This window comes from Pseudomonas sp. ASL4 (genome assembly GCF_056680395.1).
This window is the reverse complement of sequence record NZ_CM155280.1, coordinates 1,321,326-1,378,996: the sequence shown is the minus strand read 5'-3', so window position 1 is coordinate 1,378,996 and position 57,671 is coordinate 1,321,326. Positions and strand designations below refer to the sequence as shown.

Sequence of the window (57,671 nt, the reverse complement as noted above, 5' to 3'; positions counted from 1 at the left end):
CGGAGCCACCAACATGTTGCGCCTGGCCGGCAAGAAACTCGCCGTTCTAACGTTACTCGGTGACCTGTGCAAAGGCTTGCTGCCTGTGCTGATCGCCGGCGTTGTCGGCCTTTCGCTGCAAGATCAAGCCTGGATCGGTGTTTGTGCCGTCATCGGCCACCTGTTCCCGCTGTACTTCCGCTTTCGCGGCGGCAAGGGTGTCGCCACCGCGGCCGGCATGTTGCTGGGCCTCTACCCGCCCGCAGCCCTGCTGGCAGTCTGTGCCTGGCTGCTGACGTTCTACCTGACCCGCACCAGCTCACTGGCGGCACTGATCGCCACACCGCTGACCCTGCCATTGCTCGCCTGGCAAGAGCCGGCGGCACTGCTGCCCATGAGCGCACTCACCGGCCTGATCGTCTGGCGCCATCGCGGCAATCTACGCGACCTGTTTGCCGGGCGCGAACGGCATTTTTAAATACCGGACGTGAACCCCGCTCATCACAACGCCGACAATTGCTCCATCGGCCAGCGCGCCTGCACGCTGATCGCCAGGCTTTCGTGCTGACCAGCCTGCAAACGCTGGCAGCCGGCAAACGCAATCATCGCGCCGTTATCGGTGCAAAACTCGGGACGGGCGTAAAACACGTCGCCCTTCATGTCGCCGAGCATTTTTTCCAGTGAAGTACGCAGTGCCTTGTTGGCACTGACGCCCCCAGCGATCACCAGACGCTTCATGCCCGCCGCTTTCAGGGCCCGCTTGCACTTGATGGTCAAAGTCTCCACCACGGCTTGCTGGAACGCCAGCGAGATGTCGCAACGGGCTTGCTCGCCGTCGTCCCCGGCGCTGACGCATTGCTGCCAGGTGTTAAGGGCTGAGGTTTTCAAGCCGCTGAAGCTGAATGCCAGGCCCGGGCGATCACACATCGGACGCGGGAAAGTGAAACGTCCTGCAACCCCCTGTTCCGCCAGACGGGCGATTTCCGGGCCACCCGGATAATTGAGACCCATCATCTTCGCGGTCTTGTCGAACGCTTCACCGGCGGCATCGTCGAGGGTCTCGCCCAACAACGTGTATTGGCCGATTCCGTCGACCTGAACCAGCTGCGTATGACCACCCGACACCAACAAAGCGACGAACGGGAATTCGGGCGGTTGCGGCTCCAGCATCGGCGCCAGCAAATGGCCTTCCATGTGGTGCACGCCCAAGGCCGGAATCCCCCAGGCAAAGGCCAGCGCCTGGGCGCAGGAAGCCCCCACCAACAGCGCACCGACCAGGCCAGGACCCGCGGTATAAGCGATCGCATCGATCTCGGTCGGCACGCAGTCGGCTTCGGCCAAGACCTGACGGATCAAGGGCAGCATGCGTTTGACGTGATCACGCGAGGCCAGCTCCGGCACCACACCGCCATAGGCGCGATGCAGGTCGATCTGGCTAAACAGCGCGTCGGCCAGCAGGCCGCGTTCACTGTCATATAATGCGACACCAGTTTCGTCGCAGGAGGTTTCTAATCCCAGTACTAGCATGGGTTTGCGCCTTGTTTAGGCTGAATTCGAAGGCGCGCATAATAGTCGCCATGGGATGCCCCGACTAGCGGTTTTCGATCAGAGGCTTTGCATTCCGGTCGATGAGGAGTTAACATCCGCAACCCTTAAAAACCGACGTCTTCAAGTGCTCTTTTGCCGCGAGGATGTTGACCCCGGTAATGAATGAAGGTAGCTCTGGATGCCAGCCGTCAAAGTAAAAGAGAACGAACCCTTCGACGTAGCTCTGCGTCGTTTCAAGCGCTCCTGCGAAAAAGCCGGTGTACTGGCTGAAGTTCGTAGCCGCGAATTCTACGAGAAGCCAACTTCTGAGCGTAAGCGTAAAGCAGCAGCCGCTGTTAAGCGTCACGCCAAGAAAGTACAGCGCGAACAGCGCCGCGCCGTTCGTCTGTACTAATACACAGACGTTCGTAGCAAGCTTCTGCCAAGCCCGGCCCTCAGCCGGGCTAATGGCATTTGCGGGAATCGCTTGATGCTTCACCGTCAAAGCCGCAGACGCGACCGAGACAAACCTGCTTCACAGCGTCAGACCTGGCTCTTTTGCCAGCGGTGCACGTCTTTTCTGACGAGCCTTTCAAGGCTACTGACGAGCACACCCACTGATTCCTCTTACGACGATCAGCCCAAGGCACCTGCTTGCGTGCCCGCTTATGAGCTATCCGAGGCCATCGACTGGCCGCAGCGGATTCAGCGCAACACTTTCATATAGTCGAATACTGATCGGTACTAACGTCAGTGGATTTTCGGCAGATACACTTCCCGACAGCGATTACGCAGACGACACTGGTCGAGCCGCATACCTTGCGCGCCTCAAGTAATGACCCGCGTTCGCCAGCCCTTCGTTTTGGGTCCATTTCAGCGCAGATGACGAGACCGCCATGGCCGGGCTAATTCCCCAGAGCTTCATTGACGACCTTCTGAACCGCACCGACATCGTCGATGTGGTGAGCTCGCGCCTGCAAATGAAAAAGGCCGGCAAGAACTACACCGCCTGCTGCCCGTTCCACAAAGAGAAAACCCCCTCCTTCAGCGTCAGCCCCGACAAGCAGTTCTATTACTGCTTCGGCTGCGGCGCTGGCGGTAACGCCCTCGGCTTCATGATGGACCACGACAACCTGGACTTCATCCAGGCTGTCGAAGAACTGGCCAAAGCCGCCGGCATGGAAATACCCCGCGAAGAAAGCGGCCGGCCGCACAAACCGCGGCAGCCGACTGACTCGCCGCTGTACCCGCTGCTCACCGCCGCCGCCGACTTTTACCGGCAAGCGCTGAAAAGCCATCCATCGCGCAAAGCCGCCGTGGATTATTTGAAGGGTCGCGGCCTGACCGGAGAAATAGCCCGGGACTTCGGCCTCGGCTTCGCCCCGCCCGGCTGGGACAATCTGTTCAAGCACTTGAGCAGCGACACCCTGCAACAGAAAGCCATGGTCGACGCCGGCCTGCTGATCGAGAACGCCGAAACCGGCAAACGCTATGACCGCTTCCGCGATCGCGTGATGTTCCCGATTCGTGACAGTCGCGGACGCATCATTGCGTTCGGCGGCCGAGTACTGGGTGACGACAAGCCGAAGTACCTGAACTCACCGGAAACCCCGGTATTCCATAAAGGCCAAGAGCTTTACGGCCTCTATGAAGCGCGCAAGAACAACCGCAATCTCGACGAAATCATCGTTGTCGAAGGCTACATGGACGTCATCGCTCTCGCCCAGCAAGGCTTACGCAATGCCGTCGCGACCCTGGGCACCGCCACCAGCGAAGAGCACTTGAAGCGACTGTTTCGCGTCGTGCCCAACGTGCTGTTCTGTTTCGACGGCGACCAGGCTGGCCGCAAAGCCGCCTGGCGAGCACTGGAAGCAGCGCTGCCGTGCCTGCAGGACGGGCGACGGGCACGCTTCCTGTTTCTGCCTGAAGGTGAAGACCCGGATACGCTGGTCCGCTCCGAGGGCACCGACGCTTTCCGCGCACGAATCAATCAACACGCCCAACCGCTGGCCGACTATTTCTTTCAGCAACTGACCGAGGAATCGGACCCGCGCTCGCTCGAAGGCAAGGCCCACATGGCCACCCTCGCTGCACCGCTGATCGAAAAAGTCCCGGGCGCCAACCTGCGCATCCTGATGCGTCAGCGACTGACCGAAATCACCGGCCTGACTGGCGAAGCCATGAGTCAGCTGGTGCACAGCGCCCCTCAGGAAGCGCCGCCAGCCTACGATCCAGGCATCGATTACGACGCCATGCCGGATTACAGCGACTACCATCAGCCGCAGGCACAAGAGATGTACGTTCCGCAGCAGGAATGGACACCGAAGAAACCCGGTGCCGGCGGCAAGAAGTGGGACAAGAAACCCTGGGACAAGAATGGCAAGCGTGGCGGCGATCGTGACCAACAAAGTGCCCCGCGCACCCCGATTGCCGTCGAAGCCCCAACACTGATTGCATTGCGCACGCTGATTCATCATCCGCAACTGGCCGGCAAGGTAGAAACCGCCAACCATTTCGCCAATGAAAGCAACACGTATGCACAGTTGCTGGTGGCCCTTATCGAGGCCTTGCAGAAAAATCCTAAGCTAAACTCTATCCAGCTAATGGCCCGCTGGCATGGCACCGATCAAGGGCGCCTGCTCAAAGCATTAGCGGAAAAGGAGTGGCTAATTGACGGCGATAACCTTGAACAACAGTTTTTAGACACCATTACTAGGTTATCAGCGGGTCAACACACAGATACTTTGGAAGCACTTATCAAAAAAGCAAGGCAGCCGGGATTGACCCCAGAGGAAGCAATTCAGATCGCAAATCAGATGCGCGACCTATTAAAACGCAATGTGGCTATATCAAACCCGACCTCAACTGGCGCGTGAGGTCATAGCTCAGGTATAATCCTCGGCTTGTTTTTTGCCCGCCAAGACCTTCAGTGGATAGGGTGTTATGTCCGGAAAAGCGCAACAGCAGTCTCGTATCAAAGAGTTGATCACACTTGGTCGTGAGCAGGGTTACCTGACTTACGCGGAGGTCAACGACCACCTGCCGGAGGATATTTCAGATCCGGAACAGGTGGAAGACATCATCCGCATGATCAATGACATGGGGATCAACGTATTCGAGGTTGCGCCAGATAAGGATTCCCTTATGCTGGCCGACGCCGATACCGACGAAGCCGCGGCCGAAGAGGCAGCAGCAGCGTTGGCAGCGGTCGAGACCGACATTGGTCGCACCACCGACCCAGTGCGCATGTACATGCGTGAAATGGGTACGGTAGAGCTCCTCACACGTGAAGGCGAAATTGAAATCGCCAAGCGTATTGAAGAGGGCATCCGCGAAGTGATGGGCGCAATTGCGCACTTCCCTGGCACGGTTGACCACATTCTGTCCGAATACACTCGCGTCACCACCGAAGGTGGCCGCCTGTCCGACGTCCTGAGCGGTTATATCGACCCGGACGACGGCATTGCGCCGCCTGCTGCAGAAGTGCCGCCGCCTGTCGATCCGAAAGCCGTGAAAGCGGATGACGATACCGACGACGACGAAGCTGAAGCCAGCACCGACGACGAAGAAGAAGCCGAAAGCGGTCCGGATCCGGTCATCGCAGCACAGCGTTTTGGCGCTGTCTCCGATCAGATGGAAATCACCCGCAAGGCGCTGAAGAAGCACGGTCGTGGCAACAAGGCGGCGATTGCCGAACTGGTGCTGCTGGCTGAGCTGTTCATGCCGATCAAACTGGTTCCGAAGCAATTCGAAGGCCTGGTCGAGCGTGTTCGCAGTGCCCTGGATCGTCTGCGTCAGCAAGAGCGCGCGATCATGCAGCTCTGCGTTCGTGATGCGCGCATGCCGCGTGCCGATTTCCTGCGCCAGTTCCCGGGCAACGAAGTCGACGAAAGCTGGTCGGACGCACTGGCCAAAGGCAAAGGCAAATACGCCGAAGCCATTGGTCGCCTGCAACCGGACATCCTTCGTTGCCAGCAAAAGCTGATCGCGCTGCAAACCGAGACCGGTTTGACGATTGCCGAGATCAAGGACATCAACCGTCGCATGTCGATCGGTGAGGCCAAGGCCCGCCGCGCGAAGAAAGAGATGGTTGAAGCGAACTTGCGTCTGGTGATCTCCATCGCCAAGAAGTACACCAACCGTGGCCTGCAATTCCTCGATCTGATCCAGGAAGGCAACATTGGCTTGATGAAAGCGGTAGACAAGTTTGAATACCGCCGCGGCTACAAATTCTCGACTTATGCCACCTGGTGGATCCGTCAGGCGATCACTCGCTCGATCGCCGACCAGGCCCGCACCATCCGTATTCCGGTGCACATGATCGAGACGATCAACAAGCTCAACCGCATTTCCCGGCAGATGTTGCAGGAAATGGGTCGTGAACCGACCCCGGAAGAGCTGGGCGAACGCATGGAAATGCCTGAGGACAAGATCCGCAAGGTATTGAAGATCGCTAAAGAGCCGATCTCCATGGAAACCCCGATCGGTGATGACGAAGACTCCCATTTGGGTGACTTCATCGAAGACTCGACCATGCAGTCGCCAATCGATGTTGCTACCGTTGAGAGCCTTAAAGAAGCGACTCGCGAAGTTCTCTCCGGCCTCACTGCCCGTGAAGCCAAGGTTCTGCGCATGCGCTTCGGTATCGACATGAATACCGACCACACCCTCGAGGAGGTTGGTAAGCAGTTCGACGTGACCCGTGAACGGATTCGTCAGATCGAAGCCAAGGCGCTGCGCAAGCTGCGCCACCCGACGAGAAGCGAGCATTTGCGCTCCTTCCTCGACGAGTGATCACAGAACCCCCGGCCCAGGCCGGGGGTTTTGCTTTATACAGATTAAATCCCCCGCACTGCCCCCCTGCCGAATTGCCCGTCTACACTCGAAACATTCCCCCGAGCCATAACGAGACCGTTATGCCCAGACTGCCGACCGTGCTTTTTTTGCTGTCGCTGATGACCTGGACCGCAACGGCTGGCGCGCTGACTCTGACCGACGAAGAACGTAGCTGGCTGGCGGCTCACCCGGACTTGCGTCTGGGCGTAGACGCGTCTTGGCCACCGTTTGAGTTCCGTGATGAACAGAACCGTTATCAGGGCCTGGCAGCGGACTACATCAACGTGATCCGCCAACGCCTGGACATCAAGCTCACCCCCATCGAGCCAGTCAGTTGGACGGTGGTCCTGGAACAGGTCAAACAGGGCAATCTCGACTTGCTGCCGGGAATTATGTCGACACCCGAACGCCAGACTTACCTGGCGTTCACCCGGCCTTACCTGGACTTCCCGATTGTGATCCTCGCCCATGTCGGCGGCGCCCAACCGCGCAAAATCGAGGACCTGTATGGCCTGAAAATCGCCGTGGTGGAAAACTACGCGCCTCATGAGCTGCTGCGTACCCACCATCCGGACCTGAACCTGGTGCCGATGCCCAACGTCAGTTCGGCGTTGCAAGCGCTGGCGACCGATGAAGTGGACGCCGTGGTCGGCGATCTGGCCTCCAGTGTCTGGAGCCTGCGTCAGCTCAAGCTCGAAGGGCTCTATGTCAGCGGCGAGACACCCTATCGCTATCAATTGGCAATGGCGGTGCCGCCGAAGAACAAAATGCTCGTCGGCATTATCGATAAAGTCCTGGCGGACATGAGCCCGAGCGAAATCAGCGCCATCCAGGAGCATTGGGTCGGTAACGTGCTGGATCATCGGACCTTCTGGTCGGATCTGCTGGTGTACGGCCTGCCAGGTTTGCTGTTACTGATCATCGTGCTGGCGGTGGTCATCCGGATCAATCGTCGACTGAGCTCGGAAATCGCCCGACGGATCGACCTGGAACAGGAACTGCGCAGCAGCGAATACCACTATCGCGGGCTGGTGGAGAGTCTGTCGGCCATTGCCTGGGAAGCGCGGATCAGCGACTTCACCTACAGCTACGTATCGCCCCACGCTGAAGACTTGCTCGGCTATCCCCTGTCCCATTGGCTGATCCCCGGGTTCTGGCGCAACATCATCCACCCCGCGGACCTGACCCGCGCGCAAAACTTCTGCGATCACGAAGTGCTAGCTGGTCGCGATCACAGCGTCGATTACCGGGTGATCACTGCCGATGGTCGTTGTCTGTGGGTGCGCGACATTGTCAGCCTGATCGAACACGGCCACGAACCGGTGCTGCGCGGGCTGATGATCGACATCAGCGAAGCCAAGCGCACCGAAGAGGCGCTGCGCCTCTCGGAACAGAAATTCGCCTCGGTGTTCGAGCAGTGCCCGGACATTCTAGTGATCGCTCGGCTTTCCGATGGTTGCCTGCTGGAGGTCAATGAGGCGTTCGAAGAACAGATCGGCCTTAAAGCCGTAGACGTCGTCGGCCAAACCGCCACCGAGCTGAACATCTGGGGCATTCCGGGCGTGGGGCCGGGACTGTTACAGCGGTTGCAGGCCGGCAGCATCCGCAACCTGGAGATGCCCTTTCGCCGCAACAATGGGCAGGTGTTCACCGGCCTGATTTCCGCCGAACCCTTCGATCTCGATACCACGCCTGCGCTGGTGGTGGTGGTGCGGGACATCAGTCAGCTCAAGGAAACCCAGCAACAGCTGCAAACTTCTGAAGAGAAGTTCGCCAAAGCCTTCCATGCCTCCCCTGATGGCTTGCTGCTGTCCCGGCAGAGCGACGGCCTGCTGCTGGAGGTCAACGAAGGGTTCAGCCGTATTACCGGCTTCAACAGCGCGATGTCGTTGGATCGCTCGGCGCTGGACCTGGGCATTTGGGTCAATCTGAACGAACGCAAACAGATGCTCGACCTGCTGAACCGGGATGGCTTCGTCCGGGATTTCACCTGCCACATCCGCCGCAACGACGGGCAGATCCGCCTCTGCGAGGTGTCCAGCCGCCCGCTGCCGATTGGCGATGAAGACTGCATGCTGACCATCGCCCGGGACATCACCGAACGGCACCTGATGCAGGAAAAACTGCAACAGGCCGCCACCGTGTTCGAAAGCACTGCCGAAGGCGTACTGATCACCGACACCCAACAGCACATCAGTGCGGTCAACCGCGCGTTTACCGAAATCACCGGCTACAGCGAGAGCGAAGCACTGGGCCACACCCCTCGCCTGCTCGCCTCGGGCCTGCACGACAGCGCGTTCTATGCGGCGATGTGGCATCAATTGACCGATGAAGGACACTGGCAAGGCGAGATTTCCAACCGACGCAAGAATGGCGAGCTCTACCCGAGCTGGCTGACCATCAGCGCCGTGCGCAACCGCGACAAGTTCATCACTCACTTTGTCGCGGTGTTCGCTGACATCTCCAGCCTCAAGCACGCCCAGGCCAAACTCGATTACCAGGCCCACCACGATCCGCTCACCGGCCTGCCGAACCGCACGCTGTTCGAAAGCCGATTGCTGACGGCGCTCAACAACCAGCAGGAAAACGGCGGACAGGGCGCGGTGTTGTTCCTCGACCTGGACCGCTTCAAGCACATCAATGACAGCCTCGGTCACCCGGTCGGCGACCTGCTGCTCAAAGGCATCGCCGTTCGCCTCAAGGAACAGCTACGGGACATCGACACCGTGGCGCGCCTCGGCGGTGATGAGTTCATCATCCTGCTGCCCGGCCTGCAGCAAGCCAGCGACGCCGACCACATCGCCACCAAACTGCTCAACTGCTTCGCCGCGCCGTTCCAGGCCGGCGAGCATGAGTTCTTCATCAGCGCCAGCATCGGCACAAGCCTGTACCCCAAGGACGGTTGCGACGTCGCCACGCTGGTGAAGAACGCCGACGCGGCGATGTATCGCTCCAAGGCCAAGGGCCGCAACCGGGTCGAAAGCTACACCCGCGACCTCACCGCCCAGGCCAGCGAACGGGTTGCGCTGGAGCACGAATTGCGCCGCGCCATCGAGCGCAATGAACTGCACCTCTACTACCAACCGAAGATCAGCCTCGACGACCATCGACTGGTCGGCGCCGAAGCGCTGATTCGCTGGCGTCACCCGACCTTTGGCGACGTGCCTCCGGAGCACTTCATTCCTCTGGCCGAAGAAAACGGCATGATCCTGCAGATCGGCGATTGGGTCCTCGAAACGGCATGCCGGCAGATGTTCGAATGGAATCAACTCTACGAAAGCCCTGGTCCGCTGTCGGTCAACCTCGCCGGCGCGCAACTGCGCCAGCCGAACCTGCTCGGACGCATCGAACAACTGCTCAAGGACAACCGCCTCAAACCCGGTTTTCTGCAACTGGAAATTACCGAAAACTTCATCATGAGCCAGGCCGAAGAGGCGTTGTCCGTGTTGCACCAACTCAAACGCCTGGGCGTCCAATTGGCGATCGATGACTTCGGCACCGGCTATTCATCCCTGAGCTACCTCAAGCGCTTGCCGCTGGATATCCTCAAGATCGACCAGTCCTTCGTCCGCGGCCTGCCTGACGATCCGCACGATGCGGCGATTGTGCGAGCCATCATCGCGCTCGGCCGCAGCATGCAATTCACCATCATCGCCGAGGGCGTCGAAACCCAGGCACAACAAGAATTCCTCGCCCTGGAGGGCTGCGAACAGATTCAGGGCTACATCGTCAGCCTGCCATTACCACCGGAAGAATTCGCTGCAACGTTTCTTTGTATTACCGTATCGGATTTTTCGGATAGCACAGCCGAGAAACCGTCGCTATAATCCGCGGCCTACTGAGGGCCTATAGCTCAGTTGGTTAGAGCAGGGGACTCATAATCCCTTGGTCGTAGGTTCGAGTCCTACTGGGCCCACCAAACAAAAAAGCCGCGCAATCGCGCGGCTTTTTTCATGCCTGCCATTCAGCCCTTACTTGGGCAACGCATACGCAATCAGCTCAAATAACCACCACGAGCGCCGCGTAGGATGTGTCTGTAACATGCTGCCCATCGATGTAAACCGCTGGAGACGCCCCTTGCCTGACACCCGCCCGCCCGTGCTCGACGAAATCGACCGCCAGTTGATCGCTGCTTTGCAGATCAACGCCCGTGAAAGCGTGGCGATGCTGGCCCGGCAATTGGGCATCGCCCGCACTACGGTCACTTCGCGGTTGGCGCGACTGGAAAAGTCCAAAGTGATTACCGGTTACGGCGTGCGCTTGGGGCAGCGCGTGGTGGATGGCGGGTTGCAGGCGTATGTCGGGATTACCGTGCAGCCGCGTTCTGGCAAGGAAGTGGTACGCCGGCTCAGTGCGATGGCGCAGGTGCAGCAGTTGTGTGCGGTGAGTGGCGAATTTGATTATGTGGCATGGTTGCGGACTGACTCGCCGGAGCAACTGGATCAGTTGCTGGATCAGATTGGCAGTGTGGATGGGGTGGAGAAGACGACCACTTCGATCATTTTGAGTAGCAAGATTGATCGGGGGCAGCCGGTTTGAGTTTCGGGCCGGTCTTTTTGTGGTGATGGTTAGGGCCTCTTCGCGGGCAAGCCTCGCTCCTACGTGGGCAGTGTGCAGCGTTAGATCGTCATATTGATCAGATAATTGGCAAAACGACGACACATTGCGTCTTATTAACGTGTTCTACGCTCTCTAGAATGGCTGCCATCTTTTCCTATACTCAGACGCGCATCCCGCGTCGGGTCGCCAGCAAGGTCAGCCATGAACAAGAATAATCGCCATCCTGCAGACGGTAAAAAACCAGTCACCATTTTCGGCCCGGACTTTCCGTTCGCCTTCGACGACTGGATCGAGCACCCCGCCGGCCTGGGCAGTATTCCTGAGCACAACCACGGCGCCGAAGTGGCGGTCGTCGGTGGCGGCATCGCCGGTTTGGTCGCGGCTTACGAGCTGATGAAGCTGGGCCTGAAGCCAGTCGTTTACGAAGCCTCGAAAATGGGCGGTCGTCTGCGCTCCCAGGCGTTCAACGGCGCCGAAGGCATCATCGCCGAGCTCGGTGGCATGCGTTTCCCGGTGTCGTCCACCGCGTTTTATCACTACGTCGACAAGCTCGGCCTGGAAACCAAACCGTTCCCGAACCCGCTGACGCCCGCGTCCGGCAGTACGGTGATCGATCTGGAAGGCCAGACCCATTACGCACAGAAGCTGTCGGATCTTCCCGCATTGTTCCAGGAAGTAGCTGACGCCTGGGCGGACGCACTGGAAGACGGCTCGCGCTTCGGCGAGATCCAGCAAGCGATCCGCGACCGCGACGTGCCTCGCCTCAAAGAGCTGTGGAACACCCTGGTTCCGCTGTGGGACGACCGCACCTTCTACGACTTTGTCGCCACCTCCAAAGCCTTCGCCAAATTGTCGTTCCATCACCGCGAAGTGTTTGGCCAGGTCGGTTTCGGCACCGGCGGCTGGGACTCTGACTTCCCGAACTCGATGCTGGAAATCTTCCGCGTAGTAATGACCAACTGCGACGATCACCAACACCTGGTAGTAGGCGGCGTCGAGCAAGTGCCACTGGGCATCTGGCGCCACGTGCCGGAACGTTGCGTGCACTGGCCGGAAGGTACCAGCCTCAGTTCCTTGCACAGCGGTGCCCCGCGCACTGGTGTGAAGAAAATTGCCCACGCGGCTGACGGTCGTTTTGCCGTCACCGACAACTGGGGCGACACCCGCGAATACGCCGCCGTACTGACCACCTGCCAGAGCTGGCTGCTGACCACCCAGATCGAATGCGATGAAACCCTGTTCTCGCAAAAAATGTGGATGGCTCTCGACCGCACTCGCTACATGCAATCGTCGAAAACTTTCGTGATGGTCGACCGCCCATTCTGGAAGGACAAAGATCCGGAAACCGGCCGGGACCTGATGAGCATGACCCTCACTGATCGCCTGACCCGTGGCACCTACCTGTTCGACAACGGCGACGACAAGCCAGGCGTGATTTGCCTGTCGTACTCGTGGATGAGCGACGCGCTGAAGATGCTTCCACAACCGGTGGAAAAACGCGTGAAGCTGGCGCTGGATGCGTTGAAGAAGATCTACCCGAAAGTCGACATCGCCGCGCGGATCATCGGCGACCCGATCACTGTGTCCTGGGAAGCCGACCCGCATTTCCTCGGTGCTTTCAAAGGCGCCCTGCCCGGCCACTATCGCTATAACCAGCGCATGTACGCGCACTTCATGCAGGACGACATGCCAGCGGAGCAACGCGGGATTTTCATCGCTGGCGATGACGTTTCGTGGACGCCGGCCTGGGTTGAAGGCGCGGTGCAGACCTCGCTCAACGCGGTGTGGGGCATCATGAAACACTTCGGCGGTGAAACTCACGCCGAGAACCCGGGTCCAGGAGATGTGTTTAACGAGATCGGTCCGATCGCCCTGCCCGAGTAAGAGGAATCCGAAATGCGCGTAGCCCTTTACCAATGCCCACCACTGCCCCTGGACGTCGCAGGCAATCTGCAACGCTTGTATCAACTGGCGCTGGAGGCCAAAGGCGCAGACTTGCTGGTGCTGCCGGAGATGTTCCTGACCGGCTACAACATCGGCGTCGATGCGGTGAACGTCCTCGCGGAGGTGCACAACGGTGAGTCGGCGCAGCAGGTCGCGCGCATTTCCAAAACAGCGGGGATCGCCATTTTGTATGGCTATCCCGAACGCACCGAAGACGGCCAGATCTACAACTCGGTGCAGTTGATCGACGCCCATGGCGAACGCCTGTGCAATTACCGCAAAACGCACCTGTTCGGCGACCTCGACAACTCGATGTTCAGCGCCGGCGGGGATGATTTCCCGCTGGTCGAGCTCAATGGCTGGAAGCTTGGCTTCCTGATTTGCTACGACATGGAGTTCCCGGAAAACGCCCGGCGTCTGGCCCTGGCCGGCGCCGAGCTGATTCTGGTGCCAACGGCGAACATGATTCCCTTCGATTTCGTCGCTGACGTCACCGTCCGCGCGCGAGCCTTTGAAAACCAGTGTTATGTGGCTTATGCCAACTACTGCGGCCACGAAGGCGATATCCATTATTGCGGCCAAAGCAGCATCGCCGCGCCGGATGGCAGCCGTATCGCCCAGGCGGGTCTGGATGAAGCGCTGATTGTTGGTGAATTGGATAGGCAGTTGATGGTCGATTCCCGCGCCGCCAATCGTTATCTCCTTGATCGCCGCCCCGAGCTTTACAGTGAGCTGAACAAGCGCTGAGTCCCCGTTATCCGCTAGCATTAGCGCTTCTCTGTATTGGAAGTGCTCATGCCTGCGCTGAATCACCCCCGCCCCCACACTGAAACCCTGGCTAACGGCCTGCGGGTGATGCTGCGTCATGCCCCCGAATTGAAGCGCAGCGCGGCGGCGTTGCGGGTGGCTGCCGGCAGTCATGATGTGCCTCTGGCCTGGCCCGGATTGGCGCATTTTCTTGAGCACCTGCTGTTTCTGGAAACCGAGCGTTTTCCTACCGGCCAAGGGCTGATGGCCTACGTTCAGGGTCATGGCGGGCAGGTGAATGCACGAACCAGTGAGCGCACCACCGATTTCTTTTTTGAATTGTCGCCACAGGCATTTGCCGGTGGGCTGGAGCGTCTGTCAGACATGCTCGCCCACCCGCGTATGAATCTGGACGATCAATTGCGGGAACGGGAAGTGTTGCAGGCAGAGTTTGTCGCGTGGTCCGAGGACGGGACGGCGCAGCAGCAACTGGCGCTGTTCGATGGGCTATCCAAGGCTCACCCGCTAACGGGATTCCACGCGGGTAACCGAGACAGTCTGCCGGTGCCGCAGCCTGAGTTTCAGCAGGCGCTGAAAGACTTCTATCAGCGGTTTTATCAAACCGGGCAGATGACGTTGAGCCTGGCTGGCCCGCAGAGTCTTGATGAGCTGAAGGCAATGGCAGAGGCGTTCGGTGCTGTGATTGCTCGGGGTGAAAAAGCCCTACAGCAAGCGCCGACTCCTCTGATGGACTCTTCGGACAATAGTTATCAACAGGTCGGTGAACGTCGGCTGGATCTGCTGTTCACCTTCGAAGCGCTGCCTGAGTCGTCACCCGAGGCGTTGGCATTCCTGTGTCATTGGTTGAACGCCGCAAAGCCCGGCGGCCTGCTCGCCAAGCTGCAAAGTAGCGGTTTGGCCGACAGCCTGAAAGCCGCGCCGTTATACGAGTTCGCCGGACAAGCCATGCTGCATATCGAGTTCAAATTGCTCGCCAATGCAACGCCCGCGGCGATCCGTGAACAACTGATGGATTGGCTGGGATTCTTTGCCACTCAACAAGACTGGAGCGAGTTACGCAAAGAGTACGCGGCCCTGCTGCTACGCCAGCAGCAAGTCAGCAGCGCGTTGCAACTGGCCCGGCGTGACAGCGAACAGCTTGAAATCGGTTTATCCGAACAAGGCGTTGCAGCCCTCAAGGAAGCCCTGAGGCAAATCGGCGCTGTGGATAACTTCACCGGCCAATGGCAACTGCCGTCACCCAACCCGTTTTTGCGCTCAGAGGCACCCGCCACCAATGCCGGGCTGATCCGCGGCCAGACCAGCGCCCACCGAGGTCTGCGCACCTTTGCCCAGGATCGCTCCCGCGGTCGTCGCGAACGTTCGTCGATGCAGTTCAGCCAAGCGTTGCCGGGCAATACTGATGAGGGCGACATTTACCTGCGCTGGCGCCTGGACCTGGCGCCGGACAGCCGCCTGCAATCGAGCATGGAAAACAGCCTCAAGCCATTGCGCGAGGACGCCCGCCAGGCCGGTGTCGATTTTTCCTTCAGCGCAACGGGCAATGAATGGCTACTGAAGATGACCGGCCTGCAAGAGCCGATGCCGACGGTCCTCGAACATGCGCTAACGGCGCTGACAAATCCTGGTGCCGATTTCCCACACATCGAACCTGCGTTGATGCCGATTCGGCAGCTACTCAAAGCGCTGCCGGAACATTGCCTTGAACACTCCACCGTATCAGCCGACCTGCAACAACTCTGGTCGAGCGCACGCTGGGATGGCTTGGCAGTCGGCCTGTCCGCCCAGACACAAGCAGCCATGGGCGTTGCCTTGAGCCGAATCCCCGGCACTGCGGACAATCAACTGACACCTGCGCCATCGATCAACTCACAGCATCTGTGGAACACCATCGAAACCGGGTCCAGCGAACACGCGCTGCTGCTCTTCTGTCCGACAGCCACACAGGAAATCGCTGACGAAGCCGCCTGGCGTCTACTCGCACACCTGAGCCAGACACCGTTCTACCAACGCCTGCGGGTCGAGCTGCAACTGGGTTATGCGGTGTTCAGCGGACTGCGCCAGATAAACGGCCAGACCGGTATGCTGTTTGGCGTGCAATCACCGAATGTCGCTGCTGCTGATTTGCTGGAACACATCGAACACTTCCTGCGCGGATTGGCAGAGCAAATCCAAAGCACCGATGACGCGACTTACCTCGCGCAACGCCAGGCCCTTGCCGATCAATTCGACAGCGCCACTTTGCCCACCGCCCAAGCCGCCGAACTGCTGTGGCAGGGCAAGCTTGCTGGCCACTCGTCGGAATACCTGACGCAACTGTCCGAGGCGATTCTGGGGACCGACCGAAGCGAGCTGCTCGCCGCCGCCCAACACCTGAATAACGCCGAAGGTGGCTGGCGCTGCCTGGCCAGCGAGGCTTGTCCGGGCGCACCTTGGCAAGTGGCAAAATGATCATTACCGACGCTGCAATTAGCTTTCTCAAAGTTTCACGGGCAACGGCTCTGTAATTTTGAGTAACATAGCCGCCTAACTATCTGAACATCTCCGGCAGGAGATGGACTATATGTATAGGTCTCAACTGTCCCATCCACCTGAAAGGAGCATTTCCATGTCCTGGTCCAAACCTGCTTACACCGACCTGCGTATCGGCTTTGAAGTCACCATGTACTTCGCAAGCCGCTAAGTTTGTATCGTTGTGCAACGCCTCGGTCTGCCGAGGCGTTTTTATTTTCAGTTTTCAAAATGATGGAGCGGCCATGTTTGTCCAGATTCTAGGTTCCGCCGCTGGCGGTGGTTTCCCGCAGTGGAATTGCAACTGCGTGAACTGCGCAGGTTTTCGCGACGGCAGCCTGAATGCCAAGGCGCGGACCCAATCGTCCATCGCGATTTCCGATGACGGCGTGAACTGGGTGCTGTGCAATGCCTCGCCGGACATCCGCGCCCAGCTCCAGAGCTTCGCCCCGATGCAACCGGGCCGCGCCCTGCGTGATACTGGGATCAGCGCGATCATCCTGATGGACAGCCAGATCGACCACACCACCGGCCTGCTCAGCCTGCGCGAAGGTTGCCCGCATCAAGTCTGGTGCACCGACATGGTCCACGAAGACCTGAGCAGCGGTTTTCCGCTGTTCACCATGCTGACCCACTGGAACGGCGGGCTGAACTGGAACCGCATCGAACTCGACCAGAGTTTCACCGTCCCGGCCTGCCCAAATCTGCGCTTCACCCCGCTGCCACTGCGCAGCGCAGCGCCGCCCTACTCGCCGCACCGCTTCGACCCGCACCCGGGCGACAACATCGGCCTGATCGTCGAAGACATCAGCACCGGCGGCAAACTGTTCTACGCACCGGGTCTGGGCAAAGTCGACGCGCCGTTGCTGGAGATCATGGCCGGCAGCGATTGCCTGCTGGTGGACGGCACGATGTGGGATGACGATGAAATGCAGCGCCGTGGCGTCGGCACCCGCACCGGTCGGGAAATGGGTCACCTGGCGCAGAACGGCCCCGGCGGCATGCTGGAAGTGCTGGAACAACTGCCCAAACAGCGCAAAGTGCTTATCCACATCAACAACACCAACCCGATTCTCGACGAGGATTCGCCGCAGCGCGCGGAGTTGGCGCGGCGTGAGGTTGAAGTGGCTTATGACGGCATGAGTATTGTGTTGTAGCTAATGGCCCCTTCGCGGGCAAGCCCGCTCCCACAGGGAACCGCATTCCAATGTGGGAGCGGGCTTGCTCGCGAAGGCGTCAGACCAGACACCAAAGAACCACCGGTCCTACCCGGAGAACCGAAATGACTGACACCGCAATGTCCCCCACCGAATTCGAAGCCGCCCTGCGTGCAAAGGGCGCCTACTACCACATCTACCACCCCTATCACGTGGCGATGTACGAAGGCCGGGCGACCCGCGAGCAGATCCAGGGCTGGGTCGCCAACCGCTTCTACTACCAGGTGAACATCCCGCTAAAAGACGCCGCGATCCTCGCCAACTGCCCGGACCGCGAAATTCGTCGCGAATGGATTCAGCGCCTGCTCGACCACGACGGCGCCCCCGGCGAAGACGGCGGCATCGAAGCCTGGCTGCGATTGGGCCAAGCCGTTGGCCTCGACCCGGATCAGTTACGCTCCCAAGAGTTGGTGCTACCCGGCGTACGTTTTGCCGTGGACGCCTACGTCAATTTCGCCCGTCGGGCCAGTTGGCAGGAAGCCGCCAGCAGTTCGCTGACCGAGCTGTTCGCGCCGCAGATCCACCAATCGCGCCTGGACAGTTGGCCGCAGCATTACCCGTGGATCGACCCGACCGGTTACGAGTATTTCCGCACGCGCCTGGGTCAGGCCCGTCGCGATGTCGAGCACGGTCTGGCGATCACCTTGCAGCACTACACCACCCGGGAAGGCCAGGAGCGCATGCTGGAAATTCTCCAGTTCAAACTGGACATTCTTTGGAGCATGCTCGATGCCATGACCATGGCCTACGAGCTGAATCGCCCGCCGTATCACAGCGTGACCGAGCAGCGGGTCTGGCATAAAGGAATCACCTTATGAGTTTCGATCGCAGCAAAACCCCGACCTGGCGTACCGGCTACCGTTACCAGTACGAACCGGCGCAGAAAGGCCACGTGCTGCTGTACCCGGAAGGCATGATCAAACTCAATGAAAGCGCCGCGCTGATTGGCGGTTTGATCGACGGCCAGCGTGACGTGGCCGCGATCATTGCCGCACTCGACGCGCAGTTCCCTGGCGTGCCCGAACTCGGTGAAGACATCGAGCAATTCATGGAGGTCGCCCGTGCTCAGCACTGGATCGAACTTGCCTGACTCTGTGTCGGACAAGTTACCGCCCAAACCGGAAATCGGCCTGCCGCTGTGGCTGCTGGCCGAGCTGACCTATCGCTGCCCGCTGCAATGCCCGTACTGCTCCAATCCGCTGGATTTCGCCGAACAGGGCAAAGAACTCAGCACCGAGCAGTGGATCAAGGTCTTTCGCGAAGCGCGGGAGATGGGCGCGGCGCAGTTGGGTTTCTCCGGCGGTGAACCGCTGGTACGCCAGGACCTCGCCGAGTTGATCGCCGAAGCGCGTAAGTTGGGTTTCTACACCAACCTGATTACCTCGGGCATTGGCCTGACCGAGCAGAAAATCAGCGACTTCAAGAAGGCTGGCCTGGACCACATCCAGATCAGCTTTCAGGCCAGTGACGAGCAGGTCAACAACCTGTTGGCCGGCTCGAAAAAAGCCTTCGCGCAAAAGCTCGAAATGGCCCGCGCGGTAAAGGCCCACGGCTATCCGATGGTGCTGAACTTCGTCACCCATCGGCACAACATCGACAAGATCGACCGGATCATCGAGCTGTGCATCGCCCTGGAGGCCGACTTCGTCGAACTCGCCACTTGCCAGTTCTACGGTTGGGCGCAGCTCAATCGGGTCGGCCTACTGCCGACCAAGGAACAACTGGTCCGCGCTGAACGCATCACCAACGAATACCGCGCCAAACTGGAAGCCGAAGGGCATCCGTGCAAACTGATTTTTGTCACCCCGGACTACTACGAAGAACGTCCGAAAGCCTGCATGAATGGCTGGGGCAGTATTTTTCTGACAGTGACCCCGGACGGAACTGCCCTGCCCTGTCACGGAGCCCGACAGATGCCGGTGCAATTTCCGAACGTACGCGACCACAGCATGCAGCACATCTGGTACGACTCGTTTGGCTTTAATCGCTTTCGTGGTTATGACTGGATGCCCGAGCCGTGCCGCTCCTGCGATGAGAAAGAAAAGGACTTCGGCGGCTGCCGTTGCCAGGCCTTCATGTTGACCGGTGACGCGAGCAATGCCGACCCGGTGTGCAGCAAGTCGGAACATCACGGCGTGATTCTCAAGGCCCGCGAAGAAGCCGAGCACGCGACCCAGACCATCGAACAACTGGCCTTTCGCAATGAACGAAACTCACGACTTATCGCTAAAGGCTGAGCCTTTCAGCGCCGCCAAAGCCGTCACGGCCGGTATCGACTTCGCCGAACTACAACTGGGCAAACAGGGCCTGTTCTGGAACGAGTACCGTCCCCAGGATGCAGCCTGCCGGATCTGGCACTGGCGTGACGGTCAGGCGAAATGTCTGACGCCGCCGGGGTTCAGTGTGCGCAGTCGGGTGTACGAATATGGCGGCGGAGCGTTTTGTCTGACGGATGACGGGATTGTTTTCGTCAACGAGGCGGACCAGCAGCTGTATCGGCAATCGCTGAAGGGCGAGACGCCTGAAGTGATGACGTCGGACGAGTGCCGTTATGGCGATCTGCAGTTCGCCAATGGGCAAATTCTGGCGGTTGAAGAACATCGCGATCAGCATCGGCTGGTGGCCATCGACCTGGCGGACGGTGTGCGTCATTTGCTGGCTGAAGGCGCGGACTTTTACGCCTCGCCGACCCTGAGTGCGGATGCTCGACGTCTGGCCTGGATCGAGTGGAGCCGGCCGGATCAGCCATGGACAACGACTCGTCTGATGGTTGCAGAACGCCAGGACGAGAGCGGTTTTGGTCAGCCGCGTTGTGTAGCGGGTGGTAGGGCTCCAGAGTCTGTGCAGCAACCTCGGTTCGACGCCAACGGTCGCTTGTATTGCTTGACCGATCGCGACGGATTTTGGCAACCGTGGGTGGAATCTACCGAGGGTCTGACGCCATTGCCGAGCGCCGCGGCCGATCACGGCCCCGCACCATGGCAATTGGGCGGCTGCACCTGGTTACCGTTGAACGACAACACGTATCTGGCCAGTTGGACCGAAGACGGATTTGGCCGTTTGGGCCTTTGCGGCGAAGCACCTGAGGATTTCACCGGGGATTACAGCCGCTTCCGAAGTCTCGCATTCGATGAACAGTTCATTTACTGCATCGCAGCCTCGCCGGTTACGGCTTCGGCAGTCATTGCCATCGACCGCAACACCCGACAGGTCAATGTACTGGCCGGCGGCATCGCACCGTTGCCTGCCGAAAAGATCAGCCGCCCGCAAACCCTGCGCTACCCGAGCGGTTCGGGCGAGGCTCATGGTTTCTTCTACCCGGCAATGACAGGAGAGGCGAAACCTGCGCTGGTGGTGTTCATCCACGGCGGCCCGACGTCGGCCTGCTACCCGATGCTCGACCCACGCATCCAGTACTGGGCGCAACGGGGCTTTGCCGTGGCCGATCTCAACTATCGCGGCAGCAGCGGCTATGGCCGGGATTATCGCCAGGCACTGCATTTGAGTTGGGGTGATGTGGATGTGGAGGATGCTTGCGCAGTGGTCGCTTATCTCGCCGAACGCGGGCTGATCGACGGCGACAATGCATTCATTCGCGGCGGCAGTGCTGGCGGTTACACCACGCTGTGCGCGCTCGCCTTTCACAAAGTCTTCCGCGCCGGCGCCAGCCTGTATGGCGTCAGCGATCCCGTTGCATTGGGCAAAGCGACTCACAAGTTCGAGGGCGACTATCTGGATTGGTTGATCGGCGATCCGCTGCAGGATGCCGAGCGTTATGCCGCCCGAACGCCGTTATTGCACGCGAGTAACATCGCCGTGCCAGTGATTTTCTTTCAGGGTGAACTGGATGCCGTGGTGGTGCCGCAGCAAACCCGGGACATGGTCACGGCGTTGCAGGACAACGGCATTCTGGTTGAAGCCCATTACTACGCAGACGAACGTCATGGGTTTCGCAAGGCGGGTAATCAGGCGCATGCGCTGGAGCAGGAGTGGGTGTTTTATCGGCGGGTGATGGCGTTGGCGGACTGAAGTCAGCGCTTCGTGCGGAAATAGTGGCGCCTCATTCGCGAGCAAGCCCGCTCCCACATTTGATCGGCGGCGAACACAAACGCTGTGTTCGCTGAAGATCTACTGTGGGAGCGGGCTTGCTCGCGAAAGCGATCTATCTGACACCGCGAAACTCAACGCTTGGCAATGATGTACACCGCATGCACGATCCCCGGAATATAACCGCACAGCGTCAGCAGAATATTCAGCCAGAACGCCCCGGCGAAACCGACTTGCAGAAACACACCCAGGGGCGGCAACAGAATGGCGATGATGATTCGAATGAAATCCATGGGGCAGCTCCTGATTTGAAGTTGGCTCGCATGAGCCACACAACCAATCGACCTGCGCCGTTCGTCAGGGTTCAGTGCAGTTCTTCAGGCCAGTATCTCAAGACCGTATTTCTGAACAATGCTCAGCAACTTGAGCGCCATGCCGCTGGGGTGCTTGTCTCCCGCCTCCCATTGCTTGACCGTCGAGGCGCTGGTGTTCAGATAACGCGCAAACACTGGCTGGCTGACGTTGTTGCGCTCCCGAAGCGCTTTGATCTGCTCTGCCGGGATCGCGTCCGGTACGGTTGCAAGGCAGGACTCATCAAATTCGCGCATCGTCGCCTTGCTGATTGCGCCGATGGCAAATAAGGCACTGGCCGATTCGTGTATCGATTCAAAAACTTCACTTTTGTATTTTTTACTCATGGGGTATCTCCACAAACTCCTTCGTATCCACCAAGCGCCGGACTTGCATATCTGTGAGTTCCGCGTAGGTCTTCGCCAGCGTGCGCAATTCAATCAGCTCCGCCGAACTGATATTACTTCGATCCTGTTTGGCAAACAGCACCTGATAGACCCAGTAACGCCCACCTTTTGCCAAGACAAGCGATCGATGGCGATTTGAATTCAAACGTTTTTTCCACACCCTGCCACCGAGATTGACTGCTTGGCCATCGAGCATCTCGATGAAGGCCTCCCGTAGCTCCTCATCACTGATCCAAGCTTTACCAGCCTGTATCGCAAAACCTTTAGCTTTGAATAACCTCGGCGACATCGGTTTCCCTTCCAAAAAACATACCACTCAGTGGTATAGATTTCAAAACCAGTTCTTCAACAATATTGTTTCACTGGCGGCGGCAGTCCTTGCCGACGCGCTCTAAAAAGCCACCGATCCAGCCATCGCTCAAGCACCAAATCACCTTTGGCAAAACGCAGAGACAAAAAAACGCCCCACGCCAAAAGAATCAGGCGTGGGGCGATGCGTTATACCGCGAGACGGTTCGGTAATTCGTGTAGGGCGAGTCTGATCAGACGGCAATCCCTTTGCGGCACTGCAGTTGCGCGGTGCGTACCCGGGAAAAAGCGCGAGCCAGGCGTAGGAGCATTTCGTCGATGTTGGCTTTGCTGACGGTGAGCGCCGGGGTGAAGCGCAGGCAATCGGGTTGTGGGGCGTTGAGCAGCAAGCCTTCATGGTGTGCTGCTTTGACGACCGCGTCGGCTGAATCGTCCGACAGTGTCAGTCCCCAAAACAGCCCTTGCCCGCGCAGTTCGCCGTGGCCGTAGCGATTAGCCAAGCGCCCAAGACCTTCGCCAAGGTACTGACCGGTTTTCTGTACATGTTCGAGAAAGCCTTTGTCCTGCACGCTATCAAGAACGGCCAGGCCGGCAGCGGTCATCAGTGCATTGCCGTGGTGGGTGCCGATCATTTCACCGATGTCGAAACAACAGGCCTTGCCTCGGGCAAGCAATGCCGCCAACGGCACGCCACCGCCCAAGCCTTTGCCGAGCACAACGATATCGGCCCGCACGCCGTAGGATTGTTCCGCGAGCAAGGTGCCGCAACGGCCGATCCCGGTCTGGACTTCGTCGAGGATCAGCAGGATGCCCAGTTCACGACACAACCGTTCAACACCCTTGAGGTAATGCTCGACGGCCGGAATCACCCCGGCTTCACTCTGGATCGGCTCGAGCATGATCGCCACGGTCCGAGCGTCTACGGCTGCATGCAACGCTGGAAGGTCATTGAACGGGACGTGGCTGAAGCCCGGTAGCTGCGGCTCAAATCGATTGGTCAGGTTAGAACTGTCCGAAGCCGAAATCGTCCCGAGACTACGGCCATGGCAGCCCTTGTTGGCAACGATGATCCGCGAAGCGCCGCCGCGATGCAGCTGACCCCATTTGCGTGCCAACTTGATCGCCGCGTCGCAGGCTTCGCTGCCACTGTTGAGCAGGTAGGCCTGATCGCTGCCAGTACTGGCGCAAAGCCGTTCGGCGAGGTTGAGCATGGCGCGGTTATGCAGGCCGAAACCGGGGTTGATCAGCGTCCGGGCCTGATCCGAAATCGCGTTGACCAGCACTGACGGGCTGTGCCCCAGGCTGTTGGCCCCACCACCCTGGGTGAAATCCAGATAAGCGCGATCATCGCTATCCCACAACCACGAACCTTGCCCACGCACAAAAATCTGCTGTGGCCGCTCGACGCTGGGCATCAGGCATTCGCTGGACAGGTTGTCACGGTGCGATGGCTGCACGGTGTCCATGACCAGATCATCCAGACTGGGAGGGCTGCGCCGCAAATTAAACAAATTCATCTCAAAAAACCTCGCTTTAGGTTTTTCGTCTTTCCTATGCAAACACCATCGATGCAAACGGTATTCATCGTGCTTTCCGGCCCTGTAAGCCTTGTGAATGCGGTTAGACTAGGCGCAGGCACGGCGCTGAGCCATTTCGATTTCACAGCATTTTCGATAAGTATTACTTATGGATTTCAAGCAACTGCGTTATTTCGTCGCGGTCTACGAAGAAGGCCATGTGGGCCGGGCTGCCGAGCGACTGTCCATCTCACAACCGGCGCTGTCGCAGCAGATCCGCCACCTCGAACAGAACCTCGATGTGAGCCTGTTCGAGCGCAGCAGCAAACGCTTGCTGCCGACCCTGGCGGCACACACGTTGTACAACCACGCGCTGCCGTTGCTCGATGGCCTGCAACGGGCGCGGGAAGCGCTGGGCAATTTCAAGGGTCAGGCGCTGCGCACCTTGGCGATTGGCGTGTTGCAGACCGTCCACACCAGCCTGGTGCCGCAGATGCTCGAACGGGTGCGCAAGGCGCAGCCGCATCTGGTGGTGCAGATCTATGAACTGACCGGACTTGAGATCGAACGGCGGTTGCTCAACGGTTCCCTGGACATCGGAATCAGCTACCTGCCGCCTCGCCAGCCAGGATTGCACGGCGTGATGCTGTACGAAGATGAACTGACGCTTGTCATCCCGGCGGATCATCCGTTGCGCGAATTCAAGAAGGTCTCCATGAGTCAGGCCGCGGAATTACCGATGCTGTTATTGGGCGAAGAGTTTCAGTTGCGGCAGATCTGGCAGACGCAATTGGCCAGCCTTGGCCGACGCCCGCAGGTGCAGGCCGAACTGAACAACATGGCGGGGATTCTCGACAGCTTGCCCCACACGCGGCTGGCAACTGTTCTGCCCGGGCGCTCGCAAAAGGCGCTCGGCAATAATGAACTGCTGTGGAAACCACTGACCGAGCCGCGAGTGCCGCTGAAAGTCGGGTTGGTGTGCCGGGATGTGCAACGGCAACAAGCCTCGCTGGCGTTACTGCGCACGTTGCTGGAAGAAGTGCTGAATGGGCCCGATGACCGCTTGAACGGCCCGGCGCCACTGGATGTGATGAGCTGAATACTTTTCTGCAGGCAAAAGAAAACCCCGCCGAAGCGGGGCTTTGCAGACTGTTTCCCTGACATCCATTTCACTCCGCCGTCCTGGCAGAATCCTACGTGTCCGTGTTGTTACTTTGCGCTTCCTGCGCGACGTCCATGTGAAGTAGATTAGCTCTGGATCCAATCGGCGCATATGGGAAAACAGCAGTACGTCATGTAAGAGATTGCTTACATGACGTTACAGGGTCAGAACTGCGATGCGTCCAGCAGGAACAGCGACTCGCTACCGGCCTTCACCGACGCGCTCAACGAGTGAATCCGCGGCAGCAGACGGGCGAAATAGAATCGCGCGGTGCCGAGTTTGCTCGCGTAGAACTCGTCCTGCGCTTCTTTGCCGAAAGCGGCCTTGGCCATCAATGCCCACATGTAGGCGTAGGCAACGTAGCCGAATGCTTGCAGATATTCGACCGACGCCGCGCCGATTTCATTCGGGTTGTTTTTCGCCCGGTCCAGTACCCACGAAGTCAGCTCATCAAGGGTGCTCACCGCGTCGTTCAACGGCTTGGTGAACTCAGCCAGGTCAGCACTGGCTGTCTCGGTGAAGTGACGAATCTCATCCGCGAACAGGTTGTAGAACGCCCCGCCAGTGCCGACGATCTTGCGACCTACAAGGTCCAGCGCCTGAATCCCATTGGTGCCTTCGTAGATCTGGGTGATGCGTACGTCGCGAACCAGTTGTTCCTGGCCCCACTCACGTATGTAACCGTGGCCGCCGAAAACTTGCTGGCCATGCACGGTGGTTTCCAGGCCCAGATCGGTCAGGAATGCCTTGGCTACCGGCGTCAGCAACGCCACCAGGTCTTCCGCACGTTTGCGGGTCGTAGGGTCTTCGCTGAACTTGGCGGTGTCCAGTTGCATCGCCACATAGGTGGAGAAGGCACGGCCGCCTTCGTTCGAGGCTTTCATGGTCAGCAGCATGCGACGCACGTCCGGGTGGACAATGATCGGGTCAGCCACTTTGTCTTTGTTCTGCGCGCCAGTCGGCGAACGGCTTTGCAGGCGGTCGCGGGCATATTCAACGGCGTTCTGGTAAGAGCGCTCGCCAGTGGCCAGGCCCTGGATACCCACACCCAGACGCTCGTAGTTCATCATGGTGAACATCGCCGCCAGGCCTTTGTTCGGCTCACCGACCAGGTAACCCACGGCCTCGTCGAAGTTCATCACGCAGGTCGCGGACGCCTGGATGCCCATTTTGTGTTCAATCGAACCGCAGTTGGCCGGGTTGCGCGCACCCAGGCTGCCATCGGCATTGACCATGAACTTCGGCACCAGGAACAGCGAAATGCCTTTCGGCCCCGCCGGTGCGTCCGGCAGTTTGGCCAGCACCAGGTGAATGATGTTCTCGGTAAGGTCGTGTTCGCCGCCGGTGATGAAGATCTTGGTGCCACTGACTTTGTAGGAACCGTCGGCCTGAGGCTCGGCCTTGGTGCGGATAATCCCCAGGTCCGTACCAGCGTGCGGTTCGGTCAGGCACATCGAACCGGCCCAGACGCCGGCATACATGTTCGGCAGGTAGGCGGCTTTCAGCTCTTCGCTGGCGTGGGCGTTGATCGACAGGCAGGCGCCGGCCGTCAGCATCGGGTACAAGCCAAACGACAGGCTGGCGGAGTTGACCATTTCTTCGACCTGGGCCGAAACAGCCTTGGGCATGCCCATGCCGCCGTAGGCCGGATCGCCACCGACACCGACCCAACCGCCTTCGGCATAAGTCTGATAAGCCTGTGGGAAACCTGCCGGTGTGGTGACGGCACCGTCCGCCCAATGGCAGCCTTCTTCGTCCGCCGCTCGGCTCAGGGGCGCGATGCTTTTGCTGGTGACCTTGCCGGCTTCTTCGAGAATGGCTTCGACGGTTTCAGCATCGACGGTATCCGCCAGCGCCGGCAGCTCGGCCCAGAGTTTGGCGACCTCGAAAACTTCATTGAGGACGAAGCGCATATCGCGCAGGGGCGCTTTGTAGTCAGCCATGGCAAACCTCGCAAGATCTAAACGGGTGATTCGTAGGAATGGTGCTTTCGTTGGGTCCGAGTGTAACCCAACAACTTTTACGACACATAGGGTCAGCACGTGACCGATTTGTAATTTTTAGTCACTGAGTTCTTGTGCCTGCCAAACGCATTCGCGGGCAAGCCTCGCTCCTACAGGTCCGTGCGCAAACTTCGCGAAACAACATTGGACGTGTAGGAGCAAGGCTTACCCGCGATGCTTTTAAAGCGCGCTCGTCAAAGCGCAAACAACTCCGCCGGCAGCTTCATCAGGCAATCACTCCCCGCCTCGATCGCCGCCCGATGAGCGGCAGTTCGCGGCAGCAATCGCTTGAAGTAGAACTCGCAGGTCGCCAGTTTGCCCTGGCAATAATCGGCATCGCCGCTGCCCGCGCCCAACTGCGCCTGAGCCACCAGCGCCATGCGCAGCCATAGATAGCCGAGGATGATGTAACCGCTGTACATCAAGTAATCCACCGACGCAGCGCCGACTTCATCCGGATTTTTCATCGCGGCCATGCCGATTTTAGTCGTCACCTCGCCCCACTGCTGATTCAAACCATTGAGCTGTGCCACAAAGCTGCCGAGCTGTGGATGCTCCGCGTTTGCCGCGCAGAACTTGTGGACGATCTTGGTAAAGCCACGCAGCAGTTTGCCCTGGCTGCCGAGGACTTTACGTCCCAGCAAGTCCAACGCCTGAATGCCGTTGGTACCTTCGTAGATCGGCGCAATCCGGCAGTCGCGAACCAATTGCTCCATACCCCACTCGCGGATAAAGCCGTGGCCGCCAAACACCTGCATGCCGTGGTTGGTCACTTCCAGGCCGGTATCGGTCATGAAGGCTTTGCAGATCGGCGTCAGGAATGCCAACAGATCTTCTGCATCCTGCCGCGCCGTTTCATCCGCGCTCAAATGCGCGGCATCCAACAACTGCGCGGTGAAGTAGGTCAGCGCCCGGTTGCCTTCGTTGAAGGCCTTCATGGTCAGTAACATCCGGCGCACATCGGGATGGACGATGATCGGGTCGGCAGGTTTTTCCGGGGCTTTCGGGCCGGTCAGCGAGCGCATTTGCAAGCGATCGTTGGCGTACTTGATCGCGCCCTGGAAGCTCGCCTCGCCCAGACATAAGCCCTGCATGCCGGTGCCCAGGCGCGCGTGGTTCATCATGGTGAACATGCAATTCAGGCCTTTGTTCGCTTCACCGATCAAGAATCCCTTTGCATCGTCAAAATTGAGCACGCAGGTGGCTGAGGCCTTGATGCCCATTTTGTGTTCGATGGAGCCGCAGGAAACGCCGTTGCGCTCGCCCGCTTCACCTTCGGCATCGGGTAGGAATTTGGGAACGATGAACAGCGAAATGCCCTTGGTCCCGGCCGGTGCATCCGGCAGTTTGGCCAGCACTAAATGAATGATGTTGTCGCTCATGTCGTGTTCGCCGGCGGAGATGAAAATCTTGCTGCCGGAGATCGCGTAACTGCCATCAGCCTGGGGCAACGCGCGGGTCTTGATGATGCCCAGGTCGGTGCCGCAATGGGCTTCGGTCAGGCACATGGTGCCGGTCCATTGGCCGGCAGTGAGTTTGCTCAAGTAAGTCTGTTTTTGCGCTTCGGTGCCATGGGCGTGGATCGCCGACATTGCGCCGTGGGTCAGGCCGGGGTACATGCCCCAAGAGGTGTTGCTGGAGCCGACCATCTCGCTGATGACTAGGCCCAGTGAGCTCGGCAAACCCTGGCCGCCGTAAGTTGGATCGGCCGCCAGACCATGCCAGCCACCTTCCACGTATTGTGCGAAGGCTTGCTTGAAGCCTGTAGGCGTTGTCACCACGCCGTTGTCGAAATGGCAGCCTTCTTCATCACCGCTGCGATTCAGCGGTGCGAGAACGTTTTCACAAAATTTCGCGCCTTCTTCGAGGATCGCATTGACCATGTCCGGGCTGGCGTCGGTAGCGCCGAGCGCGGCGTAGTTGCTGTGAAAGTCGAAGACGTGGTCGATCAGAAAGCGCATGTCGCGCAGGGGAGCTTTGTACTCAGGCATGGTCGTTTCTCCGGCAGCAGATACCTCAAACCTACTGCCGCGCACCACGCCTCACAATCACAGTCCAGACGCTGAATGCGCCATCATCACTCAACCCGCAGCAGCGTCCATACGCACCGCGCCACGGCGGCTTTGACCGAATGCCACCACGCAGTTTCGCCCAGCACCCTTGGCGCTGTAGAGCGCCTCGTCAGCGGATTTGAGCACTTGTTCGGGCGTACGCTGCTCCAAGCGTTCGGCGACGCCAATGCTGACCGTAACCGACACACTCGACGCACCGGAGCCGGCTCGACGCTGGCGACCTTGCTGGTCGTCCTGAGGACGGTCCGGATTGCGCAATTGAATGTTGTAGGACGCAATCGACTCGCGGATGACTTCCAGGTGCGGCATGCACTCTTCGAGCGTCTTGCCCGCGAACACCAAGGCGAATTCTTCGCCCCCGTAGCGATACGCCCTACCGCCTCCGCTGATCTTGGACAGTTTGCTGGCAACCAATCGCAGCACCTGATCGCCGACATCGTGGCCGTGGGTGTCGTTGAATTTCTTGAAGTGATCGACGTCGCTCATGGCCAGTACGTAATTGCGTCCCAAGCGCTGCATGCGCTCGTTCAACGCGCGACGTCCCGGCAGCCCGGTGAGTTCGTCGCGGAAAGCCATTTGATAGGCTTCGTGTGCCACCGCCGCCGCAATCATCAGCATGACCTGACTGCACATGATGTTCAGGGTGAACGGCAGGATGAAGGTTTTCGGCAACATCCAGAACAACCCCAGCAAGCCCACGAGTTGCGCGGCGTGCAAGGGCCTCGGGTTGCGCCAGTATTGCCAGGCCAGCAGTAAAAACGCGGCGAAGAACACGGGATAGGACAACTGGATCAGGCTCATCCAGGCACCGTGCAAGGCAGGCCAGCGGATTTCCGAGAGCCACATCAGCAGCGGCTGTGGGTAACTTTGCTCAATGCCCAGCGCCACGCTACCGAACGCCAGCAACACAGCGAAGCGCGCCACCATGTCCTGAAACAGGTGAGTGCGTTCCTGCCACGCCGCGAACAGGCCGAACAGCAACGGCAACAGCAAACAACAGAGATGGAAAACCACCGCTGCGTCTTCGCGAACCTTGCCGTTATCGCGGTAATAGTCGGTCTGGGTGTCGAGCAGGAAGTAGGCGATGTACACCGTGACCATCAGAAACAGTTCACGCTGGCGTCGGTAAACCGCGCAATAAGCACCGCCGAGCAACAGCACCAAGGTTGGCAACACGTTGAACAGCGAAGTGAAGAAGACGTTGAGATCCTTTATGTACGCAGCCGAAAGCCCAGCAAGCAACAGCAGTAGTGAGGGCAAAAAATGACTGAAGCGTACAGCGGAAGAACGCGGCAAGGGTAAAGCTCCGACCCAACAGAAAGATGGCATTGTGCCTGCATCTGGAGCAGTTAAGCACATGAGAGGTGATCTATGTCACATCGCCAGCCTCTGTAACGGCAGGAATCGGGGATTTCTTAGCAATTTAGTAGGGAATATTTATCGAGGGGACGCCAACAATCCATCGTGGGTGGCCTGTCTTGCACAGCGGATTTTCGCCAGGAACAAAAAAGCCGCTGCTCTCGAAAGAACAGCGGCTTTGTGAAGGAACTGCGCGGGGTTTAGTAACCCAGTGCGAAGTCTTCTTCTTTCATGTCCATCAGGTTGTTGGCGCCCGACAGCATGGTCACAACGTGAGTGCGGGTACGCGGCAGGATGCGCTGGAAGTAGAAGCGCGCCGTCTGCAGCTTGGCGGTGTAGAACGCGGTTTCGGTGGTGCCGGCAGCCAGTTTCTCGGCAGCCAGACGCGCCATGTCAGCCCAGAAGTAGGCCAGGCAGGCGTAACCGGAGTACATCAGGTAGTCCACCGACGCGGCGCCGACTTCTTCACGGTCTTTCATGGCCGCCATACCAACCTTCATGGTCAGCTCGCCCCATTCTTTGTTCAGCGCAGCCAATGGCTCGACGAACTCTTTGACCGCTTCGTTGCCTTCGTTGATCTGGCAGAACTTGTGGACGATCTTGGTGAAGCCTTTCAAAGCCTCGCCTTGAGTCATCAGCACTTTGCGGCCCAACAGGTCGAGTGCCTGGATACCGGTGGTGCCTTCGTACAGCATCGAAATGCGGCTGTCGCGAACGTTCTGCTCCATGCCCCACTCGGCGATGAAACCGTGACCACCGTAGATTTGCACGCCGTGGTTGGCGGATTCAAAACCGACTTCAGTCATGAAGGCTTTGGCGATCGGAGTCATGAAGGCCAACAGTGCGTCAGCCTTCTTCTTCTCTTCTTCGTCCACGCCGTATTTGACGATGTCGACTTGCTTGGCGGTGAAGTAAACCATCGCGCGGTTGCCTTCGGCGAACGCCTTCATGGTCAACAGCATGCGACGTACGTCTGGGTGCACGATGATCGGGTCTGCGGCTTTTTCCGGCGCTTTCGGGCCAGTCAGGGAGCGCATTTGCAGACGATCACGAGCGTATTTCAGGCCGCCCTGGAAGCCGATCTCGGCGTGGGCCAGACCTTGCAGCGCGGTACCCAGGCGAGCGGTGTTCATAAAGGTGAACATGCAGTTCAGGCCTTTGTTCGCCGGGCCGATCAGGAAACCGGTGGCCGCGTCGAAGTTCATCACGCAGGTCGCGTTACCGTGGATGCCCATTTTGTGTTCCAGGGAACCACAGGTCACGGCGTTGCGAGCGCCGATCGAACCGTCGGCGTTCGGCATGAACTTCGGAACGATGAACAGCGAAATGCCTTTGGTGCCAGCCGGCGCATCCGGCAGACGTGCCAGCACGATGTGGACGATGTTGTCGGCCATGTCGTGTTCACCGGCCGAGATGAAGATCTTGGTGCCGGAGACTTTGTAGGAACCGTCGGCCTGAGGTTCGGCCTTGGTGCGCAACATGCCCAGGTCGGTGCCGCAGTGCGGTTCGGTCAGGCACATGGTACCGGTCCATTCGCCGGAAACCAGCTTGGTCAGGTAAGCATCTTGCTGCTCAGGCGTACCGTGCTCGGAAATGGTGTTCATCGCGCCATGCGACAGGCCTGGGTACATGCCCCACGACCAGTTGGCTTCGCCAACCATTTCACTCACGGCCAGACCCAGAGACTCCGGCAAGCCTTGGCCGCCGTGCTCTACGTCGTGGGCCAGGCTTGGCCAGCCGCCTTCAACGAATTGTTTGTAGGCTTCTTTAAAGCCAGTCGGGGTTTTAACGCCGGACTCGCTCCAGGTGCAGCCTTCGGTGTCACCCACGCGGTTCAGCGGAGCCAGCACCTGCTCACAAAACTTGGCGCCTTCTTCGAGAATGGCGTCAACCATGTCCGGAGTGGCGTCTGCGCAAGCCGGAAGGCTCTGATAGTGCGCTTCGTAGCCGAGCAGTTCGTCACGAACGAAGCGAATATCACGCAAGGGGGCCTTGTAGTCAGGCATAGCGATAAACCTCTGCTGATGTAACCGGGAATGAACGACCGTGTTGATTTGTTGTGACGGTCAAACAGTTGTTTGAAACATACGTTTACGCCCAAATCTTGTCAAGCATCGATCTTTTGCCATTCGTCATCATGCCGCGCACATAACGGCCACGCAGCCGCGCACCGCCGTCGACAAAGCGACAAGCCATGCAGGAAAGATTAGTTGAGGGAGAAGGACTTACGCAGAAAAACGCCGCGAAGATTCGCGGCGTCGGAGTAGCAGATTCAGCAAGCGATCAAGCGTAGGTATCAATCAACGTCCCAAGCATTTCATCGGAAGCCTTGGCGACTTTCGCGCCGAGCTCAACCTGAAACTTGCCCTGAGACATCTCGACCATATTGCTGGCCAGGTCTGATTGCTGGCTGCGATCAACCGAACGCAGACGATCAACCTGTGCTTCGGAGGACTGGCTCTTCTCCGAGCGATCAATCGTGGTGTTGGCGATCTGGCCGGCAGCCTGATCAACACGGTTCTGCCCTGTCTGAATAGTGCTCAGACCGGCATAAAAAGCGGTGCTTCCTGAGATTTCCATGGGAGAACTCGTCCTTGCAAAGGATCAACAGTGGCTATTGAAGCAGACACGTGGACAAAACACCCGACAAAAACACTAATGGCATAGTGCCTTGTCATAGCAAAAACCCGCACCTGGAAATATTAATCCAACAGATCCAATTGCAGATGCTCGGCCACCGCCTCCGCCGTCACCGACTTGAGTTTCGGCACCCGCCCCAAACACGGTGCGGGTATGCGCTCGGCCAACGTGGCGAGGTTTTCCTCCAGGCGCGAGGTCTTCGGATCAATGATGTTGGCCACCCAGCCCGCCAATTGCAGCCCATCGTTAGCAATCGCTTCAGCGGTCAGCAGTGCATGACTGATGCAACCCAACCGCACGCCAACCACCAGAATCACGGGCAGATTCAGCGCCATCGCCAAGTCCGACAAATTGTCCTGATCCGCCAAAGGCACGCGCCAGCCACCAGCGCCTTCAATCAGCGTGAAGTCTGCGTTCAAATCCAGAATCTCACGCATCGGCGTCAGCAAGGATTGCACCGTCAACGCCACGCCCGCCTCCCGCGCTGCCAGATGCGGAGCGATCGCCGGTTCGAACGCCACCGGGTTGACCTGTGCATACGTCAACGGCACCGAACACTCAGCCAGCAACGCCAACGCATCGGCGTTACGCAATCCCTTGGGTGTCACCTCGCAACCGGAGGCCACCGGTTTGCCCGCCGCCGTACTCAACCCCGCCAACCGCGCGGCATGCAGCAAACCCGCAGCAACGGTGGTCTTGCCGACATCAGTGTCGGTGCCCGTGATGAAATAGGCTGCGCTCATAAGGGTTTCTCCAACACGGCATAAACCACTTGATAAGTCGCCGGCAGTCCCTGTGCCTGACGAAACTGTTCATACGCCTCGATCAAGCCGAGGATTCGCGCCCTGCCGGTCAAACCGCCCGGCCGTCCAGGGTTCAGGTTATGCGCGCCCAGCGCCTTGAGCTCGTGGGTCAGGCTGCGCACATCCGGGTAATGCAGCACATGCACACAGGCTTGCAGACTGACAACCTTCAAGCCACTGGCCGTGCACAGCTGTTGATAAGTACCGAACTCGCGGAAGCGGTTGACGTGCACCATGCCATCCACCTGACGCCAACTGTCACGCAATTCGTACAACGTTCCTACACAAAGACTAGCAAACGCGAAAACACCGCCCGGTTTCAATGCCCGATATGCCTCACTGAGCACCGACGTAAAGTCCGAACACCACTGCACCGCGAGGCTGGAGAAAATCAGGTCACAGGTCGAGTCCTGCAACGGCAGCCGCTCGGCATCGCCGGCGATGAAGTGCGTTGCACCGCCCAATGGCCGAGCGTGATTGAGCATGCCCTCCGCGATGTCCAGCGCCACGCCGTGACCGGCAGGAAAACGCTCACCCAGCGCTCGACTGAAATGCCCGGTGCCGCAGCCCAGGTCCAGCCAGCGACCCGGTACAAAATCATCTGGCAACCGACGTAACAGCTCGCTGCCAACATCGCGCTGCAACTCAGCCACGCTGTCGTAGCTGGCCGCCGCGCGGGAAAAGGACGCTGCCACCTGACGTTTGTCGGGCAAACCACCGGGCAGGTTGGGAAGGGATAAATCAGTCATCACCGGACTCATGCAAAAATGCCTGGATCGCCCCCGCCACACCGTGGGGGTCTTCCAGAAGAAACGCGTGGCTGGCCTGTTCGATCAGGCCGATTTCGACATCCGGCAACAGCGCCAGCAATTCTGCGGCCGCTTCGGCCGGAACCAACCCGTCGAGGCCGGCGAACAGATGCAGTTGTGGGCCACGGAACGCCTGCAACGCCTGACGTGTATCCAGTTGCGCAAGCACTTCCAGACCACTCATCAATACCGCCGTCGACGTACTCGGCGCACCGCCAAGCAACAGTCGCGACAGCCCGCGCGGGTCTTCGGCACCTTGGGCGCAGAGCAGCGAGAAACGTTTCAACGTCATGCGCGGATCGGCGCCACAACCCGCCAGAAACGCATCGAACGTCTCGCCGGGCATCGCACTCAGCCATTGCTCATGGGCGACAAACGAGGGGTTACTCGAAAGCGTCAGCAAGCCGCAGCAGCGATCACCGCGCCGCGCCGCCAACTCGGAGGCGAGCATGCCGCCCAGAGACCAACCGCCGAGCCAGGCATCCTGAGGCAGAGTCGAATCGAGCTCATCAAGCCACTCGGCAAGATCACCCGATTCCAGTTCCGGCAAAGGTTCGATCTCGACCCGCAGGTGTTCATCCAGCCCCTGCAACGCCGCCGCCAAGGGCTCCAGCGGCGAAACGCCGAGTCCCCAGCCAGGCAGCAGAATCAAACGATCACGCATGGCTTGGCTCCGGTCCCAGTTGTGCAAAACAATCGGCCAGTCCATTTAACAATAGCTGCACCTGCGCCTCGCTGTGGGCGGCGGTCAGGGTCACGCGCAAGCGAGCGCTGCCGGCCGGCACGGTGGGCGGACGGATCGCGGTCACCATCAGACCGCGCTCGCGCAGCATCTGCGACAGTCGAACCGCGCGCCCGGCATCGCCAATCATGATCGGCTGGATCGGTGTGAAGCTGTCCATGAGTTCCAGGCCGATTTGTTCGGCACCTCGACGAAATTGACGGATCAGCACATTAAGGTGCTCGCGCCGCCAATGCTCGCTGCGCAGTAATTCGAGACTTTTCAGCGTCGCGCAGGCCAGGGCCGGCGGCTGGCTGGTGGTGTAGATGTAGGGACGAGCGAACTGGATCAGACTCTCGACCAACTCTTCGCTACCCGCCACAAACGCACCGGCCGTACCGAACGCCTTGCCGAGGGTGCCGACCAACACCGGCACATCCTCCTGACTCAAGCCAAAATGCTCGACGATCCCGGCACCATTGGCGCCCAGCGGACCAAAGCCGTGGGCATCATCGACCATCAGCCACGCACCTTTGGCCTTGGCCTCGCGGGCCAGCGCCGGCAGATCGGCGATGTCGCCGTCCATGCTGAACACGCCGTCGGTGACTACTAGCGTGTTGCCGGTGGCTTTCTCCAGGCGCTTGGCCAGGCTCTCAGCGTCGTTGTGCAGATAACGATTGAAGCGCGCACCGGACAACAAACCGGCATCCAGCAAGGAGGCGTGATTGAGCCGGTCTTCCAGCACCGTATCGCCCTGCCCGATCAACGCGGTGACCGCGCCGAGGTTGGCCATGTAACCGGTAGTGAACAGCAGCGCACGCGGGCGCCCGGTGAGATCGGCCAACGCCTCTTCCAACGCGTGATGGGGGGTGCTGTGGCCGATAACCAAATGCGAAGCCCCGCCGCCGACGCCCCAGCGAGCCGCACCGGCGCGCCAGGCTTCGATCACTTGCGGGTGATTGGCCAGGCCCAGGTAGTCGTTGTTACAAAACGCCAGCAACGGCTGACCATCGACGACTACTTCAGGGCCTTGAGGGCTTTCGAGCAGTGGGCGTTGGCGATAGAGATTTTCGGCACGACGGGCAGCAAGGCGTGCGGCGAGATCGAAAGACATGCAGGCCTCGGAGGTCAATATGGGTAAACATTCAATCCCAATGTGGGAGCGGGCTTGCTCGCGAAGGGGCCGTCACATCCAACATTTATGGTGACTGAAACTCCGCCTTCGCGAGCAAGCCCGCTCCCACATTTGATTTGTGTCGGGTCAAACAGCAGCGTTATAGAACTGCTCGCTGCTCTTCTGCTCAACCAGCGCCTGCTCGATAGCCGCTTGATGCACTTCATCGGCGTGCTCTTCGCGCGCTTCCGGCAGAATGCCCAGGCGCGAGAACAGTTGCATGTCCTTGTCGGCCTGCGGGTTGGCGGTGGTCAGCAACTTGTCGCCGTAGAAAATCGAGTTGGCACCGGCGAAGAAGGCCAGGGCCTGCATCTGCTCGTTCATCGCTTCGCGGCCGGCGGACAGGCGCACGTGGGATTGCGGCATCAGGATGCGGGCGACGGCGAGCATGCGAATGAAGTCGAACGGGTCGATGTCATCGGCGTTTTCCAGCGGCGTACCAGCAACTTTCACCAGCATGTTGATCGGCACCGATTCCGGGTGTTCCGGCAGGTTGGCCAACTGGATCAGCAGGTTGGCGCGGTCATCGAGGGACTCGCCCATGCCGAGGATGCCACCGGAGCAGATCTTCATCCCCGAATCACGCACATAAGCCAGGGTTTGCAGACGCTCGCCATAGGTGCGGGTGGTGATGATGCTGCCGTAGAACTCCGGCGAGGTATCGAGGTTGTGGTTGTAGTAGTCGAGGCCAGCGTCGGCCAGCGCAACGGTCTGGTCCTGATCGAGACGACCGAGGGTCATGCAGGTTTCCAGGCCCATGGCTTTCACGCCTTTGACCATCTCCAGCACGTACGGCATGTCTTTGGCCGACGGGTGTTTCCAGGCAGCGCCCATGCAGAAACGGGTCGAACCGATGGCCTTGGCGCGAGCGGCCTCTTCGAGGACCTTCTGCACTTCCATCAGTTTTTCTTTTTCCAGGCCGGTGTTGTAGTGACCGGACTGCGGACAATATTTGCAATCTTCCGGGCAGGCGCCGGTCTTGATCGACAGCAGCGTCGAAACCTGGACTCGGTTGGCGTCGAAATGGGCGCGGTGCACCGTCTGCGCCTGGAACAGCAGGTCGTTGAATGGCTGAACGAAGAGTGCTTTGACTTCGGCCAAAGACCAGTCATGACGCAGGGTTGCAGAGGTGCTGGCGCTCATGGGCGTTTCCTTGATTTATGCTTGGCTGGCGACTGGGGTAACGCAATACCCACAGGCGCGACACGGATGTTCGGCATATTTAAGGAAGAGCGATGCGCTGTCAACCACGATACGCAGGACCGGTTTACATCTGGTTAAAAAATAAACAATTCTGTTTGCTTTGTTCAGAGCCCGCCGACGACACCACGCCGATCTGTACAGCCTGCGAAGCCGAGTTGCCCTGGCTCGGCGATCACTGCCAGACCTGCGCCCTGCCACTGCCCGCGTCCGACCTGACGTGCGGCCAATGCCTGCAACAACCGCCGGCCTTCGAGCGAGTGGCGGCGCCGTGGATCTACAGCTTTCCGGTGGATACGCTGATCACCCGCTTCAAGCACAACGCAAAGTGGCCGTTTGGCCGCTTGCTCGGCGAACTTCTTGCGCAATTCCTGCAACATCGCTTCGAAGAAGACCTTGATCGACCCGATGCGTTGATCCCGGTACCGCTGGCCACGAAGCGCCTGCGCCAACGAGGCTTTAACCAGGCGGCGATGCTCGCGAAGTGGCTCAGTGAAAGCCTGAACATTCCTTGTGACGAAACACTGCTGCTGAGGATTCAGGACACCAGCGCGCAACAGGATCTGAAGGCCGAGGCCCGCAAGCGAAACCTGCGTAACGCCTTCGCCCTGACACCCGATGCGTGCGTCACCGGCCGTCATCTGGCCCTGATCGATGACGTGCTGACCACCGGTGCTACCGCGCAAACCCTGGCGCGCCTGCTGATGGACGCCGGCGCGGCCCGGGTCGATGTCTATTGCCTGGCCAGAACCCCAAAACCCGGCGACACAATTTAACTGAACACCACAAAACCCTGTGGGAGCGGGCTTGCTCGCGAAAGCGGACTGGTATTCAACGCAGATGTCGACTGAACTGACGCTTTCGCGAGCAAGCCCGCTCCCACAGGACTACCGTCTGACTTGACTCCCGCAGCCCAAGCCGCCAACGTCCTCCCATCGCCACAACCCAAAGCACCTGCCATGTCATTGCCTACGTTGTTGTCCCAGCACATTGTCCGCCGTCCGCAGCGCATTGCCCTGCTGCAACACATCGCCGAACAAGGCTCGATCACCCGCGCCGCGAAAAGCGCGGGCTTGAGTTACAAAGCGGCGTGGGACGCTATCGATGAATTGAACAACCTCGCGCAAAAACCACTGGTGGAACGCAGCGTCGGCGGCAAGGGCGGCGGTGGCGCCAAGTTGTCCAGCGAAGGCGAGCGCGTCTTGCGGCTGTATCAAAAGCTGCAAGTGTTGCAGGCTCAGGTGCTTGAAGCGGCCGAAGACGCCAGCGATCTGGACTTGCTCGGTCGGCTGATGCTGCGCACCAGCGCGCGCAATCAATTGCACGGCAGAGTGATGGCGATCGAATCCCAGGGTCGCAACGACCGCATCCGTCTGGAACTGGCCGAAGGCTTAAGCATCGATGCACAGATCACCCACGACAGCACCCTGCGCCTGGAACTGCAAACCGGCACCGAAGTCGTCGCATTGATCAAGGCCGGCTGGCTGGAATTGTTGGCCATCGACCAACCCGCAACACCTGGCAACAATTGTCTGAAAGGCATTATCGAGCAGATTCTCGACGCCGAAGACGGCCCCAGCGAAGTGCGCATCGGCCTGCCCAACGGCCAGACACTCTGCGCCCTGGCCGAGCCGCTGCATTTAAGAACCTCCGGCCTCGCCATCGACAGCCCGGTGCTCGTGCAATTTGCGCCGTCCAACGTCCTGTTGGGCACTCCACTCTGAAACAAAACCTTCACTAACGCTCACTAAGGTGACTGCAAAATCCAGCAGGGAGCCTGATGTGAGCCTATTAGAAGAGAACCAACCCACCGACCTGGAAAAAATGGTCGGCCTCAGCCGTCGTGGTTTCATCAGCGCCGGCGCCCTCTGCGGTGCGGCGATGTTCCTCGGTGGCAACCTGCTGAGCCGCAGCGTGCTGGCCGCCAGTGTCAGCGCCGGCTCGAGCAATTTGCTGGGTTTCAACAGCATCGCCTCCGCCACGACTGACGTCATCACCTTGCCGCCAGGCTACAAGTCCTCGGTGCTGATCAGTTGGGGCCAGCCTCTGCAAAAGAATGGCCCGGCCTTCGATCCGAGCGGTAACGGCACCGCCCAGGCCCAGGAAGTGCAGTTCGGCGACAACAACGACGGCATGAGCCTGTTCGCCTTCCCTGGCGACAACGACCGTGCGCTGATGGCGATCAACAACGAATACACCAACTACCGCTACCTCTATCCCCACGGCGGCATGCCGCAATCGGCGGAAGACGTGCGCAAGGCCCTGGCCTGCGAAGGCGTATCGGTGATCGAAGTACAACGTCGCCGTGGCCAGTGGGAATTCGTTCAAGGCTCGCGCTACAACCGCCGCATCCACGGCAACTCGCCGCTGCGCTTGAGCGGCCCGGCGGCCGGTCACGAATTGCTCAAGACCAGCGCCGACAAGCACGGCAAGAAAGTCCTCGGCACCTTCCAGAACTGCGCCAACGGCAAGACGCCTTGGGGCACCTACCTGACGTGCGAAGAGAACTTCACCGATTGCTTCGGCAGCAGCAACGCCGAGCAAAAATTCGATGTCGCGCAAAAACGCTACGGCGCCGTGGCCGCCAGCAAGGAAATCAACTGGCACCCACACGACCCGCGTTTCGACCTGGCGAAGAACCCTAACGAACTCAACCGCCACGGCTGGGTGGTGGAAATCGACCCGTTCGACCCGCAGTCGACCCCGGTCAAACGCACCGCCCTGGGCCGTTTCAAGCACGAGAACGCCGCCCTGGCTGAAACCAATGACGGGCGCGCCGTGGTCTACATGGGCGACGACGAGCGCGGTGAGTTCATCTACAAATTCGTCAGCCGCGACAAAATCGACCACGGCAATCCCAAGGCCAACCGCGACCTGCTTGACCACGGCACCTTATATGTCGCGCGCTTCGACGCCGGCGACGGCAACGCCGATCATCCGAAAGGCCAGGGCCAGTGGATCGAACTGACCCACGGCAAAAACGGCATCGACGCCAGCAGTGGCTTTGCCGATCAGGCCGAGGTGTTGATTCACGCTCGCCTCGCGGCCAGCGTCGTCAGCGCCACGCGCATGGACCGCCCGGAATGGATCGTGGTCAGTCCCAAGGACGGCCAGGTTTATTGCACCCTGACCAACAACGCCAAGCGCGGCGAAGACGGCCAACCCGTCGGCGGGCCGAACCCAAGGGAGAAAAACGTTTACGGGCAGATCCTGCGCTGGCGCACCGACCGTGATGATCACGGCTCGGAAAGCTTTGCCTGGGACTTGTTCGTGGTCGCCGGCAATCCGGGGGTTCACGCCGGCACGCCAAAGGGCGGCTCGTCGAACATCACGCCGCAGAACATGTTCAACAGCCCGGATGGCTTGGGTTTCGACGAGGCTGGACGCTTGTGGATTCTGACTGATGGCGATTCGAGCAATGCCGCAGACTTCGCGGGCATGGGCAATAACCAGATGCTTTGCGCTGATCCGGTGACTGGGGAAATTCGCCGGTTTATGGTCGGGCCGATTGGTTGTGAGGTAACGGGGATCAGCTTTTCGCCGGATCAGAAAACCTTGTTTGTCGGGATTCAGCATCCGGGGGAAAACGGTGGCTCGACCTTCCCAGAGCACCTGCCGAATGGCAAACCGCGTTCTTCAGTGATGGCCATTACCCGTGAAGATGGCGGGGTCGTCGGCGCCTGATACGGCCCCATCGCGAGCAGGCTCGCTCCCACAGGGTTATGTGTTCACAAATCCAATGTGGGAGCGAGCCTGCTCGCGATGGCGTCCGCCCAGACAACACTCATCTCAAGCCCAACCACTATAGAAGCCCCGTCTGCGCTACCATGCTTGGCCGGACGCGGCAGCCTGCTGCGCGCAGGAGTCAGCATGGCCCACCCGTTTGCAACCCTCACCCCAGACCTCGTGCTCGATGCCGTCGAAAGCATCGGCTTTCTCAGCGATGCTCGCATTCTGGCGCTCAACAGCTACGAAAACCGCGTCTACCAGGTCGGCATCGAAGACTCCGAGCCGCTGATCGCCAAGTTCTATCGCCCGCAGCGTTGGACCAACGAAGCGATCCTCGAAGAACACCAGTTCACCTTCGAACTCGCCGAATGCGATGTGCCGGTGGTCGCGCCGATGATTCACAACGGTGCCAGCCTCCACGAGCACGCCGGGTTCCGTTTCACCCTGTTCCCCCGCCGTGGCGGCCGGGCGCCGGAGCCGGGCAATCTTGATCAGCTGTATCGCCTGGGCCAATTGCTCGGGCGCCTGCACGCCGTTGGGGCGACCAAGCCGTTCGAGCACCGTGAAGCGCTGGGCGTGAAGAACTTCGGTCACGATTCGCTGAACACTTTGCTCGAAGGCAATTTCGTCCCGAAAAGCCTGCTGCCGGCCTACGAGTCCGTCGCTCGTGATCTGCTCAAACGAGTAGAAGAGGTCTACAAGGCCACGCCGCACCAGAACATCCGCATGCACGGCGATTGCCACCCTGGCAACATGATGTGCCGCGACGAGATGTTCCACATCGTCGACCTCGACGACTGCCGCATGGGCCCGGCAGTGCAGGACATCTGGATGATGCTCGCCGGGGATCGTCAGGAATGTCTCGGTCAGTTGTCGGAATTGATGGACGGCTACAACGAATTTCACGACTTCGACCCGCGGGAATTGGCGCTGATCGAACCGCTGCGGGCGTTGCGCCTGATGCACTACAGCGCCTGGCTGGCTCGGCGCTGGGATGACCCGGCATTCCCCCACAGTTTTCCGTGGTTCGGCAGTGAGCGGTATTGGGGGGATCAGGTGTTGGCGTTGCGTGAGCAACTGTCTGCACTCAACGAAGAACCGTTAAAACTCTTCTGATTTCCCCTATCCCCTGTGGGAGCGGGCTTGCTCGCGAAAGCGGTTGCTCATTCAACATCAATGTCGACTGATCCGACGCCGGCGCGAGCAAGCCCGCTCCCACATTGGTCCGCGACCGTTCCTACAAATCTCCTTACAATCCCCTACTTTGTTAGCTGCCTAAGCAAGGATTCTGCATGCAAGCTGCCAACCCGCGTCGCGGGTACATCCTGGGCCTGAGTGCCTACATCATCTGGGGACTTTTCCCGATCTACTTCAAAGCCATCGCCTCGGTGCCGGCTGTAGAAATCATCATCCACCGCGTGCTCTGGTCCGCGCTATTCGGCGCCCTGCTGCTGATGGTCTGGAAACATCCGGGCTGGTGGCGCGAGTTGCGCGACAACCCGAAACGGCTGGCAATCCTGGCCCTGAGCGGCACGCTGATCGCGGCCAACTGGCTGACTTATGTGTGGTCGGTGAACAACGGACGAATGCTCGAAGCCAGCCTCGGTTACTACATCAACCCGCTGGTGAACGTGTTGCTGGGGATGCTGATCCTCGGTGAACGACTGCGGCGCATGCAGTGGCTGGCGGTGGGTCTGGCAGCGGTTGGCGTGGCGCAACAGGTGTGGCAGGTCGGCAGTCTGCCGTGGGTTTCGCTGGTGCTGGCGCTGACCTTCGGTTTCTACGGGCTGATCCGCAAGCAAGCGCCGGTCAAGGCGTTGCCGGGTCTGGTAGTGGAAACCTGGATGCTGGTGCCGATTGCCACGGCCTGGTTGCTGTTCAACCCGACAGCGGGCAGCGCGCAGGCCGAGTTCTGGACCACGTCCGCAGCCTGGTGGCTGGTGGCGGCCGGCCCCGTGACGCTGGTGCCGCTGGTGTGTTTCAACGCCGCCGCGCGGCATTTGCCCTACACCACGCTGGGATTTCTCCAATACCTGGCGCCGACGCTGGTGCTGCTGCAAGCCGTTCTGCTGTTTGGTGAACACCTGTCGTCCAGCACTCTGGTGGCGTTCATCTTTATCTGGGCTGGCCTGGCGATTTACAGCGTCGATGCGGTGATCAGTATGCGTCGCCGTCGCTGATCAAAAAACGCACAAACCTCTACAGGCCACGTCTTTCGTGGCCTGCATCAATCCTTCCCAAGGTTATCCACAGCGTGATCCCCGCCGTTTGTGCGCAACTTGTTGAAACTGCTGGTTTTTTGATCAGAACCTGAAGAGCCCCGGCCGGCTTGGCCTGGCGGGGTATCTCTACAGGTTATCCACAGGCAGGTGCACGTTAAACTTGGATAACACTGTCAGGGACCGCTGGGTCAGGGATCACTGCGCAGGACCAATTCAACCATCAAGTCATCGGCCAGGGTTTCCAGCCGTGATTGCAGCACGTCCAGGGACAACGTCAGCGGCACCGCGAGAATCGCTTCGGCATGGAACAGCGGTTCGCTGCTCATCGGCGCCGGGCGTACTTCAGTGACCAAGCGTTCCAGGTTCACGCCCTGCTCGCTCAGTAAACGAGTGATGTCGCGCACGATCCCCGGCCGGTCGTTGCCCACCAGCTCCATGGCAATCGGCTTCCAGGTGCAAGATTGCTCGATGCCACTTTCAGCGATCAGCACCCGAATGCCATGAGCGGACAACGCCTGTAGGGCATCAACCAATTCGTCGTAGGCTTCGGCCGGCACACCCACCCGAAGAATCCCGGCGAACTGTCCGGCCATGCGCGACATGCGGCTTTCCAGCCAGTTGCCGCCATGCTCGGCGATGCATTGGGCAATGCGCTCGACCTGCCCTGCCTTGTCCGGCGCGAATACGGTGAGTACGAGGTGGTCCATGGCGCAGCCCTCTTTTTGTTATAGAAAGAGAAGTATAGGCAAGGGTTGTTTCGGTGCTGAATCGACTGACGCCTTCGCGGGCAAGCCTCGCTCCTACAAGGTCGGCGTTAATCCGCATGAGAACGACGCGGGCCTGTAGGAGCGAGGCTTGCCCGCGAATGGGCCACCACCGACGCCCCTGCAAAAACACAAATCGTGTACAAGTTTTTATATTTAACTGGAACAATCCAATAGTTTTTTGAGAACATCCCGTTCCCCGACATGACCGCAATGCGTCATGGGGTCGCAGAACGACGTAATTAGTCTAATTTTCACAAGCGCAATTCATCATGTAGTATGCCGCAGCGCACACTACATAACGTTGGATCGATGTCTGCCACCGGCACACTCGCAACCCTGAAAGCCCCGTCAGCAAGGCCTCCAAGCCGTTGATTGGACCGAACCCAGCCGCCCGCAAGGGCATGTACTGGCGGACGGGTTTGTGGTTTAAATGGCCAGAGGCTTCATTGTCAAAATTGAAGAGCTGAAAAGCGAAATAGCTGAGCAGAGTGAGGCAAGCAATGACTGAACACGTTCAAGTCGGTGGCCTGCAGGTCGCCAAAGTCCTGTTCGACTTCGTGAACAACGAAGCCATTCCCGGTACCGGCCTCACCGCCGATAAGTTCTGGGCCGGTGCCGACAAGGTCATTCATGACCTGGCGCCGAAGAACAAAGCCCTACTCGCCAAACGCGATGATTTCCAGGCTCGTATCGACGGCTGGCACCAATCCCGTGCCGGTCAACCACACGACGCCGTGGCTTATAAGGCCTTCTTGCAAGACATCGGTTATCTGCTGCCAGAAGCGGCCGATTTCCAGGCAACGACGCAAAACGTCGATGACGAAATCGCCCGCATGGCCGGTCCGCAACTCGTGGTGCCGGTGATGAACGCCCGTTTCGCGCTTAATGCCTCGAACGCCCGCTGGGGTTCGCTGTACGACGCGCTCTACGGCACCGACGCCATCAGCGAAGCTGACGGCGCGGAGAAAGGCAAAGGCTACAACAAGGTCCGCGGCGACAAGGTCATCGCCTTCGCCCGTGCCTTCCTCGACGAAGCCGCGCCATTGGCCGCTGGCACTCACGTCGACTCCACCCGCTACACAATCGTTGACGGCAAACTGGTGGTCGCCCTTAAAGGTGGCAGCAACACCGGCCTGCGTAACGACGCGCAATTGATCGGTTTCCACGGCGATGCTTCGGCACCGACTGCGATCCTGCTGAAAAACAACGGCCTGCATTTCGAAATCCAGGTCGATGCCAGCACCCCGGTCGGCCAGACCGACGCTGCCGGCGTCAAAGACATCCTGATGGAAGCCGCGCTGACCACCATCATGGACTGCGAAGACTCCGTTGCTGCCGTCGATGCCGACGACAAAGTGGTGATCTACCGCAACTGGCTCGGCCTGATGAAGGGCGATCTGTCAGAGGAAGTCTCCAAGGGCGGTAAGACCTTTACTCGCACCATGAACGCCGACCGCACCTACACCGGTGTCGATGGCAAGGAACTGAGCCTGCACGGTCGTTCGCTGTTGTTCGTACGTAACGTCGGTCACCTGATGACCATCGACGCGATCCTCGATAGTCAAGGCAACGAAGTACCGGAAGGCATCCTCGACGGTCTGGTGACCTGCCTCGCGGCGATCCATAGCCTCAACGGCCACAACTCGCGCAAGAACAGCCGCACTGGCTCGGTCTATATCGTGAAGCCTAAAATGCACGGCCCGGAAGAAGCCGCGTTCACGAACGAGCTGTTCGGGCGTATCGAAGACGTGCTCGACCTGCCACGCAACACCCTGAAAGTCGGGATCATGGACGAGGAGCGCCGTACCACGGTCAACCTCAAGGCCTGCATCAAGGCTGCCAGCGAGCGTGTGGTGTTCATCAACACCGGTTTCCTCGACCGCACCGGCGACGAAATCCACACCTCCATGGAAGCCGGCCCGATGGTGCGCAAGGCTGACATGAAGGCTGAGAAGTGGATCGGCGCCTACGAGAACTGGAACGTCGATATCGGTTTGAGCACCGGCCTGCAAGGTCGTGCCCAGATCGGTAAAGGCATGTGGGCCATGCCGGACCTGATGGCCGCCATGCTCGAACAGAAAATTGCTCACCCGCTGGCCGGCGCCAACACCGCTTGGGTGCCATCGCCGACCGCCGCCGCGCTGCACGCGCTGCACTACCACAAGGTTGACGTGTTCGCCCGTCAGGCCGAACTGGCCAAACGTGCTCGCGCTTCGGTGGACGACATCCTAACCATCCCGCTGGCCGTCAATCCGAACTGGACGCCAGAGCAGATCAAGAACGAACTGGACAACAACGCCCAGGGCATTCTCGGTTACGTGGTGCGCTGGATCGACCAAGGCGTGGGTTGCTCGAAAGTGCCGGACATCAACGACGTCGGCCTGATGGAAGACCGTGCGACGCTGCGCATTTCCAGCCAGCACATCGCCAACTGGCTGCGTCATGGCATCGTCACTGAAGCTCAAGTGATGGAAAGCCTCAAGCGCATGGTGCCGGTGGTTGATCGTCAGAACGCCAACGACGCGCTGTACCGTCCGCTGGCACCGAACTTCGACAGCAACATCGCCTTCCAGGCGGCAGTCGAACTGGTGATCGAAGGCACCAAGCAGCCGAACGGTTATACCGAGCCGGTTCTGCACCGTCGTCGTCGTGAGTTCAAGGCTGCCAATGGCTTGTAACTAAACGCTGATGCTGGACATGAAAAAGCCCTGATCTTTCGATCAGGGCTTTTTTATTTGTGGATGCGCTCACCTGTGGCGAGGGGGCTTGCCCCCGTTCGGCTGCACAGCAGTCGTAAAGTCGGCGAACGCGGCCTGTCTGAAAAAAGCAGGGGGCCGCTTCGCGTCCCAACGGGGCCAAGCCCCCTCGCCACAAAAGCCCTCTCAGCTTGAAGTCTTTGTTAAGGTTCCATCCCCAGCTCATGCTTGACCAACGCCAGCAACTTAACGGTATCAATCGGTTTAAGCAGAAAATCCACCACGCTCAAATGCATGGCGGCGATCGCGTCCTTCACGTCGGCATCGCCGGACACGATGATGATCGGCATCGCCGCCCGGACCGACTCGCGCACTTCGCGGATCAAGTCCAGGCCATCAACATTCTTCATCCGCAGATCGGTAATTACCAGGCCAATCGAAGGCGTTGTGTCCAACAGTTTGAGCGCGGTTTCGCCACTGGCGGCGGTCATGCAACGTACGCCATCCAGCGCAAGGATCTCCGATAGCAGTTCTCGAGCGTCTTTGTCGTCGTCAACGATCAACACCCGCTGCGGCGGAAGATCGGGTTCCAGCATGATCGCACTGAGCGCCTCGCGCTCGGCGTCACTCAAAATATCGTGGTCGGACATGGCTTACTCTACGTTTTCAATCAATCCCCTAGCACAATGGTCAGACATCGCTAAGCAGAGCTTCAATGTGCACTTCGTCGGATATTTTTCCTAGAGGCAAATTGAAAGGTTTTACGCACAAAGTGTGTAGGACTTCTCTCAAATATAGACATATCCACCGACTACCTAGACTTACGTCCAATGGGCACCCCGCACGCAGGGGCCGACCATGGCTGAACGATCCGACAACAACAATTCAAAAAAGACTGCGGTAATAGTTATGAGTAAAGCGGATGCCTTCACCCAGGCAGGGAAAACCGCGGTGTTGCAGAACATTCAGGGCACTTTGCAATTCCTCCAGCGCTTCCCGCCCTTCAATCAGATGGAACATGCCCACCTGGCCTACCTGGTGGAGCAATGTCAGCTGCGTTTCTACGGTCCCGGCGAGAGCATTATCAAGCCCGCCGACGGCCCGGTTGAGCATTTCTACATCGTCAAGCAGGGCCGGGTGGTTGGCGAACGCCCGCACACGGCCAAGGGTGGCACCGAAACCACCTTCGAAATCACCACGGGGGAATGCTTCCCTTTAGCCGCGTTGCTGGGTGAGCGGGCGACTCGTACCGAACACCTGGCCGCCGAAGACACTTTCTGCCTGCAACTGAACAAACTGGCCTTCATCAAGCTGTTCGCCCTGTCGAATACCTTTCGCGACTTTGCCTTGCGCGGGGTCAGCAGCCTGCTGGATCAGGTCAACCAGCAAGTCCAGCAAAAAGCCGTGGAAACCCTTGGCACCCAGTACTCGCTGAACACGCGGCTGGGCGAGTTGGCCATGCGTCACCCAGTGACGTGCAGCCTGGCCACGCCGCTGCGTGAAGCCGTGACCCTGATGCATGAGCAACAGGTCGGCAGCATCGTGATTGTCGACGAGCAGAAGGCGCCCCTGGGGATTTTCACCCTGCGCGACTTGCGCCAGGTTGTCGCCGACGGGACCACCGATTTCAGCGAAGCCATTGATCGGCACATGACCCAGGCGCCGTTTTTCCTGACGCCGGACCACAGCGCTTTCGACGCGGCGATTGCCATGACCGAACGGCACATCGCCCACGTCTGTCTGGTCAAGGATCAGCGTCTGTGCGGCGTGGTGTCCGAGCGCGATCTGTTCTCCCTGCAACGGGTCGATCTGGTGCACCTGGCCCGAACCATCCGCAGCGCCCAGCGGGTGGAAAACCTGGTGGCACTGCGCGGCGAGATCGGCCAGTTGGTCGAGCGCATGCTGGCCCACGGTGCCTCTTCGACCCAAATCACTCACATCATTACCCTGCTCAACGACCACACCGTGTGCCGGGTGATCGAGCTGACCCTCGCAGAGAAAGGCGACCCAGGTATCCCGTTCAGTTGGCTGTGCTTCGGCAGCGAAGGTCGTCGCGAGCAAACGCTGCACACCGATCAGGACAACGGCATTCTGTTTGAGGCCCGGGACGCTGCGCATGCCGCCGAGATCCGCGGCAAATTGCTGCCCATCGCCCAACAGATCAACCAGAGCCTGGCGCTCTGCGGCTTCACCCTGTGCAAGGGCAACATCATGGCCGGCAACCCTGAGCTGTGTTTGTCCCGGGCCGAGTGGGCCCGGCGGTTCGCGGCGTTTATCCGCGAGGCGACGCCGGAGAACCTGCTGGGCTCGAGCATTTATTTCGACTTGCGGGTGGTTTGGGGTGATGAACAAGGCTGCGAACAACTGCGCCGAGGGATTCTCGATCAGGTGGCGGATAACCGGTTGTTCCAGCGGATGATGGCCGACAATGCCTTGCGCAACCGGCCGCCCGTGGGACGCTTCCGTGAGTTCGTGCTGGCGCGCAAGAATGGCGAGAAAGCCACGCTGGACCTGAAAGTCCAGGGGCTGACGCCTTTTGTCGACGGTGCCCGATTGCTCGCCCTGGCCAATGGCATTGAAACCAACAACACCCTGGAGCGCTTCCGCCAACTGGTCGCCAAAGAAGTCATCGAACGGTTGGACGGTGCGGCGTATGAAGAGGCGTATCACTTCATTCAGCAAACCCGCATGCAGCAACATCAACTACAGACCCGGGAGAACTTGCCCTACTCCAACCGCGTCGATCCCGACAGCCTCAATCATCTGGACCGGCGCATCCTGCGTGAGTCCCTGCGCCAGGCCCAACGCCTGCAAAGCAGCCTGACCCTGCGGTATCAGCTATGAGTCTGTTTTCATGGCTACGCCCCGCCGCCCCGCTGCTGCCCGAGGATCTGCAACAACGCCTGGAACGCTTGCCGGTCGGCGCCCAGTTGAGTGAATGCAGCCTGCGCGAGCAACGCTGGGTGGTGCTGGATCTGGAAACCACCGGGCTGAACCTGAACAAGGATCGGGTGCTGTCCATCGGCGCCGTGGTGATCGAGGACGGCGCGATTGATTTCAGTCAGCAATTCGAACGCACGCTGCAATGTGCTGACATGAAGTTGGCGCCGAGTGTGTTGATCCATGGCCTGGGGCCTAGCGCGATTGCTGCCGGCAGTGACCCGGCGCAGGCACTAATCGAGTTCATGGAGTTTGTGGGCGACAGCCCAGTGTTGGCGTTTCATGCGCCGTTCGATCAGCACATGCTCGGGCGCGCGTTGAAAGATCATCTGGGCTACAAGCTGCAGCATCCGTTTCTGGATGTGGCGGACATTGCACCGCTGGTCTGCCCGCAGGCGAACATCCGCGAGGCCGGGCTGGATGAGTGGATTGAGTGGTTCAAGCTCGAAGTCTTCGAGCGGCATAACGCCAGTGCCGATGCATTGGCCACAGCGGAATTGGCGTTGATCTTGTTCAGCCGGGCGCGGCAGCAGCAGATTCACAGCCCATTGAATCTGCAGCAGCGTTTGAGTCAGTGGAAGCGACGGCAGCGGGCGCCTTCGTTTTAGATATCCGGTGCCTCGTCTGACGCCAATTGCTTCCCTGCGCCACCCCAACGGTGATCGCACTGCTCAGTGCCGCCGGGTTGTTCTCCGCGCTGTTGGGCGATGGCGTGTGGGATGCCTTGAGCTAGTTGGGTCTGGGCATCCCCGCCTTCCTCGCTTTGCGCGGGTTGCTGCAACGCCGCTGACCGATCAAAACACCACAATCCTTGTAGGAGCAAGCTTTGCTCCTACAGGTTTCGAGCCGCATTTCTGATCTTGAGCTATCGGGTCAACGCGCTATGCTGCCCGGCACTGCCACTGATCGAGACACTGCCATGTCCGCCCCGAGCATGACCCTGTTCCACAACCCCGCATCGCCCTTCGTTCGCAAAGTCATGGTGCTGCTGCACGAGACCGGTCAGACCGATCGTGTTGCCCTGCAACTCAGCCAACTCACGCCGGTCAGCCCGGACCTGGCGCTCTGCGAAGACAACCCACTGGGCAAGATCCCGGCCCTGCGCCTGGCCGATGGCAACGTTATCCATGACAGCCGGGTGATTCTCGATTACCTCGATCACCAGCATGTCGGCAATCCACTGATCCCTCGCGAGGGCTCGGCCCGCTGGCGCCGCATGACCCTGGCCTCCCTGGCCGACGGGATCATGGACGCTGCGGTGATGATTCGTTACGAGCAAGCGTTGCGCGCCCCGGAGAAACAATGGGAGCAGTGGCTTGATGCCCAGCGCGAGAAGATTCGCCGTGCCTTGGCGTTGCTGGAAGCGGATGCGATTGCCGAGCTGACCAGTCATTTCGATGTGGCGGCGATCAGTGTGGCCTGTGCCTTGGGTTACCTGGATTTGCGCCATCCCGATCTGGAATGGCGCGAGGCGAATCTGAAGCTGGCCGAGTGGTTTTTTGAAGTGAGTCAGCGGCCTTCGATGTTGGCGACGATGCCGAAGGTTTAGCTCTTCATAGGCTGGACCGGCCTCTTCGCGAGCAAGCCCGCTCCCACATTTGATCGGTGGTTTGCACATATATTGTGTTCACTGGAGATCCCTTGTGGGAGCGGGCTTGCTCGCGAATGCACCACACCGGATCTAACGGAAACAACCCAAAGATAAGCGTCGCCAACACCTCCCCTTCCCGCTGATCCTCACGCAACCCCAACGACCGGCTCATTCCACCGCTCCAATATCAAACGCCAACGGCTTGGCCGACTTCTGCCCAATCCCGTACCAGTCCAGCTTGCGGGTCAGCACCATGAACACACCCAGCAACCCGAACAGCAACAACGAGCCCATCAACAGCGCGTAATCCTCGGCACTCAACAAGCCATAAAGCAAACCGTACAACGCCGCCAACCCCGCCGAAAAACTCAAGCCGTGACGCACGCTGCGCAGTACGTGGCAGACATAGAACCCGATCAACAACACACATCCGCTCGCCGACAACACATACGCCAAGGCAAAACCGATGTGCTCGGACAACGACAGCAACAACAGGTAGAAAAACGCCAGGGCCACGCCCACCAACGCATATTGCACCGGGTGCACCGCCAGGCTTTTCATCACTTCGAACAGGAAGAAACCGGCGAAGGTCAGGACAATGAACAGCAGCGCATATTTGATCGCCCGATCGCTTTTGAGGTACTGGTCCACCGGGTCGATGAAGCTCACGCCGAAGCTACGACCGTTGAACGCGTCACAGCCAGCGCCGGAGACACAACTGTTCAAGGCTTCTTGCAGGTTGGTGGAGAAAAACGTGGTCTGCCAATTCGCGGTGAAGCCCTGATCGGTGACTTCACGCTGGGCCGGCAGGTAGTTGCCGATAAAGCTGGGGTGCGGCCAGTTGGCGGCCAACGCTACTTTGCTGGTCTTGCCCACCGGCAGCACTTGCAACTGACCGGTGCCTTGCAAACGCAGGTCGAAACCGAAGGCCAGTTCCGTGGCTTGTCTGGTATTCAACGCCGGCAGCATCACGTGCACGCCCTCCCCCAAGAAGCCGACCTGGCTGCCAGGTACGAAGTCCAGGCGCTGACCATCGAGTTCCAGTTTCAGCGCGTTTTCGATGCCGCGAATGTCGCTGATACCCACAGCCAGAAACGGCTGGTCAAACTGATAGTCGGCGAAGTCTTCCTTGATGCCCAGTTGTTCAGGGATCGTGAAATGGCCGCTGATGCGGTTGTCGGCATGGAACAGCCGCGCTTCATAAATGCCCCGGGAACGCAGCTCGGTCTGAACCTGGCCATCCAGTTCGAAGTGTTCCGGGAGGAAGTACAGACGACCGCGTTCTTCACCGACTTCCTGGTAACGCTCGTTGGTTTTCTCGTTGAGTTTCCAGGTGCGCACCACTTTGCGATACGGCACCACCATCAGCGGCCCGCTCAACTGCTGGCTGTAGCTGGAACTGCGGGCGATGTCTTCGAGCACACCGTCGCGCAGTTGCTGACGGTCCTGGATCACGCCGTTGATCATCAGCAACGGAATCATCAATAACAGTATCAGTAGGGCAATCGCCCCGAGTTTTATGGTCAGGTTGCGGTTCATGGGACTCTCCCTGTTTGGATGGGGGAAGTCTGGGATGGGTGTGTGGGGGTTTCGTGGAGGCTATGTGGGGATTGTGTGGAAATGCCTGTAAAAGCCGATTGCACCTAGGCACACTGCGGCCCCTTAAGGCCATCTCCGGGTATTTACCGGAGTATTTTCCGGCCAAGTACAGCTCAATATTTTGGCCGTTGGTTTGCTCCAAAGCAGACCAGACAAGGAGCGCTCCATTGCGAAACAACTCGTTTGACCTGATCAGGCACCTTGCCGCCCTTATGGTCCTGGTAAGTCATCACTATGTGTTAGCGGGTATGAACGAGCCCGTCATTCAAGGTTACAACTCGCTGGGCGGTGTGGCGGTGCTTTGTTTTTTTGCCATTTCCGGGTTGTTGATTACCCTCAGCTATTTGAATGCCGCCAGCCTTCAGGACTATCTGGTGAAACGCGTCGCCCGGATCTTTCCTGCGCTCATCGTTTGCTCATTCGTAATGACTTATGTAGCCGGGGCTTTTTTTGCCAGCGACTATGTCTCGGGGAAAGAAGCCCTCATCGACTTTCTGCGAATTTCAGCGTTCGGGCGGGCAACTATTGATGAAATAACCAGCGATTTCGTATTCAGCGAATCCTTCAATGGAAGCCTGTGGACATTAAAAATCGAGTTCGCTTTTTATATTCTGCTCGCACTAGTGCTGACCCTATACCGCAAAGCCATGATGCCTTGGACGCTGCTCTTGCTATTTTGCATAGCGACTTATGTGCTGGGCAACTACCCGATGAATGCCCTGGCACAGAAGCTTCTGGCCTACTGCGCAGCCGGCATCGCGTTTTTCGCCGGGTCATTGATAGCGTTTTATAAAGACCGCTTCAGTGGCGTGCGCACAAAGGCAATAACCCTGGTGGCTTGCTGTCTTCTGGTATTCGCATCACTGGGTACTTCGATGGTCTGGGTTCTGGCAACTCTGGGGATCAGCCTGGCAACCCTCAGTCTGGGTTTGTTGTACGTTGATAAAAACATCAGAGGACGGTTCGATATCTCCTATGGCATGTACCTGTATGCCTTTCCCGTACAGCAATTGGTCATCAATAAAACACAACTGGCCTTCTTCCCTTCCATGGCCGTTTCAACCGTCATTGTCATTAGCCTGGCAACTCTTTCATGGTTGCTCATCGAACGGCCGGTACTTGCCTTGGCCCACCGAAACAAGCCTCGTAAATCAGTGCCTGATTCGGCGGTGTCTTGAGTTACCAAGGACCTCAAGGCAAGCGAACCCGAGCCTCGACGCCACCGCCCACATTGCCAACCCATAATTGCCCTCCATGCAACTTAACCACCTCTTCAACGAAGTTAAGCCCCAACCCAGTGCTTTTGCGCCCACTGTCCGGCCGCGGCAGCGAGTAAAACCGCTCACTCAAGCGTGGCAACGCATAGTCGGGAATCGCCTGAGCCTGGTTGAACAACCTGAACTCAACCTGCTCACCAACCCGCTCGGCACTGAATCGCAAAACACCCTGCGCCGGCGTGAAATCCAGCGCGTTCTCCAGCAAGTTGCCCAACGCCTGACGTAACAGGAACGGCTCACCGATCAAAACCAGATCCTCGGCAATCCTCTGTTCAACACACAATTGTTTGCCTTCAATCCGCGCAGCCTGAGCGTCCAGCAGTTCTTCCACTAACGCCGCCAACGGCACTTCAACTCGTTCTTCCAACCCTTGACGCTGCTCGACCTGAGCCAGGTCCAGCAACCGCTCGATCAACTGTTGCATCCGCGCACTTTCGCTGTCGATGTTGCTGACAAAACGCTGCTGCTGGGCCAACGGCATCTCGCCCTGAAGCAACTCCGCCGCGCCGCGAATCGCCGCCAATGGGCTTTTCAATTCATGGGTCAGGGTGTGCACGTAGCGCTCGACGTAGGCCTTGCCTTCGAGTTGCGTGCGCATCTGCTCCACGGCTGTCGCCAGTTGCTCCAGTTCGCCGCCGCGATAATGCGGCACCTCGACCCGTCGACCTTCACTGACCGCCTGGGCATAAGCAGTCAACCGTCGCAGCGCCGCGCTCAGCCACCACGACAGCAGCGCGCCAAACAGCAGACCGAGGCCGATCAGCCCGGCGCCGTAATAGACCAATCGCCGTTCAGTGCGGTCGACGTAGGGTTGCAGCGAACTGTTGGGCTTGGCCACGGTGACCACGCCGATGATCTGGCCGTTGTCACGAATCGGCGCGCCTACGTGCATAACCGAGGAACTCGGGTCGTCGGGATCGCTGCGGGTCGAGCGCGCACCGTATTCGCCGCGCAGGGTCAGGTAAACATCGTTCCAGCGCGAGTAATCCTGGCCCACCGCTACACCGCTGGAATCCAGCACCACGATGCCTTTGGCATCCGTGACGTAGATGCGGTTGTTGACCTGATTCTTTGTCAGGCCCCAGATGCTTGCCTTCGGCTGCCGCTCGCCATAGGCGTTGAGCAGTTCTGGCCAGTGATTCTGGTTGAGAGTGCCGGCCTTGAAGTCATCGCGCAGGATCTCGGCCATCAGGTTGGCCGTGTCTACCAGGGTTTCTTCGGTGGTCTGGCGCACACCGGGGCGGATTTCCTGCATCACGGTGTTGAGCACGAAGTAACCGGTCAGGCCGATAAACAGCACATAGACCAGAAAGATCCGGATGCCCAGCGCCATCAGCTGTGCCCCGGACTGTAGCTGTAGCCGAGGCCGCGATGGGTCTGGATCGGTTCGGAGTCGGCTCGCACCAGCCGCAGCTTGGCGCGCACGCTTTTGATATGGCTGTCGATGCTGCGCTCGTAACCGGCATCGGCCGGCACACCCAGGGCGTCGAGCAATAGCTCGCGGCTGAACACCCGTTCGGGTTGTTCCAGCAGGCATTGCAGCAGACGGAATTCGTGGCGGGTCAGGCTCAGGGGCTCGCCGCGATAGCTAATCTGCACCCGTTCGCTGTCGACGCGAAACAGCACCGGTGAAACTTCGGCCACGGCACGGGGTGCCATGCGCTTTAGAATCGCCCGGACCCGCGCCGCCACTTCTCGCGGGCTGAACGGCTTGACCACGTAATCGTCGGCGCCAATCTCCAGGCCCACCACCCGGTCGATTTCGCCGTCGCGGGCGCTGAGGAAGATCACCGGCACCTCGCTGAAGCGGCGCAATTGCTTACAAGTCTCGAAGCCGCTGATGTCCGGCAGGCCGATGTCGAGAATGATCAGATCGGCCGGGGTCTGGCGTTGATGCTCAAGCGCGGCCTCGCCGAGGCTCACCCAGGTCGTGGTGAAGCCTTCACCCTGCAACGCAAAAATCAACGTGTCGGCAATGGCCGCTTCGTCTTCGACAATCAGGATATGAGGCATAGCGTCCGAGCACGGCAGTTAAGTTGCGCAACGGTGGCCCAAGCCTCACATCCCGTCAATCAGCAGTCAGGTTTATCCGCGGTAAAGCGACGTGCCGGGTTCACCGCAGCGCCAAACTCGCGCAAGGCCTTGGCGCCGATCAGCAACGGATAGTTGAAGCTGCTGCGGTCGGTGAGATTAACCTCGACCGTGCGTTTGACGTTGCCCAGGCACAATTCCAGATCAACCACCGGACGCTTGGTCGGGGCGCTCACGTCCTTGTCGTCTTCGTCTTCTTCGGCGCGGGTCTTGATCTTGCTGATCCGCGCGATCTTGTGCTCGTAGACCTTGTTGCTCGCGTCCTTGGTGCCGAGACGGAAGCGCACCCAGTCTTCGCCATCACGGGTGAAGGTTTCGATGTCCTTGGCCGACAGCGACGCGGTCAGGGCGCCGGTGTCCATCTTGGCCTTGAGGACTTCACCGCCGATTTCCGGCAGCGCGATGTATTCGTAACGCCCGTACAGGGTCGGCTCGGCGGCCATGACCGGCAGGGCCACGAGGGTCAGCAGTGCAAGGAGGGATTTCACGTAATGGGCTTCCTTGGGGAATTGGGGCGCATAGGCCGAATTCTAGACCGCAAAAAACAATGATAGTTGAACTGGCACAGACCTTTGTGGCGAGGGAGCTTGCTCCCGTTCGGCTGCGAAGCAGCCGTAAATCCGGTTCACTCGGTACACCTGAAACAGCGTGGTGTTTGGTTTTGGGGCTGCTTCGCAACCCAGCGGGAGCAAGCTCCCTCGCCACAGGTTATTTCATATGGCCTGAAGCATAACGCCGTAAAGGTGAAACATTCGTCACCCCCGATTTGGCCTGCCGCCCGAAGCTGCTTATCATGACGCGCCAAAATTCGTCCAAGAGTTACTTATGCGCCGCCTGCTCACC

Annotated in this window: 49 protein-coding genes and 1 tRNA gene (2 of these 50 cut by a window edge); 28 read left to right on the top strand and 22 right to left on the bottom strand. The window is 59.3% G+C overall.

The window, feature by feature from the left end; all coding sequences use genetic code 11:
- On the top strand, positions 1 to 457 hold the 3' portion of the coding sequence (plsY, locus tag AC1MEW_RS06105; protein ID WP_480425697.1) for a glycerol-3-phosphate 1-O-acyltransferase PlsY. Its footprint begins 113 nt before the window's first position; 457 of the gene's 570 nt are visible here — the last part of the coding sequence; the start codon falls outside the window, past its left edge; the stop codon is at positions 455 to 457.
- Between the two features lie 23 nt (positions 458 to 480).
- On the opposite strand, the gene tsaD is transcribed toward plsY, so the two are convergent.
- On the bottom strand, positions 481 to 1,506 hold the full coding sequence (gene tsaD, locus AC1MEW_RS06100; protein WP_201198267.1) for a tRNA (adenosine(37)-N6)-threonylcarbamoyltransferase complex transferase subunit TsaD: 1,026 nt from the start codon (positions 1,504 to 1,506) through the stop codon (positions 481 to 483).
- A gap of 199 nt (positions 1,507 to 1,705) precedes the next feature.
- Between tsaD and rpsU the strand changes: the two genes are divergently transcribed.
- From rpsU to AC1MEW_RS06025, 15 genes are all read left to right on the top strand, one after another.
- Entirely contained in the window at positions 1,706 to 1,921 is a 216-nt protein-coding gene (gene rpsU, locus AC1MEW_RS06095; RefSeq protein ID WP_002551877.1) for a 30S ribosomal protein S21, read from the top strand.
- A gap of 481 nt (positions 1,922 to 2,402) precedes the next feature.
- Complete coding sequence (gene dnaG / locus AC1MEW_RS06090; RefSeq protein WP_201198268.1) at positions 2,403 to 4,382, top strand: DNA primase; 1,980 nt, start codon at positions 2,403 to 2,405, stop codon at positions 4,380 to 4,382.
- 67 nt (positions 4,383 to 4,449) lie between these two features.
- The gene (gene rpoD / locus AC1MEW_RS06085) at positions 4,450 to 6,300 is read left to right on the top strand and encodes an RNA polymerase sigma factor RpoD (protein WP_201198269.1); all 1,851 of its coding nucleotides are present in this window, start codon (positions 4,450 to 4,452) and stop codon (positions 6,298 to 6,300) included.
- Between the two features lie 122 nt (positions 6,301 to 6,422).
- Complete coding sequence (locus tag AC1MEW_RS06080; RefSeq protein ID WP_201198270.1) at positions 6,423 to 10,169, top strand: bifunctional diguanylate cyclase/phosphodiesterase; 3,747 nt, start codon at positions 6,423 to 6,425, stop codon at positions 10,167 to 10,169.
- A 15-nt stretch (positions 10,170 to 10,184) separates the two neighbouring features.
- Positions 10,185 to 10,261, top strand: a tRNA-Ile gene (locus AC1MEW_RS06075).
- 158 nt (positions 10,262 to 10,419) lie between these two features.
- A complete protein-coding gene (locus AC1MEW_RS06070; protein ID WP_480425693.1) occupies positions 10,420 to 10,881 on the top strand; it encodes an Lrp/AsnC family transcriptional regulator in 462 nt (153 codons plus the stop codon).
- A gap of 222 nt (positions 10,882 to 11,103) precedes the next feature.
- Complete coding sequence (locus AC1MEW_RS06065) at positions 11,104 to 12,786, top strand: flavin monoamine oxidase family protein (RefSeq protein ID WP_480425691.1); 1,683 nt, start codon at positions 11,104 to 11,106, stop codon at positions 12,784 to 12,786.
- Between the two features lie 12 nt (positions 12,787 to 12,798).
- A complete protein-coding gene (locus tag AC1MEW_RS06060) occupies positions 12,799 to 13,593 on the top strand; it encodes a carbon-nitrogen hydrolase family protein (protein WP_480425690.1) in 795 nt (264 codons plus the stop codon).
- 48 nt (positions 13,594 to 13,641) lie between these two features.
- On the top strand, positions 13,642 to 16,065 hold the full coding sequence (gene pqqF / locus AC1MEW_RS06055; RefSeq protein ID WP_480425689.1) for a pyrroloquinoline quinone biosynthesis protein PqqF: 2,424 nt from the start codon (positions 13,642 to 13,644) through the stop codon (positions 16,063 to 16,065).
- 157 nt (positions 16,066 to 16,222) lie between these two features.
- On the top strand, positions 16,223 to 16,297 hold the full coding sequence (gene pqqA, locus AC1MEW_RS06050) for a pyrroloquinoline quinone precursor peptide PqqA (protein ID WP_009045898.1): 75 nt from the start codon (positions 16,223 to 16,225) through the stop codon (positions 16,295 to 16,297).
- 73 nt (positions 16,298 to 16,370) lie between these two features.
- A complete protein-coding gene (gene pqqB / locus AC1MEW_RS06045; RefSeq protein ID WP_201198274.1) occupies positions 16,371 to 17,282 on the top strand; it encodes a pyrroloquinoline quinone biosynthesis protein PqqB in 912 nt (303 codons plus the stop codon).
- A 125-nt stretch (positions 17,283 to 17,407) separates the two neighbouring features.
- Positions 17,408 to 18,160, top strand: a complete 753-nt coding sequence (gene pqqC / locus AC1MEW_RS06040) for a pyrroloquinoline-quinone synthase PqqC (RefSeq protein ID WP_054044160.1) — start codon at positions 17,408 to 17,410, stop codon at positions 18,158 to 18,160.
- Positions 18,157 to 18,432, top strand: a complete 276-nt coding sequence (gene pqqD, locus AC1MEW_RS06035) for a pyrroloquinoline quinone biosynthesis peptide chaperone PqqD (protein ID WP_201189793.1) — start codon at positions 18,157 to 18,159, stop codon at positions 18,430 to 18,432. The genes pqqC and pqqD overlap by 4 nt, the downstream gene beginning before the upstream one ends.
- 4 nt (positions 18,433 to 18,436) lie before the next feature.
- Positions 18,437 to 19,579 (top strand): pyrroloquinoline quinone biosynthesis protein PqqE, encoded by a 1,143-nt coding sequence (gene pqqE / locus AC1MEW_RS06030; protein ID WP_201205046.1) that lies wholly within the window; start codon positions 18,437 to 18,439, stop codon positions 19,577 to 19,579.
- A complete protein-coding gene (locus AC1MEW_RS06025; protein WP_480425686.1) occupies positions 19,545 to 21,371 on the top strand; it encodes a S9 family peptidase in 1,827 nt (608 codons plus the stop codon). The genes pqqE and AC1MEW_RS06025 overlap by 35 nt, the downstream gene beginning before the upstream one ends.
- Positions 21,372 to 21,523: 152 nt before the next feature.
- Here AC1MEW_RS06025 and AC1MEW_RS06020 read toward each other — a convergent pair whose 3' ends face one another.
- The 4 genes from AC1MEW_RS06020 to AC1MEW_RS06005 all read right to left on the bottom strand — a co-directional run bounded on the left by AC1MEW_RS06020 (position 21,524) and on the right by AC1MEW_RS06005 (position 23,973).
- Positions 21,524 to 21,682 carry a YqaE/Pmp3 family membrane protein gene (locus tag AC1MEW_RS06020; RefSeq protein WP_007904205.1) on the bottom strand — a complete coding sequence of 53 codons (159 nt, stop codon included), beginning with the start codon at positions 21,680 to 21,682 and terminating at the stop codon, positions 21,524 to 21,526.
- Between the two features lie 84 nt (positions 21,683 to 21,766).
- Entirely contained in the window at positions 21,767 to 22,087 is a 321-nt protein-coding gene (locus AC1MEW_RS06015; protein WP_201256692.1) for a helix-turn-helix domain-containing protein, read from the bottom strand.
- Positions 22,080 to 22,436 (bottom strand): type II toxin-antitoxin system RelE/ParE family toxin, encoded by a 357-nt coding sequence (locus AC1MEW_RS06010; RefSeq protein WP_480427190.1) that lies wholly within the window; start codon positions 22,434 to 22,436, stop codon positions 22,080 to 22,082. The genes AC1MEW_RS06015 and AC1MEW_RS06010 overlap by 8 nt, the downstream gene beginning before the upstream one ends.
- 253 nt (positions 22,437 to 22,689) lie before the next feature.
- Positions 22,690 to 23,973 carry an aspartate aminotransferase family protein gene (locus AC1MEW_RS06005; protein WP_322269822.1) on the bottom strand — a complete coding sequence of 428 codons (1,284 nt, stop codon included), beginning with the start codon at positions 23,971 to 23,973 and terminating at the stop codon, positions 22,690 to 22,692.
- 169 nt (positions 23,974 to 24,142) lie between these two features.
- Between AC1MEW_RS06005 and AC1MEW_RS06000 the strand changes: the two genes are divergently transcribed.
- Entirely contained in the window at positions 24,143 to 25,072 is a 930-nt protein-coding gene (locus AC1MEW_RS06000) for a LysR family transcriptional regulator (RefSeq protein WP_201198278.1), read from the top strand.
- A gap of 227 nt (positions 25,073 to 25,299) precedes the next feature.
- On the opposite strand, the gene AC1MEW_RS05995 is transcribed toward AC1MEW_RS06000, so the two are convergent.
- The 10 genes from AC1MEW_RS05995 to bioB all read right to left on the bottom strand — a co-directional run bounded on the left by AC1MEW_RS05995 (position 25,300) and on the right by bioB (position 37,859).
- Positions 25,300 to 27,078 (bottom strand): acyl-CoA dehydrogenase C-terminal domain-containing protein, encoded by a 1,779-nt coding sequence (locus AC1MEW_RS05995; protein ID WP_201198279.1) that lies wholly within the window; start codon positions 27,076 to 27,078, stop codon positions 25,300 to 25,302.
- A 254-nt stretch (positions 27,079 to 27,332) separates the two neighbouring features.
- Positions 27,333 to 29,129 (bottom strand): acyl-CoA dehydrogenase C-terminal domain-containing protein, encoded by a 1,797-nt coding sequence (locus tag AC1MEW_RS05990; RefSeq protein WP_201198280.1) that lies wholly within the window; start codon positions 29,127 to 29,129, stop codon positions 27,333 to 27,335.
- A gap of 90 nt (positions 29,130 to 29,219) precedes the next feature.
- Positions 29,220 to 30,506 carry a GGDEF domain-containing protein gene (locus AC1MEW_RS05985; RefSeq protein ID WP_201198281.1) on the bottom strand — a complete coding sequence of 429 codons (1,287 nt, stop codon included), beginning with the start codon at positions 30,504 to 30,506 and terminating at the stop codon, positions 29,220 to 29,222.
- Between the two features lie 263 nt (positions 30,507 to 30,769).
- A complete protein-coding gene (locus AC1MEW_RS05980) occupies positions 30,770 to 32,575 on the bottom strand; it encodes a phenylacyl-CoA dehydrogenase (protein ID WP_480425680.1) in 1,806 nt (601 codons plus the stop codon).
- Positions 32,576 to 32,852: 277 nt separating this feature from the next.
- On the bottom strand, positions 32,853 to 33,149 hold the full coding sequence (locus tag AC1MEW_RS05975) for a pyrroloquinoline quinone biosynthesis protein PqqE (protein ID WP_201198285.1): 297 nt from the start codon (positions 33,147 to 33,149) through the stop codon (positions 32,853 to 32,855).
- 122 nt (positions 33,150 to 33,271) lie between these two features.
- Entirely contained in the window at positions 33,272 to 33,952 is a 681-nt protein-coding gene (gene bioD / locus AC1MEW_RS05970) for a dethiobiotin synthase (protein WP_201198287.1), read from the bottom strand.
- Entirely contained in the window at positions 33,949 to 34,761 is an 813-nt protein-coding gene (gene bioC, locus AC1MEW_RS05965) for a malonyl-ACP O-methyltransferase BioC (protein WP_201198289.1), read from the bottom strand. Before bioC ends, bioD begins: the two co-directional genes overlap by 4 nt.
- Positions 34,754 to 35,485, bottom strand: coding sequence for an alpha/beta fold hydrolase (locus AC1MEW_RS05960; RefSeq protein ID WP_201198291.1), 732 nt, complete (start codon positions 35,483 to 35,485; stop codon positions 34,754 to 34,756). The genes bioC and AC1MEW_RS05960 overlap by 8 nt, the downstream gene beginning before the upstream one ends.
- Complete coding sequence (gene bioF / locus AC1MEW_RS05955) at positions 35,478 to 36,656, bottom strand: 8-amino-7-oxononanoate synthase (RefSeq protein ID WP_201198293.1); 1,179 nt, start codon at positions 36,654 to 36,656, stop codon at positions 35,478 to 35,480. The genes AC1MEW_RS05960 and bioF overlap by 8 nt, the downstream gene beginning before the upstream one ends.
- Positions 36,657 to 36,803: 147 nt before the next feature.
- Positions 36,804 to 37,859 carry a biotin synthase BioB gene (gene bioB / locus AC1MEW_RS05950; protein ID WP_201198295.1) on the bottom strand — a complete coding sequence of 352 codons (1,056 nt, stop codon included), beginning with the start codon at positions 37,857 to 37,859 and terminating at the stop codon, positions 36,804 to 36,806.
- Positions 37,860 to 37,951: 92 nt separating this feature from the next.
- Between bioB and AC1MEW_RS05945 the strand changes: the two genes are divergently transcribed.
- The 5 genes from AC1MEW_RS05945 to rarD all read left to right on the top strand — a co-directional run bounded on the left by AC1MEW_RS05945 (position 37,952) and on the right by rarD (position 43,825).
- Positions 37,952 to 38,692 carry a double zinc ribbon domain-containing protein gene (locus tag AC1MEW_RS05945; protein ID WP_480425677.1) on the top strand — a complete coding sequence of 247 codons (741 nt, stop codon included), beginning with the start codon at positions 37,952 to 37,954 and terminating at the stop codon, positions 38,690 to 38,692.
- Positions 38,693 to 38,875: 183 nt separating this feature from the next.
- A complete protein-coding gene (locus AC1MEW_RS05940) occupies positions 38,876 to 39,640 on the top strand; it encodes a TOBE domain-containing protein (RefSeq protein WP_201256690.1) in 765 nt (254 codons plus the stop codon).
- A gap of 58 nt (positions 39,641 to 39,698) precedes the next feature.
- Entirely contained in the window at positions 39,699 to 41,600 is a 1,902-nt protein-coding gene (locus tag AC1MEW_RS05935; protein ID WP_480425674.1) for a PhoX family protein, read from the top strand.
- A 186-nt stretch (positions 41,601 to 41,786) separates the two neighbouring features.
- A complete protein-coding gene (locus AC1MEW_RS05930) occupies positions 41,787 to 42,761 on the top strand; it encodes a serine/threonine protein kinase (protein WP_054616850.1) in 975 nt (324 codons plus the stop codon).
- A gap of 176 nt (positions 42,762 to 42,937) precedes the next feature.
- Positions 42,938 to 43,825 carry an EamA family transporter RarD gene (gene rarD / locus AC1MEW_RS05925; protein WP_201198326.1) on the top strand — a complete coding sequence of 296 codons (888 nt, stop codon included), beginning with the start codon at positions 42,938 to 42,940 and terminating at the stop codon, positions 43,823 to 43,825.
- A 230-nt stretch (positions 43,826 to 44,055) separates the two neighbouring features.
- On the opposite strand, the gene AC1MEW_RS05920 is transcribed toward rarD, so the two are convergent.
- Positions 44,056 to 44,574 (bottom strand): glycine cleavage system transcriptional repressor, encoded by a 519-nt coding sequence (locus AC1MEW_RS05920; protein ID WP_201198328.1) that lies wholly within the window; start codon positions 44,572 to 44,574, stop codon positions 44,056 to 44,058.
- Positions 44,575 to 45,134: 560 nt separating this feature from the next.
- On the opposite strand from AC1MEW_RS05920, the gene AC1MEW_RS05915 reads away from it, so the two are divergent.
- Positions 45,135 to 47,312, top strand: coding sequence for a malate synthase G (locus AC1MEW_RS05915; RefSeq protein WP_480425672.1), 2,178 nt, complete (start codon positions 45,135 to 45,137; stop codon positions 47,310 to 47,312).
- 221 nt (positions 47,313 to 47,533) lie between these two features.
- Here AC1MEW_RS05915 and AC1MEW_RS05910 read toward each other — a convergent pair whose 3' ends face one another.
- Entirely contained in the window at positions 47,534 to 47,980 is a 447-nt protein-coding gene (locus AC1MEW_RS05910) for a response regulator (RefSeq protein WP_201198332.1), read from the bottom strand.
- Positions 47,981 to 48,239: 259 nt separating this feature from the next.
- Between AC1MEW_RS05910 and AC1MEW_RS05905 the strand changes: the two genes are divergently transcribed.
- Together AC1MEW_RS05905 and AC1MEW_RS05900 are read left to right on the top strand one after the other, a co-directional pair.
- Complete coding sequence (locus AC1MEW_RS05905; protein WP_207200241.1) at positions 48,240 to 50,174, top strand: putative nucleotidyltransferase substrate binding domain-containing protein; 1,935 nt, start codon at positions 48,240 to 48,242, stop codon at positions 50,172 to 50,174.
- Positions 50,171 to 50,878 carry a 3'-5' exonuclease gene (locus AC1MEW_RS05900; RefSeq protein ID WP_201256689.1) on the top strand — a complete coding sequence of 236 codons (708 nt, stop codon included), beginning with the start codon at positions 50,171 to 50,173 and terminating at the stop codon, positions 50,876 to 50,878. Before AC1MEW_RS05905 ends, AC1MEW_RS05900 begins: the two co-directional genes overlap by 4 nt.
- On the opposite strand, the gene AC1MEW_RS05895 is transcribed toward AC1MEW_RS05900, so the two are convergent.
- Positions 50,875 to 51,093, bottom strand: a complete 219-nt coding sequence (locus AC1MEW_RS05895; RefSeq protein WP_480427403.1) for a hypothetical protein — start codon at positions 51,091 to 51,093, stop codon at positions 50,875 to 50,877. The two genes, AC1MEW_RS05900 and AC1MEW_RS05895, sit on opposite strands and share 4 nt — an antisense overlap.
- A 96-nt stretch (positions 51,094 to 51,189) precedes the next feature.
- Here AC1MEW_RS05895 and AC1MEW_RS05890 point away from each other — a divergent pair, with 96 nt between their 5' ends.
- Complete coding sequence (locus AC1MEW_RS05890) at positions 51,190 to 51,819, top strand: glutathione S-transferase N-terminal domain-containing protein (protein WP_480425668.1); 630 nt, start codon at positions 51,190 to 51,192, stop codon at positions 51,817 to 51,819.
- 210 nt (positions 51,820 to 52,029) lie between these two features.
- On the opposite strand, the gene creD is transcribed toward AC1MEW_RS05890, so the two are convergent.
- Positions 52,030 to 53,400: a cell envelope integrity protein CreD gene (creD, locus tag AC1MEW_RS05885; RefSeq protein ID WP_480425666.1), complete on the bottom strand. Its 1,371-nt coding sequence runs from the start codon at positions 53,398 to 53,400 to the stop codon at positions 52,030 to 52,032.
- A 272-nt stretch (positions 53,401 to 53,672) separates the two neighbouring features.
- Here creD and AC1MEW_RS05880 point away from each other — a divergent pair, with 272 nt between their 5' ends.
- Complete coding sequence (locus tag AC1MEW_RS05880; protein ID WP_242486359.1) at positions 53,673 to 54,638, top strand: acyltransferase family protein; 966 nt, start codon at positions 53,673 to 53,675, stop codon at positions 54,636 to 54,638.
- Positions 54,639 to 54,651: 13 nt separating this feature from the next.
- Here the strand turns inward: AC1MEW_RS05880 and creC are convergent, their stop codons facing one another.
- Genes creC through rloA2 form a run of 3 tightly spaced genes read right to left on the bottom strand, consistent with a single transcriptional unit; the run spans position 54,652 to position 57,316 of the window.
- Positions 54,652 to 56,070 (bottom strand): two-component system sensor histidine kinase CreC, encoded by a 1,419-nt coding sequence (gene creC, locus AC1MEW_RS05875; RefSeq protein ID WP_480425665.1) that lies wholly within the window; start codon positions 56,068 to 56,070, stop codon positions 54,652 to 54,654.
- Complete coding sequence (gene creB, locus AC1MEW_RS05870; protein WP_480425663.1) at positions 56,070 to 56,750, bottom strand: two-component system response regulator CreB; 681 nt, start codon at positions 56,748 to 56,750, stop codon at positions 56,070 to 56,072. Before creB ends, creC begins: the two co-directional genes overlap by 1 nt.
- A gap of 59 nt (positions 56,751 to 56,809) precedes the next feature.
- Positions 56,810 to 57,316 (bottom strand): retropepsin-like aspartic peptidase RloA2, encoded by a 507-nt coding sequence (gene rloA2, locus AC1MEW_RS05865; RefSeq protein WP_201198355.1) that lies wholly within the window; start codon positions 57,314 to 57,316, stop codon positions 56,810 to 56,812.
- Positions 57,317 to 57,653: 337 nt separating this feature from the next.
- Between rloA2 and AC1MEW_RS05860 the strand changes: the two genes are divergently transcribed.
- A protein-coding gene (locus AC1MEW_RS05860) for an acyltransferase (protein WP_201198356.1) crosses the window boundary here: on the top strand, positions 57,654 to 57,671 show its start. The gene runs 870 nt beyond the window's last position; 18 of the gene's 888 nt are visible here — the first part of the coding sequence; it begins with the start codon at positions 57,654 to 57,656; its stop codon lies off the right edge, out of view.

What these genes read in the sequence shown, in the direction of transcription:
- AC1MEW_RS06060 (WP_480425690.1), top strand. Translation starts at nt 12,799, where the DNA reads ATGCGCGTAGCCCTTTACCAATGCCCACCACTGCCCCTGGACGTCGCA.
- AC1MEW_RS05940 (WP_201256690.1), top strand. Translation starts at nt 38,876, where the DNA reads ATGTCATTGCCTACGTTGTTGTCCCAGCACATTGTCCGCCGTCCGCAG.
- AC1MEW_RS05930 (WP_054616850.1), top strand. Translation starts at nt 41,787, where the DNA reads ATGGCCCACCCGTTTGCAACCCTCACCCCAGACCTCGTGCTCGATGCC.
- pqqC (WP_054044160.1), top strand. Translation starts at nt 17,408, where the DNA reads ATGACTGACACCGCAATGTCCCCCACCGAATTCGAAGCCGCCCTGCGT.
- pqqF (WP_480425689.1), top strand. Translation starts at nt 13,642, where the DNA reads ATGCCTGCGCTGAATCACCCCCGCCCCCACACTGAAACCCTGGCTAAC.
- AC1MEW_RS06010 (WP_480427190.1), bottom strand. Translation starts at nt 22,436, where the DNA reads ATGTCGCCGAGGTTATTCAAAGCTAAAGGTTTTGCGATACAGGCTGGT.
- AC1MEW_RS05920 (WP_201198328.1), bottom strand. Translation starts at nt 44,574, where the DNA reads ATGGACCACCTCGTACTCACCGTATTCGCGCCGGACAAGGCAGGGCAG.
- creD (WP_480425666.1), bottom strand. Translation starts at nt 53,400, where the DNA reads ATGAACCGCAACCTGACCATAAAACTCGGGGCGATTGCCCTACTGATA.
- creB (WP_480425663.1), bottom strand. Translation starts at nt 56,750, where the DNA reads ATGCCTCATATCCTGATTGTCGAAGACGAAGCGGCCATTGCCGACACG.
- pqqD (WP_201189793.1), top strand. Translation starts at nt 18,157, where the DNA reads ATGAGTTTCGATCGCAGCAAAACCCCGACCTGGCGTACCGGCTACCGT.
- AC1MEW_RS05960 (WP_201198291.1), bottom strand. Translation starts at nt 35,485, where the DNA reads ATGCGTGATCGTTTGATTCTGCTGCCTGGCTGGGGACTCGGCGTTTCG.
- AC1MEW_RS05910 (WP_201198332.1), bottom strand. Translation starts at nt 47,980, where the DNA reads ATGTCCGACCACGATATTTTGAGTGACGCCGAGCGCGAGGCGCTCAGT.
- creC (WP_480425665.1), bottom strand. Translation starts at nt 56,070, where the DNA reads ATGGCGCTGGGCATCCGGATCTTTCTGGTCTATGTGCTGTTTATCGGC.
- AC1MEW_RS06065 (WP_480425691.1), top strand. Translation starts at nt 11,104, where the DNA reads ATGAACAAGAATAATCGCCATCCTGCAGACGGTAAAAAACCAGTCACC.
- AC1MEW_RS05905 (WP_207200241.1), top strand. Translation starts at nt 48,240, where the DNA reads ATGAGTAAAGCGGATGCCTTCACCCAGGCAGGGAAAACCGCGGTGTTG.
- bioD (WP_201198287.1), bottom strand. Translation starts at nt 33,952, where the DNA reads ATGAGCGCAGCCTATTTCATCACGGGCACCGACACTGATGTCGGCAAG.
- bioB (WP_201198295.1), bottom strand. Translation starts at nt 37,859, where the DNA reads ATGAGCGCCAGCACCTCTGCAACCCTGCGTCATGACTGGTCTTTGGCC.
- AC1MEW_RS06020 (WP_007904205.1), bottom strand. Translation starts at nt 21,682, where the DNA reads ATGGATTTCATTCGAATCATCATCGCCATTCTGTTGCCGCCCCTGGGT.
- AC1MEW_RS05980 (WP_480425680.1), bottom strand. Translation starts at nt 32,575, where the DNA reads ATGCCTGACTACAAGGCCCCCTTGCGTGATATTCGCTTCGTTCGTGAC.
- rarD (WP_201198326.1), top strand. Translation starts at nt 42,938, where the DNA reads ATGCAAGCTGCCAACCCGCGTCGCGGGTACATCCTGGGCCTGAGTGCC.
- AC1MEW_RS05880 (WP_242486359.1), top strand. Translation starts at nt 53,673, where the DNA reads ATGGTCCTGGTAAGTCATCACTATGTGTTAGCGGGTATGAACGAGCCC.
- AC1MEW_RS06025 (WP_480425686.1), top strand. Translation starts at nt 19,545, where the DNA reads ATGAACGAAACTCACGACTTATCGCTAAAGGCTGAGCCTTTCAGCGCC.
- AC1MEW_RS06000 (WP_201198278.1), top strand. Translation starts at nt 24,143, where the DNA reads ATGGATTTCAAGCAACTGCGTTATTTCGTCGCGGTCTACGAAGAAGGC.
- AC1MEW_RS05915 (WP_480425672.1), top strand. Translation starts at nt 45,135, where the DNA reads ATGACTGAACACGTTCAAGTCGGTGGCCTGCAGGTCGCCAAAGTCCTG.
- AC1MEW_RS05995 (WP_201198279.1), bottom strand. Translation starts at nt 27,078, where the DNA reads ATGGCTGACTACAAAGCGCCCCTGCGCGATATGCGCTTCGTCCTCAAT.
- bioF (WP_201198293.1), bottom strand. Translation starts at nt 36,656, where the DNA reads ATGTCTTTCGATCTCGCCGCACGCCTTGCTGCCCGTCGTGCCGAAAAT.
- tsaD (WP_201198267.1), bottom strand. Translation starts at nt 1,506, where the DNA reads ATGCTAGTACTGGGATTAGAAACCTCCTGCGACGAAACTGGTGTCGCA.
- AC1MEW_RS05990 (WP_201198280.1), bottom strand. Translation starts at nt 29,129, where the DNA reads ATGCCTGAGTACAAAGCTCCCCTGCGCGACATGCGCTTTCTGATCGAC.
- pqqB (WP_201198274.1), top strand. Translation starts at nt 16,371, where the DNA reads ATGTTTGTCCAGATTCTAGGTTCCGCCGCTGGCGGTGGTTTCCCGCAG.
- AC1MEW_RS06005 (WP_322269822.1), bottom strand. Translation starts at nt 23,973, where the DNA reads ATGAATTTGTTTAATTTGCGGCGCAGCCCTCCCAGTCTGGATGATCTG.
- dnaG (WP_201198268.1), top strand. Translation starts at nt 2,403, where the DNA reads ATGGCCGGGCTAATTCCCCAGAGCTTCATTGACGACCTTCTGAACCGC.
- AC1MEW_RS06080 (WP_201198270.1), top strand. Translation starts at nt 6,423, where the DNA reads ATGCCCAGACTGCCGACCGTGCTTTTTTTGCTGTCGCTGATGACCTGG.
- AC1MEW_RS05975 (WP_201198285.1), bottom strand. Translation starts at nt 33,149, where the DNA reads ATGGAAATCTCAGGAAGCACCGCTTTTTATGCCGGTCTGAGCACTATT.
- bioC (WP_201198289.1), bottom strand. Translation starts at nt 34,761, where the DNA reads ATGACTGATTTATCCCTTCCCAACCTGCCCGGTGGTTTGCCCGACAAA.
- AC1MEW_RS05900 (WP_201256689.1), top strand. Translation starts at nt 50,171, where the DNA reads ATGAGTCTGTTTTCATGGCTACGCCCCGCCGCCCCGCTGCTGCCCGAG.
- AC1MEW_RS06015 (WP_201256692.1), bottom strand. Translation starts at nt 22,087, where the DNA reads ATGAGTAAAAAATACAAAAGTGAAGTTTTTGAATCGATACACGAATCG.
- rpsU (WP_002551877.1), top strand. Translation starts at nt 1,706, where the DNA reads ATGCCAGCCGTCAAAGTAAAAGAGAACGAACCCTTCGACGTAGCTCTG.
- AC1MEW_RS05945 (WP_480425677.1), top strand. Translation starts at nt 37,952, where the DNA reads ATGCGCTGTCAACCACGATACGCAGGACCGGTTTACATCTGGTTAAAA.
- rpoD (WP_201198269.1), top strand. Translation starts at nt 4,450, where the DNA reads ATGTCCGGAAAAGCGCAACAGCAGTCTCGTATCAAAGAGTTGATCACA.
- AC1MEW_RS05890 (WP_480425668.1), top strand. Translation starts at nt 51,190, where the DNA reads ATGTCCGCCCCGAGCATGACCCTGTTCCACAACCCCGCATCGCCCTTC.